This window comes from Reichenbachiella ulvae, from assembly GCF_025833875.1.
Taxonomy (GTDB): Bacteria; Bacteroidota; Bacteroidia; order Cytophagales; family Cyclobacteriaceae; genus Reichenbachiella; species Reichenbachiella ulvae.
Genome location: NZ_JAOYOD010000001.1, coordinates 922,746 through 980,416, shown reverse-complemented (window position 1 = coordinate 980,416; position 57,671 = coordinate 922,746). Strand labels below are relative to the sequence as shown.

Annotated in this window: 51 protein-coding genes (2 of these 51 cut by a window edge); 27 read left to right on the top strand and 24 right to left on the bottom strand. The window is 41.0% G+C overall.

Features of this window, described 5'->3' with window-relative positions:
* The 3 genes from N7U62_RS03705 to N7U62_RS03695 form a co-directional block, all read right to left on the bottom strand.
* Positions 1-1,265, bottom strand: the 5' portion of a protein-coding gene (locus N7U62_RS03705) for a hypothetical protein (protein WP_264136533.1). 286 nt of this gene lie to the left of the window's left edge; the window shows 1,265 of its 1,551 coding nt (coding positions 1-1,265); it begins with the start codon at positions 1,263-1,265; its stop codon lies off the left edge, out of view.
* A gap of 1 nt (position 1,266) precedes the next feature.
* The gene (locus N7U62_RS03700) at positions 1,267-1,674 is read right to left on the bottom strand and encodes an EVE domain-containing protein (RefSeq protein WP_264136532.1); all 408 of its coding nucleotides are present in this window, start codon (positions 1,672-1,674) and stop codon (positions 1,267-1,269) included.
* A 71-nt stretch (positions 1,675-1,745) separates the two neighbouring features.
* The gene (locus N7U62_RS03695; protein WP_264136531.1) at positions 1,746-3,008 is read right to left on the bottom strand and encodes a M16 family metallopeptidase; all 1,263 of its coding nucleotides are present in this window, start codon (positions 3,006-3,008) and stop codon (positions 1,746-1,748) included.
* 122 nt (positions 3,009-3,130) lie between these two features.
* On the opposite strand from N7U62_RS03695, the gene N7U62_RS03690 reads away from it, so the two are divergent.
* The 5 genes from N7U62_RS03690 to N7U62_RS03670 all read left to right on the top strand — a co-directional run bounded on the left by N7U62_RS03690 (position 3,131) and on the right by N7U62_RS03670 (position 10,415).
* The gene (locus N7U62_RS03690) at positions 3,131-4,423 is read left to right on the top strand and encodes an aminopeptidase P family protein (RefSeq protein WP_264136530.1); all 1,293 of its coding nucleotides are present in this window, start codon (positions 3,131-3,133) and stop codon (positions 4,421-4,423) included.
* Positions 4,424-4,500: 77 nt separating this feature from the next.
* On the top strand, positions 4,501-5,082 hold the full coding sequence (locus N7U62_RS03685) for a DUF4389 domain-containing protein (protein ID WP_264136529.1): 582 nt from the start codon (positions 4,501-4,503) through the stop codon (positions 5,080-5,082).
* A 1-nt stretch (position 5,083) separates the two neighbouring features.
* Entirely contained in the window at positions 5,084-5,566 is a 483-nt protein-coding gene (locus tag N7U62_RS03680; RefSeq protein WP_264136528.1) for a DUF4870 domain-containing protein, read from the top strand.
* A 1-nt stretch (position 5,567) separates the two neighbouring features.
* Positions 5,568-6,359, top strand: a complete 792-nt coding sequence (locus N7U62_RS03675) for a M48 family metallopeptidase (protein WP_264136527.1) — start codon at positions 5,568-5,570, stop codon at positions 6,357-6,359.
* Positions 6,360-6,590: 231 nt separating this feature from the next.
* Complete coding sequence (locus N7U62_RS03670) at positions 6,591-10,415, top strand: two-component regulator propeller domain-containing protein (protein ID WP_264136526.1); 3,825 nt, start codon at positions 6,591-6,593, stop codon at positions 10,413-10,415.
* A gap of 55 nt (positions 10,416-10,470) precedes the next feature.
* Here the strand turns inward: N7U62_RS03670 and fabD are convergent, their stop codons facing one another.
* Genes fabD through N7U62_RS03655 form a run of 3 tightly spaced genes read right to left on the bottom strand, consistent with a single transcriptional unit; the run spans position 10,471 to position 14,723 of the window.
* Positions 10,471-11,340, bottom strand: a complete 870-nt coding sequence (gene fabD, locus N7U62_RS03665) for an ACP S-malonyltransferase (protein WP_264136525.1) — start codon at positions 11,338-11,340, stop codon at positions 10,471-10,473.
* A gap of 42 nt (positions 11,341-11,382) precedes the next feature.
* Positions 11,383-11,805, bottom strand: coding sequence for a thiol-disulfide oxidoreductase DCC family protein (locus N7U62_RS03660; protein ID WP_264136523.1), 423 nt, complete (start codon positions 11,803-11,805; stop codon positions 11,383-11,385).
* Positions 11,784-14,723 carry a T9SS type B sorting domain-containing protein gene (locus N7U62_RS03655; protein ID WP_264136522.1) on the bottom strand — a complete coding sequence of 980 codons (2,940 nt, stop codon included), beginning with the start codon at positions 14,721-14,723 and terminating at the stop codon, positions 11,784-11,786. The genes N7U62_RS03660 and N7U62_RS03655 overlap by 22 nt, the downstream gene beginning before the upstream one ends.
* A 321-nt stretch (positions 14,724-15,044) precedes the next feature.
* Between N7U62_RS03655 and N7U62_RS03650 the strand changes: the two genes are divergently transcribed.
* The 6 genes from N7U62_RS03650 (at position 15,045) to N7U62_RS03625 (ending at position 25,075) form a co-directional block, all read left to right on the top strand.
* Positions 15,045-15,722, top strand: a complete 678-nt coding sequence (locus tag N7U62_RS03650) for a succinate dehydrogenase cytochrome b subunit (RefSeq protein ID WP_264136521.1) — start codon at positions 15,045-15,047, stop codon at positions 15,720-15,722.
* A gap of 38 nt (positions 15,723-15,760) precedes the next feature.
* Positions 15,761-17,683, top strand: coding sequence for a fumarate reductase/succinate dehydrogenase flavoprotein subunit (locus N7U62_RS03645; protein ID WP_264136520.1), 1,923 nt, complete (start codon positions 15,761-15,763; stop codon positions 17,681-17,683).
* Between the two features lie 8 nt (positions 17,684-17,691).
* Positions 17,692-18,444: a succinate dehydrogenase/fumarate reductase iron-sulfur subunit gene (locus N7U62_RS03640; RefSeq protein ID WP_264136519.1), complete on the top strand. Its 753-nt coding sequence runs from the start codon at positions 17,692-17,694 to the stop codon at positions 18,442-18,444.
* A 204-nt stretch (positions 18,445-18,648) separates the two neighbouring features.
* Positions 18,649-22,920: a DNA polymerase III subunit alpha gene (dnaE, locus tag N7U62_RS03635; RefSeq protein WP_264136518.1), complete on the top strand. Its 4,272-nt coding sequence runs from the start codon at positions 18,649-18,651 to the stop codon at positions 22,918-22,920.
* Between the two features lie 173 nt (positions 22,921-23,093).
* Positions 23,094-23,774: an alpha/beta hydrolase gene (locus N7U62_RS03630; protein ID WP_318840748.1), complete on the top strand. Its 681-nt coding sequence runs from the start codon at positions 23,094-23,096 to the stop codon at positions 23,772-23,774.
* A 77-nt stretch (positions 23,775-23,851) separates the two neighbouring features.
* Entirely contained in the window at positions 23,852-25,075 is a 1,224-nt protein-coding gene (locus N7U62_RS03625; protein ID WP_264136517.1) for an IPT/TIG domain-containing protein, read from the top strand.
* A 34-nt stretch (positions 25,076-25,109) separates the two neighbouring features.
* Here N7U62_RS03625 and mgrA read toward each other — a convergent pair whose 3' ends face one another.
* From mgrA to polX, 3 genes are read right to left on the bottom strand one after another with little or no spacing between them, the layout of a single operon-like run.
* Positions 25,110-26,099, bottom strand: coding sequence for an L-glyceraldehyde 3-phosphate reductase (gene mgrA / locus N7U62_RS03620; protein WP_264136516.1), 990 nt, complete (start codon positions 26,097-26,099; stop codon positions 25,110-25,112).
* Between the two features lie 49 nt (positions 26,100-26,148).
* Positions 26,149-26,670 carry a SixA phosphatase family protein gene (locus N7U62_RS03615; protein WP_264136515.1) on the bottom strand — a complete coding sequence of 174 codons (522 nt, stop codon included), beginning with the start codon at positions 26,668-26,670 and terminating at the stop codon, positions 26,149-26,151.
* The gene (gene polX / locus N7U62_RS03610) at positions 26,667-28,364 is read right to left on the bottom strand and encodes a DNA polymerase/3'-5' exonuclease PolX (RefSeq protein WP_264136514.1); all 1,698 of its coding nucleotides are present in this window, start codon (positions 28,362-28,364) and stop codon (positions 26,667-26,669) included. Before polX ends, N7U62_RS03615 begins: the two co-directional genes overlap by 4 nt.
* Positions 28,365-28,727: 363 nt before the next feature.
* Here polX and N7U62_RS03605 point away from each other — a divergent pair, with 363 nt between their 5' ends.
* Positions 28,728-30,218, top strand: a complete 1,491-nt coding sequence (locus N7U62_RS03605) for a lipopolysaccharide biosynthesis protein (protein ID WP_264136513.1) — start codon at positions 28,728-28,730, stop codon at positions 30,216-30,218.
* Here N7U62_RS03605 and N7U62_RS03600 read toward each other — a convergent pair.
* Positions 30,207-31,505: a glycosyltransferase gene (locus N7U62_RS03600; protein WP_264136512.1), complete on the bottom strand. Its 1,299-nt coding sequence runs from the start codon at positions 31,503-31,505 to the stop codon at positions 30,207-30,209. The two genes, N7U62_RS03605 and N7U62_RS03600, sit on opposite strands and share 12 nt — an antisense overlap.
* 219 nt (positions 31,506-31,724) lie before the next feature.
* On the opposite strand from N7U62_RS03600, the gene pfkA reads away from it, so the two are divergent.
* The gene (gene pfkA, locus N7U62_RS03595; protein WP_264136511.1) at positions 31,725-32,696 is read left to right on the top strand and encodes a 6-phosphofructokinase; all 972 of its coding nucleotides are present in this window, start codon (positions 31,725-31,727) and stop codon (positions 32,694-32,696) included.
* An 87-nt stretch (positions 32,697-32,783) separates the two neighbouring features.
* Here pfkA and N7U62_RS03590 read toward each other — a convergent pair whose 3' ends face one another.
* From N7U62_RS03590 to N7U62_RS03580, 3 genes are all read right to left on the bottom strand, one after another.
* Positions 32,784-33,401, bottom strand: a complete 618-nt coding sequence (locus N7U62_RS03590; protein WP_264136510.1) for a porin family protein — start codon at positions 33,399-33,401, stop codon at positions 32,784-32,786.
* 89 nt (positions 33,402-33,490) lie between these two features.
* On the bottom strand, positions 33,491-34,009 hold the full coding sequence (locus N7U62_RS03585) for an outer membrane beta-barrel protein (protein WP_264136509.1): 519 nt from the start codon (positions 34,007-34,009) through the stop codon (positions 33,491-33,493).
* A gap of 89 nt (positions 34,010-34,098) precedes the next feature.
* Entirely contained in the window at positions 34,099-35,130 is a 1,032-nt protein-coding gene (locus N7U62_RS03580) for a lipid A deacylase LpxR family protein (protein ID WP_264136508.1), read from the bottom strand.
* Between N7U62_RS03580 and N7U62_RS03575 the strand changes: the two genes are divergently transcribed.
* The 5 genes from N7U62_RS03575 to N7U62_RS23210 are packed head-to-tail and all read left to right on the top strand — an operon-like array spanning position 35,130 to position 39,191.
* Positions 35,130-36,266 (top strand): aminotransferase class I/II-fold pyridoxal phosphate-dependent enzyme, encoded by a 1,137-nt coding sequence (locus N7U62_RS03575; protein ID WP_264136507.1) that lies wholly within the window; start codon positions 35,130-35,132, stop codon positions 36,264-36,266. The genes N7U62_RS03580 and N7U62_RS03575 overlap by 1 nt on opposite strands.
* Positions 36,263-36,871, top strand: coding sequence for a dethiobiotin synthase (bioD, locus tag N7U62_RS03570; RefSeq protein WP_264136506.1), 609 nt, complete (start codon positions 36,263-36,265; stop codon positions 36,869-36,871). Before N7U62_RS03575 ends, bioD begins: the two co-directional genes overlap by 4 nt.
* A complete protein-coding gene (gene bioA, locus N7U62_RS03565) occupies positions 36,868-38,154 on the top strand; it encodes an adenosylmethionine--8-amino-7-oxononanoate transaminase (RefSeq protein ID WP_264136505.1) in 1,287 nt (428 codons plus the stop codon). The genes bioD and bioA overlap by 4 nt, the downstream gene beginning before the upstream one ends.
* A gap of 1 nt (position 38,155) precedes the next feature.
* Positions 38,156-38,965, top strand: a complete 810-nt coding sequence (locus N7U62_RS03560; RefSeq protein ID WP_264136504.1) for an exonuclease/endonuclease/phosphatase family protein — start codon at positions 38,156-38,158, stop codon at positions 38,963-38,965.
* Positions 38,874-39,191: an endonuclease/exonuclease/phosphatase family protein gene (locus tag N7U62_RS23210; RefSeq protein ID WP_404818012.1), complete on the top strand. Its 318-nt coding sequence runs from the start codon at positions 38,874-38,876 to the stop codon at positions 39,189-39,191. The genes N7U62_RS03560 and N7U62_RS23210 overlap by 92 nt, the downstream gene beginning before the upstream one ends.
* Positions 39,192-39,198: 7 nt before the next feature.
* Here N7U62_RS23210 and N7U62_RS03555 read toward each other — a convergent pair whose 3' ends face one another.
* Positions 39,199-39,675 (bottom strand): hypothetical protein, encoded by a 477-nt coding sequence (locus N7U62_RS03555; protein ID WP_264136503.1) that lies wholly within the window; start codon positions 39,673-39,675, stop codon positions 39,199-39,201.
* Positions 39,676-39,790: 115 nt separating this feature from the next.
* Positions 39,791-40,714 carry a mechanosensitive ion channel family protein gene (locus N7U62_RS03550; RefSeq protein WP_264136502.1) on the bottom strand — a complete coding sequence of 308 codons (924 nt, stop codon included), beginning with the start codon at positions 40,712-40,714 and terminating at the stop codon, positions 39,791-39,793.
* 172 nt (positions 40,715-40,886) lie between these two features.
* Here N7U62_RS03550 and ffh point away from each other — a divergent pair, with 172 nt between their 5' ends.
* Both ffh and N7U62_RS03540 read left to right on the top strand, forming a co-directional pair.
* Positions 40,887-42,215 carry a signal recognition particle protein gene (ffh, locus tag N7U62_RS03545; protein WP_264136501.1) on the top strand — a complete coding sequence of 443 codons (1,329 nt, stop codon included), beginning with the start codon at positions 40,887-40,889 and terminating at the stop codon, positions 42,213-42,215.
* Between the two features lie 2 nt (positions 42,216-42,217).
* Complete coding sequence (locus N7U62_RS03540; RefSeq protein ID WP_264136500.1) at positions 42,218-42,898, top strand: methyltransferase domain-containing protein; 681 nt, start codon at positions 42,218-42,220, stop codon at positions 42,896-42,898.
* Here N7U62_RS03540 and N7U62_RS03535 read toward each other — a convergent pair.
* Positions 42,895-44,223: an MATE family efflux transporter gene (locus N7U62_RS03535; protein WP_264136499.1), complete on the bottom strand. Its 1,329-nt coding sequence runs from the start codon at positions 44,221-44,223 to the stop codon at positions 42,895-42,897. The genes N7U62_RS03540 and N7U62_RS03535 overlap by 4 nt on opposite strands.
* 201 nt (positions 44,224-44,424) lie before the next feature.
* Here N7U62_RS03535 and N7U62_RS03530 point away from each other — a divergent pair, with 201 nt between their 5' ends.
* Entirely contained in the window at positions 44,425-44,628 is a 204-nt protein-coding gene (locus N7U62_RS03530) for a hypothetical protein (RefSeq protein WP_264136498.1), read from the top strand.
* On the opposite strand, the gene N7U62_RS03525 is transcribed toward N7U62_RS03530, so the two are convergent.
* The 3 genes from N7U62_RS03525 to N7U62_RS23205 all read right to left on the bottom strand — a co-directional run bounded on the left by N7U62_RS03525 (position 44,625) and on the right by N7U62_RS23205 (position 46,309).
* Positions 44,625-45,173, bottom strand: coding sequence for an NUDIX domain-containing protein (locus N7U62_RS03525; RefSeq protein WP_264140409.1), 549 nt, complete (start codon positions 45,171-45,173; stop codon positions 44,625-44,627). The two genes, N7U62_RS03530 and N7U62_RS03525, sit on opposite strands and share 4 nt — an antisense overlap.
* Positions 45,174-45,228: 55 nt before the next feature.
* Entirely contained in the window at positions 45,229-45,792 is a 564-nt protein-coding gene (locus N7U62_RS03520; RefSeq protein WP_264136497.1) for a YqhA family protein, read from the bottom strand.
* A 76-nt stretch (positions 45,793-45,868) separates the two neighbouring features.
* Positions 45,869-46,309, bottom strand: coding sequence for an RDD family protein (locus tag N7U62_RS23205; RefSeq protein WP_404818011.1), 441 nt, complete (start codon positions 46,307-46,309; stop codon positions 45,869-45,871).
* A gap of 99 nt (positions 46,310-46,408) precedes the next feature.
* Between N7U62_RS23205 and N7U62_RS03515 the strand changes: the two genes are divergently transcribed.
* Positions 46,409-47,029 (top strand): SRPBCC family protein, encoded by a 621-nt coding sequence (locus N7U62_RS03515; RefSeq protein WP_264136496.1) that lies wholly within the window; start codon positions 46,409-46,411, stop codon positions 47,027-47,029.
* 55 nt (positions 47,030-47,084) lie between these two features.
* On the opposite strand, the gene N7U62_RS03510 is transcribed toward N7U62_RS03515, so the two are convergent.
* Positions 47,085-48,296: a glycosyltransferase family 4 protein gene (locus tag N7U62_RS03510; protein WP_264136495.1), complete on the bottom strand. Its 1,212-nt coding sequence runs from the start codon at positions 48,294-48,296 to the stop codon at positions 47,085-47,087.
* 101 nt (positions 48,297-48,397) lie between these two features.
* On the opposite strand from N7U62_RS03510, the gene wecB reads away from it, so the two are divergent.
* Positions 48,398-49,489 (top strand): non-hydrolyzing UDP-N-acetylglucosamine 2-epimerase, encoded by a 1,092-nt coding sequence (gene wecB / locus N7U62_RS03505; protein WP_264136494.1) that lies wholly within the window; start codon positions 48,398-48,400, stop codon positions 49,487-49,489.
* Positions 49,490-49,492: 3 nt separating this feature from the next.
* Entirely contained in the window at positions 49,493-50,035 is a 543-nt protein-coding gene (locus tag N7U62_RS03500) for a class I SAM-dependent methyltransferase (RefSeq protein WP_264136493.1), read from the top strand.
* A gap of 3 nt (positions 50,036-50,038) precedes the next feature.
* Here the strand turns inward: N7U62_RS03500 and N7U62_RS03495 are convergent, their stop codons facing one another.
* Positions 50,039-52,489, bottom strand: a complete 2,451-nt coding sequence (locus N7U62_RS03495; RefSeq protein ID WP_264136492.1) for a YfhO family protein — start codon at positions 52,487-52,489, stop codon at positions 50,039-50,041.
* 221 nt (positions 52,490-52,710) lie between these two features.
* Here N7U62_RS03495 and N7U62_RS03490 point away from each other — a divergent pair, with 221 nt between their 5' ends.
* A complete protein-coding gene (locus N7U62_RS03490) occupies positions 52,711-53,208 on the top strand; it encodes a hypothetical protein (protein WP_264136491.1) in 498 nt (165 codons plus the stop codon).
* Between the two features lie 5 nt (positions 53,209-53,213).
* Here the strand turns inward: N7U62_RS03490 and N7U62_RS03485 are convergent, their stop codons facing one another.
* Together N7U62_RS03485 and folK are read right to left on the bottom strand one after the other, a co-directional pair.
* The gene (locus tag N7U62_RS03485) at positions 53,214-53,966 is read right to left on the bottom strand and encodes a sulfite exporter TauE/SafE family protein (RefSeq protein WP_264136490.1); all 753 of its coding nucleotides are present in this window, start codon (positions 53,964-53,966) and stop codon (positions 53,214-53,216) included.
* Between the two features lie 5 nt (positions 53,967-53,971).
* A complete protein-coding gene (gene folK, locus N7U62_RS03480; RefSeq protein ID WP_264136489.1) occupies positions 53,972-54,451 on the bottom strand; it encodes a 2-amino-4-hydroxy-6-hydroxymethyldihydropteridine diphosphokinase in 480 nt (159 codons plus the stop codon).
* Between the two features lie 82 nt (positions 54,452-54,533).
* On the opposite strand from folK, the gene sppA reads away from it, so the two are divergent.
* Both sppA and bioB read left to right on the top strand, forming a co-directional pair.
* Positions 54,534-56,288, top strand: coding sequence for a signal peptide peptidase SppA (gene sppA, locus N7U62_RS03475; RefSeq protein ID WP_264136488.1), 1,755 nt, complete (start codon positions 54,534-54,536; stop codon positions 56,286-56,288).
* Between the two features lie 56 nt (positions 56,289-56,344).
* A complete protein-coding gene (gene bioB / locus N7U62_RS03470) occupies positions 56,345-57,355 on the top strand; it encodes a biotin synthase BioB (protein ID WP_264136487.1) in 1,011 nt (336 codons plus the stop codon).
* Positions 57,356-57,426: 71 nt separating this feature from the next.
* Here bioB and N7U62_RS03465 read toward each other — a convergent pair whose 3' ends face one another.
* Positions 57,427-57,671, bottom strand: partial view of a peroxiredoxin gene (locus N7U62_RS03465; RefSeq protein WP_264136486.1) — the 3' end only. The gene runs 397 nt beyond the window's last position; 245 of the gene's 642 nt are visible here — the last part of the coding sequence; the start codon falls outside the window, past its right edge; the stop codon is at positions 57,427-57,429.

Sequence of the window (57,671 nt, the reverse complement as noted above, 5' to 3'; positions counted from 1 at the left end):
TGTACATTCTCAATCAAAGGAAACACCATGACATCATTGATTTCAAAACTGTTATCCCATAGGATTTCACCGTCTGGACTAAAACCTACGACTATCGCATGAGTATAATTATAGCCTAGTAACTTAGGTTGTGCATATCCCGGCTGTTGACCTGCCTGCTCATAGGGGTTCATCATACTCCCCTGAATACTAGTACTGCTCGAATATTTGGGATAATACGCCTCTCCTATCAGTATGTATTCGCCATTTCGCTCTACTATATCATGAACCATCAAGCGATAGTTGAGATTAAAATCTTTGCCACTATCCTTCTTTTTCTCAATCTTCCTCTTCATTTTCGACTCACGTCGATCAGTCATATAAGCAAAGAAATTTTCCAGATCGGCATAGCTATGATACTTCACAAACTCCTGTTCACCATAAACGAGTTTGGCAATATAAATACCTCGTGAGATGTCAGAATTCCTTGCCGAATAAGTACCTGCTATGTATTGAATCCCATCATCAAAATCAGTTGGGACACCATCGATTAAGCTCTTTTCATATTCTGTTTTCAAACTACTCTTGTGTATTGTTCTACCCTCATCAGAAAAAACCTTCAGCGAAATAGTAATGTTGCGTTTCTGTGCTTTTTCATTCAGAATTACAGTAAAAATCCCCGCTTCATCATTGGTAATGATATCTATGATCTCACTTTTGTTATTGTATACGCCTGGTAGAACTTTGGGCTTATTTTCTTCTAGTTGATAGAACAGCACGACGGGTCTATTACTGGATTCTCCACCAAAAATCAACGAATGACCAATAACCTCAAAATGAGTCAAACTCATGGGCAGCACTGTATTTACATGATAATCAGATAGCTTACCATCTTTCTTATCTATTTTAATCACATACAATTCTTCTAGCTTGTACTCGTCTTTTGTAAAAAGAAGAAAAAAGGATTCGCCGTTGAAATCGTGCCCCAAAAAATCCATTCCATAACTCACACTCAAATCCACTTTCCATTGTTCGACCAGTGCTGTGTCCAACATATAGAGCGCCCAGGCATGTCCATTATCTGTCCTAATACTGGTTTCCCGAACGATCATGACACCTTCCTGATCGGCTTGTACCAACTCAAACCTCAAATCCTGATTGGACACCTCGTATTCTACCCGCTTTGTCTGAGAGATCAAGGATGCCAGGGTATCATTGTCTTGAGACCAAACATTCGATGTGCTGATCAAGATCAACAGCATGTATAGAAGCAATTTTCTGCACATATTATTCTGCACCCATTTTTAAAATGAAATTAAACTCAAATTCTGTCACCGGCTGAACTGACAATCTTGAAATCTTCAGCAACACCATATCTGAGAGTTCCTTCTCAGCCTTTATTTGATCTAGCGTGACTGGCTTTTCCAGTTTTTTCACTGGCTCGAGATCCACTGCTACCCATCTATCATCATCTGTGGTTGGGTCGGGATAGTGCTCTCTCACTACCTTAGCAATCCCTACGATAGACTTTTCCTTCACACTATGATAAAATAATACATGATCACCCTCTGACATAGTTTGCATATGCTTTCTAGCCGCATAATTTCGCACTCCATCCCAGTGATCCCTGCCTAATTTGACCAGATCATCCCATGAATATGCATTGGGTTCTGACTTCACAAGCCAATAATTCATAACCTTACTTTTTATCTAACTTAAATTGCTAAAAAAACTGCAATTAGAAAAACAAAAGGCATGTAATACGGCTATTTGTTAGGGATATAAATAAGCTGAGACATATTCTCCATGTTCAGCATTTCTTTGGCCAAGTCCTGTAACTTTTCGGCAGTCACATGATCAATTTTCGAAAAGATAGATTCTAAGGGTTCAATCTTCCCAAAATTCAAAATGCTTTTCGCCATCATCAGCATATAGTGTTGATTGTTTTCCTCAGCAATCGCCAACTGCCCTTTGATTTGTTCTTTGGCCATCTGCAACTGTTTCACACCTAAGGCCTCATTTTTCAACCTTTCGAACTCCTTGTGCACGATGTCCAGAGATTTCTTCACTTTCTTTGGTTCTGTAGCATAAAAAAGCGCAAACATCCCCGTATCAGAAAAGGACATGAAATTGCTCTCCGCATGATACACCATCCCATGTTTCTCTCTCAGGGAAAGGTTGAGCTTAGAAGTCATGCTTTGCCCTCCAAGAATATTATTCAACACAAAAAAAGGAATCCGCTGATCCGAATGGGTATCAAATGCGCGACTGCCTAAAGCTACATGAGCCTGCGTGATGTCTTTATGCTCTGTGATTTTCTCCGGACTAAAACCATTGACCTGCACCCTTTCTCGGTTCTTGCGGATGACTGGAACCTCTTTCAAATATCTATTGATTGATTTCAACAAATCATCCATAGAATAACTGCCTAAGGATGAAAACACCACTCTGGAAGTATCCAGATTTTGATCGAGAAAGTTCTGAAAATCTGTAGAATCAAAAGCACTGACACTTTCTTTCGTGCCCAGAATATTATCACCCAAGGTATGCCCTTTGAACACCAATGAATCTAACTGATCTGCGATGGCATCCTCTGGATCGTCGAGATACATGCTCATCTCTTCCAATATCACCAATCTCTCCTTAGCAATCTGGGACTGGGGAAAGGTAGAGTTGAATGTAATATCGGTTAAGAGCTCAACTGACTTATCAAGATGCTTATCCAAAACAGTGGCATAGAAACAAATTTTCTCCTTGGTAGTGTAGGCATTCAGCTCTCCCCCAACAGACTCCAGGCGATTGATGATGTGATAGGCCTTGCGTTTTTTGGTACCTTTAAAGGCCATATGTTCCCAAAAATGAGCTATACCCTGCTGCCCCTCCTTTTCATCACGGCTACCGATATCCAACATCACAGCACAATGAGACACCTTGGTGTTCGACACCTGCTTATGCACTACACGGATCCCATTTGGCAATTCTACTAAGTCGTATTCCAATTCCTTCTTTGCTTCTAGTATGAACTTCAAAATTAGATAAAATTAACCGACTGAGAGTGCTATTTACTTTCTGTGATTAATTTCACGATTGTAAGTCCGAAGACTTAATTAACAATTATTTTTACGAATCAAATCAAACAACATTTGACATCATGAAATATCATCCGATAGACCCCAATTTGTTCATCAAAAACCGAAAGAAATTCAGCTCCCGCCTCAAGCCTAATTCGGTTGCGATCTTAAACTCCAGTGATATTATGCCTACCACGGCAGATGGAACAATGCCTTTCAAGCAAGACGCGAATATGATCTATCTGTCAGGTATCGATCAAGAAGAAACGATATTGTTGATTGCACCAGATTTTCCTGACGAGAGTAAACGCGAAATCCTATTTCTTCGCAAAACCAACGAAGAGATTGCCATTTGGGAAGGTCATAAGTACACCAAAGAAGAAGCAAAGACTGCCTCGGGAATTCAAAACATCATGTGGTTGGATGCTTTTGAATCCACCCTCAACACCATCTTAGCCGAGAGTGAAAACATCTACCTGGATAGCAACGAGCACATTAGAAACGCTTCAGTGGTGGAAACCAGAACAGACCGATTCACAAAATGGTGCCAGTCAGTTTACAAACTGCACAACTATGAGAGAATGGCTCCCATCCTCACTGACCTGCGATGCATTAAAGAGCCTGAGGAAATCAAGCAACTACAACATGCTTGTGACATTACCGAAAAGGGATTTAGAAGAATTCTTGAGTTCACTAAACCAGGCGTCTGGGAGTATGAAATAGAAGCAGAATACATATATGAATTCCTTAAGAATAGAGCTACGGGCTTTGGTTACGAACCTATCATAGCGTCAGGTGCCAACTCCTGCGTATTGCACTATGTGGAAAACAACAAGCAATGTCAGGATGGAGATTTGATACTGTTCGATGTAGGAGCAGAATACGCCAACTACAATGCAGATATGACTAGAACCATCCCTGTCAATGGTAAATTCACCAAACGACAAAAGGATGTTTATAATGCGGTACTAAGAGTAAAAAATGCTGCTACAGAGATGCTGGTCCCAGGCAATTCTATTCCGGAGTATCACAAAGAGGTGGGTAAGATTATGGAAAGTGAGCTTCTGGCTTTAGGTCTTTTGAAAAAAGTGGATATCGAAAAACAGGATCCGAACTATCCCGCATATAAAAAGTATTTCATGCACGGCACCTCCCATCATCTAGGTATCAATGTGCACGACGTGGCTAGTATCTACAAAAAATTTGAACCAAACATGGTTTTCACTGTAGAACCTGGCATCTATATCAGGGAAGAAGGCATCGGCATCAGACTAGAAGATGATATTGTGATCACTAAAGACGGTCATAAAAACCTGATGAAAAATATTCCGATCCATGCAGAGGAGATTGAGAGCTTAATGAATCAGTCTTAACTCATTTTCGATTTGGAAACATGGCTTAGAAAATTGTATATTCGGAATTGTTTAAACCTTTATCAATTTTCTAAGCTATGACTTTTGAAGTAAAACAGCAGGAAGCCTATTCCCGAGGCGAACTACTACTGAGAACTTTTTTGGGTGCCATTTATATTGGCTTTCCACATGGATTTATCCTTTTATTTTTAGGACTTTGGGGCAATATTCTAAGCTTCATCACTTTTTGGATCATCCTATTCACGGGTAGCTATCCAGAATCCTTTTTCGAGTATCAGCTCAAACTCTTGAAATGGAGCACACGTGTCAATCTGAGAATGAACAATCTCGCTGACGGTTACCCAGCTTTTGGATTAGAGACAGAAGATGACGCGTTCCAATTAGAAGTCCCATATTCCGAAACCACTAGCAGAAGCTCGGTACTCATTCGATTTTTGTTCGGCTGGCTTTATGTGATATTACCGCACATGTTTGTTCTAATTTTCAGAATGTATGCGACATTATTCCTCATGTTTTTGGCCTTCTTTGCGGTACTATTTACAGGTAAATATCCAGAATCATGGTTTCGCTTTAATGTTGGGACCATGCGATGGACCATGAGAGTGAATCTATACATGGCCTATATGATAGATGAGTACCCTCCATTTTCAGGAAAATAATATGGAATATTACAATCTCGAACAACCAGAGGAGTTAAGTAAAAAAGAAAAAGAAGACGCCATGGGCGCCTATCTGATGATGTTTGCGGCAATGGGAGCTGGTCTCCCCTTGCCTATCATCAACCTGGTTGCTGCGGTTGTTTACTATTTCGTTCAGCAGAAAAATTCGCGGTTTGTCAAATTCCATAGTCTGCAGTCGCTATATAGTCAACTTCCCACCACACTGGTAAATGCAGGAGCATTATATTGGACTCTTCAGATTTTCTTTTTTATGAATCTAGAAGTGACAGATCCCTACATAGGGTACCTGATCATGGCTGGTATTCTTAATTTGCTATACTTCATATTTAGCATCGTGGGAGCAGTCAAAGCCAGGAAAGGCCAAATGTATTATTTCATTTTCTTTGGCAAGCTTTCCTATCACCAGGTGTATAAAGTAAGAGCCGAAGTAGACAAGAAAATAACCAATCAACCACCCGTTTAATATGATTGCCAAGATCTGGAAAGAATTGCTCGTATTAGTGGCCCTGTTTGCCGGACTATGGCTAGCTTTTTCTTATTACAATTATGATGTAAATCGCAATCCCTTCGAGGTTTCTGCTAAGACAGAAAGGGAAATGGCAGAATTCATGAATGATTACATGTTACAGGATTTCGAATTCATCCATAACAAAGCAGCCGACTCTACCCTCCAGGTTATTCTCGAAAGGCTTACTCAAAACATGGACACCGTCTCATATGACTACCAACTTCATATAATCAAAGAAAGTCAGATCAACGCATTCACATCCTTGAATGGAAATATTTACATTTTTTCAGGATTAATCGAGGACTTACAATCTGCGGAAGAATTGGCTTTGGTATTGGCCCACGAAATCGGACATGCTGAAGAAAAACACGTAATCGAGAAAATAGCTAAAACACTCGGAATGGAAGCCTTTTTCTCTATTGCGACCGGTGGTGATCCAGTGCTTATCTCAGAACTCGCCAAATTAAGCATGTCAACTGCATTCGATAGAAGAAATGAAGAAGAAGCTGATGATTATGCCCTAGACTTGGCCGAAAAAAGTCAAATCAACCCAAGAAGATTAGGTCAATTCTTCATTAGAATGAAAGCCAAGAAATCTTCCATCATGGATGACCTCTCCTTTTTCAGTACACACCCGTTGGACAGCGATAGAATCAAAAAAGCCTCCGATTACAAAATTTCAGATGATTTTGAAGAGCAACCCATCCCCATAGATTGGGAGCGATTTCAAAATCTTATTTCAAGTTAATTTTTATCTCCTGCAAGTTTCACTTAGGGGATTTTCTTAATTTCAAAGGCCTAGAGCAGAATACCTCAACCTTTAGCTCTTTATACCTAGAATCCTGTCTACATTAGCATTTAGCTGTTTTCCTTGATAAAGGAACGATTTGTAGCTAAATTATAGTTAGTCTGCTTAATACAGCGAAAAGCCTACACCTAACTGAATCCCGTATGATTTCGACTAAAATTACTACATATTATGAAGGCAGCATTCTTGACCCAAATTTTGATTGGCCTGACCCTATGTTCTGTAGCTCAGGGCATCGTGCAAAATCAATATGAATTTAAATCCATAACTGTAGACAATGGCCTTTCCAACAACCACGTGGGAGCCATTACTCAGGATCAAAATGGCTTCATTTGGTTCGCCACTGACAATGGGATCGACCGCTATGATGGACAAACCATTGTCCCCTACCGACATAATCCCGATGACTCAACTTCCCTTTCTTCCAAAACCAATAGAGAACTATTCTCGGACAGTAGAGGAAATCTGTGGATTGGAAATAGTGAAGGTCTAGATCTTTACAACCCTTCAATTGATGGATTCATTCACTTTGATCGAGATTCCATCAAGGTCAATATGGGCAGAGTCAATGCCATAAAAGAAGACAAGAATCAATTGCTATGGATCGCCTCCAACAATAGCTTATACACCTACAATTTGATAAATAAGGAATGCAAAAACATTATCGAATCTAACCCAGATATATTTGCAAACACCCCCACTGGCAACATCACCAAACTTGATATAGATAAAAAAGGAAACATTTGGTTCTCAGTTTATAAAAAAGGTATTTATCTCTTTGACCCTGATGGTAAAACAGTCAGAGGATTTACACATGACAAAAATGACCCGACTACCCTAAGTGGTAATCAAATCGAACACATTTATGAGGACAATTCTGGTAATATGTGGTTTGGCACCATGAATAATGGTCTGAATCAATTTGATTTTAATACCAATAGTTTCAAAAGAATTATTCCCGATCCCGATAACAGCTACACCACTCGTGTGAGGGCGATTTTCGAGGATTTAAAAGGAGACTTCTTTGTAGGGACCAGAGGAGGGCTTTTCAAGAAACATGAATCCTCGGATGAATTTTATGAGTATGCCACATCTGATCACAAATTCTCCAAACTTTCTCAAAATTCCATCCTATGCAGTTTTATTGACCAGACTGGTTCTCTTTGGATCGGGACTTATGCTGGTGGTGTTAGTTGCTGTGATTTGAAGAAAAAGAATTTCGTGTGTTATACAGCAGATTCTAAGGACAACTACTTCCTGAACTCACCAAATGTATATGGCATAGCGGAAGATGATTTTGGTAATGTCTGGGTGGGGACTGACAATGGAGTCAATGTTCTCGATAGACAAACAAGTAAATTCAGGGTCTTCACACATGACTCGGATGATCAAAACACGATCAGTTACAACGACAGCAAATGCCTGGCCAATGCTGGCAATGGTGATATGTGGATAGGAACTAACCGAGGGGGACTCAACTTTTACGATTTCAGTAACAACAGTTTTACTGCCTATTCTGCAAACGATAACAAATCAGGTACGCTAACCACAGATAAAATTTATGGGCTACTATACGACCGAAACAAGAATCTCTGGGTATTCAATGGGTCTGGAACCGGAAGTATCGGATATCTAGACATGCTACCTAATGGTTCTGACGAGTTTATCCATATGAGCGACCAAGCTTACTTTGGTATGTTAGAAGCAAAAGATGGTAGCATTTGGATAGGAAGCGACAATGGCATTCTGTTTAAGAGCAATGACTCTGACACCTTTGAAAAAATCGAAAATGAATCAATAGATTTTGTTTACTGCATTGAAGAAGACTCCAAAAGCACCATATGGCTGGGAACAAACAATGGAATCCTAAACTATGACCGAAACACGGGGAACTTTACACATTATAACCAAATAGGCGGTCACAAGCTACGCGTAGTATATGGCATCAAAGAAGATCAATCAGGCAACTTATGGGCAAGCACGGAAGAAGGGCTTTTGTTTCTAAGAGACCTGATTTCAGATCCAGAAAATGCCAGCTTAACCTTGTTCGATCAATCAGATGGGCTACAAAGCAAACAATTCAATTATAACTCCTACTTTTCAAACTCTTCAGGTGAATTGATGTTCGGAGGAATAAACGGCTTCAACATTTTCAATCCAAATGAAATCAACTTGAACAACACCCCACCAAAACTGGCCTTTACAGATTTAAAAGTTTTTAACAAAAGTGTAAAAGTTGGTAAGGAGGTAAACGGTAAAATTCTCTTGAAAGAAAGCATTGCTGACACAGAAAAATTGACATTTTATCATCAGCACAACCTTATCACAATAGAATTCGCAGCACTCCACTTTGCCAAGCCGACAGCTAACACCTATCGCTACAAAATGCAAGGGTTAAACGATGAATGGGTGGAGACTAGTTCATCAAGAAATTTTGCAACCTACAATAATCTCCCTCCGGGCGATTACACCTTTCTTGTCAACGCCTCCAATTTAGATGGAGTCTGGGCCGAAGAACCGATCAAGATTGATATTGAAGTCATACCTGCATTTTGGGCTAAATGGTGGTTCCGAACGATTCTTGTAATCATTATAATTCTATCGGCCTTATGGTTCTACAGAAGAAGAATCAATCAGCAGAAAAGAAGTCAGAAACTCCTAAACATTAAAATCAATCAAGCCACTAATAAAGTAAATGCTCAAAATGAAGAACTTCAAGACCAAAGTAAAAAACTAAAAGAGGCTATAGAGGAAACCAACAATGTGGTTCAGGAAGCACTTGAGTCTGGCAATTTCAATGCAAGGATTTCATTAGAGGCCAAAACGGGTGCTTGGAGGGATTTGGCTCTTTCCATCAATCAATTATTTGATTCGATAACCACCCCATTCAACATCATTAACCACCTCATTAACCAGATGGCAGAAGGTAATCTAACAGAAAGATTCGAAGTGGAAGCCAAGGGTGATATTCTAAGGCTAAAAAACAACCTGAATAAAGCCATGGATAATCTGACCGAACTAGTGGGAGACATCAATGATCGATCCTCCAGTTTGAAAGTATCTTCTGAGGACATGTTGGTAACGAGCGAACAAATGAAAGTCAGTACTGAAGAGATCGCGAACGCCATTGGTGAAATCGCTAGAGGAGCTCAAGATCAAGTTTCCAAAATAGACGAATCCTCCAATCTAATAGAAGGCGTCATGAACTCGGCTAATGAAATGGGGACCAGAGCTGACGATATCAGCAACACCGCCAAACTGGGTGTAGAAAAAAGCGATACGGGTATGCGACTGATGGAAAAACTGAATGCCACCATGAGTAAAATCTTAAGTTTTTCAGAAAATGCTAATGAGGCTGTTACTAATTTGAATGTAAGATCACAAGAGATATCGAGTGTGCTGAGAATAATTAAAGATGTAGCTTCTCAAACCAATCTACTTGCCCTTAATGCTGCCATCGAAGCAGCTCAGGCAGGTGAAGCCGGAAGAGGTTTCGCAGTAGTAGCAGAGGAGATTCGTAAATTGGCTGAGGACTCAAAAAAATCGGCTGCAAGCATAGAAGAGCTGGTCAATACAGTTCAGGCTGATACAAAATCAACTGTTGAAATCATCCATGAAATGAATGAAAGCATCAAGGATGGCGAGGAAGCTACCGGAGTGTCTATGGCTGCATTTAAAGAAATCTATGCCTACTATGAAGAAACATCTTTAAAGTCTGATAGAATTGTAAAAGACACCCATCAACAGACTGAAGACATCAATCAAGTAGTGAAGTTAATATCCTCCGTGGTAGTCATAGCTGAAGAGACCGCCAGTGCGGCAGAAGAAACGGCTAGTTCATCCTCCGAACTTTCTGCAGGAATGATCAATTACCGTCAGAAAAGCGAAGATATCTCCAAAACCACAGACCTATTGAAACAAAAAGTGGAACAGTTCAAATTGAACAAACAACAAGATACAAATCCATTAATTGATGTTGAGAGATTTTACAACTAAGAGTAACAAAAAAGGGAGGTCAAATGACCTCCCTTTTTTCAATATATCTTGTTTCTTATAAACCAGAAACTTCAGCCTCTCTATGAATCTTCTTCACCAAGCCTTGTAGCACTTTACCAGGACCACACTCTACAAATTCCACAGCTCCATCTGCTACCATCTGCTGTACAGACTGTGTCCATCGGACCGGGGCAGTTAATTGTGAAATCAAATTAGCCTTGATTTCCACTATATCACTATGAGGTTTAGCATCATAGTTCTGATAAACCGGGCAAATTGGAGTACTAAATTGGGTAGACTCAATTGCAGCAGCCAACTCCTCTCTCGCAGGCTCCATCAATGGACTATGAAAAGCACCCCCTACTGGTAAAGGCAAAGCACGCTTGGCTCCAGCCTCTTTCATTTTCTCACATGCGATCTCTATACCTTCGTTGGTTCCGGATATCACCAATTGGCCAGGACAGTTATAATTAGCAGGCACTACCCCTTCTATTCCTTCACATAGTTCTTCTACTTGCTGATCTTCTAATCCCAGAATAGCCGCCATAGTCGATGGATTCATCTCACAAGCCTTTTGCATCGCAAGAGCACGCTGAGACACCAATTTCAATGCGTCTTCAAATCCTAAAGTCTGATTAGCTACTAAAGCTGAAAACTCCCCTAAAGAATGACCTGCTACCATATCAGGCTTAAACTCATCATGCATCAAAGCAGTAACCACTGAATGGATAAAAACTGCCGGCTGGGTCACCTTAGTTTCTTTCAATTCTTCCGCACTTCCCTCAAACATTACCTTAGCAATGTCGAATCCTAAAATATCATTTGCGGTATCAAAATAAGATTTGGCCTTCGCTGAACTATCATACAGTTCCTTGCCCATTCCTGTAAATTGAGCTCCCTGTCCAGGGAATACATATGCTTTCATGTGTAACTTTTTGTTTGCGAGGGCAAACTTAGGCAAAAGCACTCATTCTAAAAACCGTTCCTTATGGTTAGCAGGCGGAAGCATACAAGCATCTGTCATACCAAACCACTTGTAGCGATTCTTGGCTATGATTTCATAAAAAAAATCAGAAATAAAACGAGGTACCAGTAAAAACACTCGGCCCAAAGACCACGGTCCCTTCAAAAATTTAGAGATTTTTAATGCGGCAGTCGATTTTGCTTCTAGTTTTCCTTTACTCAAAAACAAAATACTCTCTGTATAATCAATAGGGAAATTATGCTCCTTCAAAACCCTCGCTCCCAGCTCAGATTGAAGAGGAGTAAATTTCAATTGATCATTTTTCTCGTGATCTAAAACAAAATTGACGGAGCTGTTGCAAAATTTACAAACCCCGTCATAAAGTACCAAGTTGTCCAACTCGGCTATCTCACGATGTTGATCCATCCTTTGTATTTCTTATTTTGATCCTCCGGTCTTAACACATTAAATGTCACCTCCAGACTGTAATAATAAACACCAGACTCAAGTTCTCTTCCAGAATCAGTTGTCCCATCCCAATTGATTAGAATCTCCTGATTTTCTTCTGAACTTGATTCTTCTGTTGAATTATACGAGTATAACAATCCCCCAGTTCTATCAAAAACATTAAAAATCACTTCTTCCACAAATCTTGGGCAATCTGCATAGTCAAAACCAGAAATAAAAGTTTCAATTTTCGGGACCTCTCCCTCACCGTTTACATTTCCTGTCCTACTGTAAAAAGGTGTAAAAACATCATTTATTCCATCACCATTTGGAGTGAAGGTATTAGGCATCTTAATAGACGGACAATTGTCACGACAAATCTTCTCAGATCTAGCACTGATATTTCCAGACCGATCTACAGCAGCTATCTGATAACATCCTTTAAATGAAGTTAATGGTAAAGGATTTGCAAAGCCCCCCGAAGACGGCATCTCGTCATGAACAAAATCAGTCCCTTCCACATTGACTAAAAATGGCAATTCCTCATCGGTATCTTCATCAGCATAATAAATATTGTAGCTACTAATGTCATTGTCGCAACTAGACGCCCCATCTTGATTCCAGAAAAGATGATTAGAGAAGTCGTTAAATTCACATTCCTGCATGGCCAGAAAACTTTGGCAATCAAACGAATCGTCAAAACTAAAATCCACAGGTGTACAAGGAGGAATGGTATCGTTGGGCTGGGCTCCTAAGATTTGTGACTTGTTTAATAATGGATCATAGGTGGCCAAATCTGGGTTTCCATAACTTCCCTTGGTCTCAATATAGTATCTGTAAACCAATTCATCGCTTAAGGGAACTCCATTAAATGAACCATTATCTACATATACGAACCCTTGTTGACCTACGTGAGTAGAATCAATCAAATACAAATCGTCAGGAAAAAAATCATCTACATTGTCTCTCCATATTCTATGATAAGGTTGATCATCTAATACGTTGGACCATGGCACTTCAGCATTCCATCTCAAGGTGATTTTTTCCACATCAGAAGTCGCATCTAACCATGGGGAAGAGGCAGGGAATGATGAATCTATATAAGTGCCATTGTTTTCGTACACATAGATCAAATAATGATAAGGAAAGGCAGTTGTATTTAAACCTGTATCAGTAAATTCAGTGGCAGCAATATTGGTAGCAATGGTATCTCCATCCTCCATCCCTGACAGTCCCTGAAACCTAACCACATCATAAGTGTAAGGACCAGGGAAAAGTACTGGATCCAAATCGAAAGGCTCCTCCCATCTGACATAAATTTCACCATTAGTCTCTGAAGTATTTGTTACATCGACATTCAATATCACGGGTGCTTCTACACCTATCTGAGCACATGCTTCTGTAGAAGCGTAACTCTCCCCACCTCCAGGCTTAGGAAAAGTGGCCACTATTCTATAACAGTAATTGGCTCCAGGTGCTAACCCCATGCCATCATCCCCATCTATATAGCTGGTGATTTTATCACCAGCAAGGGAGTTGTTATTGACAACATCTATTAACTCATAACCCGCATTGGCAGGCATACCTACCACACAATCTTCCGGTAAAAAATCATAACTATCTACTCTTCTCCAAATTTGAATCTTGTCTGCATTGCCACAAGAGTAGCCATCCCAATCCAATTGAATTCTGCGCTGCGACAATTTCGTGGCAGTGAGCCCTGTCGGTGCTGGAGCTACCACTCTGATCAGCCATGTTTTAAAGTCTACCAAACGCGCACCAATTGGAGGCTCATCTCTGGCTTTAATTTGAATCTCATAAGGACGCTCTCTCACGTGAGCACAATCAGTCTGCCACTCAAACTCAATTTCTGCCGGTACAGGCTGAACCGTCGGAGGGTCCGGCGAGAAGCTGGCTGGACTGACTAGAAATTCCAAAGGGCCACCAAAAGCCTCTAAGGTAACCGGATGTCCGTCAGGATCTGTTGCGACTATAATCTCAGATATAGTTCCCCCTGCTTCCACACATATTTCCATAGGTTGAATGATTTGAGGCGGGTTATTATCTGTTTCCTCAATTATGATCTGCATATCTCTAACCACAGATCCCAATTCAAACCATTCTCCTTCTAGTTGTCGCCACTCTTTGACCACAAAGGCCACATTGTACTCTCCCATCAAACCGGGAGCGTCCCACTCTAAGGTACCTGTAATCGAATCTATCTTAAAAGTAGGAGGCCCATCACGTTCTTGATTACCTTCCAGATAATTGGTATAGAAGGTTGGGTCATTTGGATCTTTATAATCATTGACTTCTCTATCAAATCTTTGTTTTGGAATGGTAATATGGTAAGACAAACTATCTCCATCAGGATCATAGGCTCCGGGATTATGTAGAAAAGTTGCTCCTTCTGCTCCCTTATCCACAGGGGGAATCAAAAAAACCGGCGTATTGTTGATACCAAATATTGGATCTATTAAAAGGGCCGTTTCTATATAAAAAGGTGTATCGACAGAATTGGACATATTTACGACACCCGCATTTCTATTAGATTCCTGATATCGAACCACATATCTACCGGGCCCCTGAAAAGTATGTATTACAGTAAAAACATTATATGCCACCTCATCTTCCAACTGAATAGTTAAGTTGCTTTCAGAAATTTCAGCCAAATTCCCCCTCACTCCGTCTCCGAATTCGATTTCTCCTCCTCCGAAAATAACTGAAGACCCCGTATCTGTATAACCAATCACTGAAAAACGGTAAGTCAATGTGGTACTCGAAATACGTTCTGCAATAATCTCGCCTGCTCTAATGTGCGTAGCGAAAGACCTGTCTGCTAAAAAAAGCAAGAATGTCAAAAGAAGTAAACACTTGATTCGCAATGAATGGACCATCAATATTGGAGCTTTGTCATTTAACTGGTTCTACCTAAACTTCATCAGTCTAGTAGTCAAATATAAACTGAAACTGATTCAAATCTATGTACTTTTCAAAAGGCAGACACAACTAAGGCGACAAAAAGCAAGACAATGTCATAAGAAACAAAGCCAAAAGTTGCGTTAAGCAACACGCTTTTTATAACAAGGGCTATTCCTTCTAATTTATACCCAGTCTAAATACCCCAATTGATGATCTATTACATCCATTGGATTGTCAGATTAGCCCCCTGAATATATCTTTACGAAAAATTATTCTACTTATTCAAAAATCAAATCATGAGTTGGTTTACACAATCGATTTCCGGCACGATAGGCAAAAAGTTGCTCATGTCGCTGACTGGATTATTCTTAATCCTATTTTTAGTAGTTCACCTGGCAGGTAACCTTCAGCTCTTAATGAATGATGAAGGGCAAGCATTTAATATGTATGCTGCCAACATGGCTAACAACCCTTTTATAAAAGTGGTTTCTTATGGAAACTTCTTCTTTATTTTGGTCCATGTGATCGATGGTATCATATTGACCAGGCAAAACCGTGCAGCAAGAAGCGTAAGGTATGCTGTATCGACCAAGGATTCTAAAAGTAGCTGGGCCTCAAAGAACATGGCTTTACTTGGAATCATCACCTTAATATTCATCATAGCTCACTTAAAGGGCTTTTGGTATGAATTCAAATTTGGTGATATCCCAAGTGTAACTTACGATGGTGTGATGTACAAGGATGTATATCAGATTGTAAGTGCTGCCTATGCCCAGCCTCTCTATGTTGGATTCTATGTAATCTGCATGGTCTTTTTAGGGTTTCACTTGTCGCACGGTTTTTCTAGTGCATTTCAGACCTTAGGTTTGAACCACAAGAAATACACTCCTTTCATCCAGAAACTTGGCATGCTGTACTCTATTTTAGTTGCAGCTGGATTTGCAATCATTCCGATTGTGATGTTTCTGAAGTGAGATAGTTTAAAGAATTAGAAAATTAAGAAATTAAAGAAATGGCTTTAGATTCAAAAATTCCTGAGGGACCATTAGCTGAGAAGTGGACAAAACACAAATTCAAAAGCAAACTGGTCAACCCAGCCAATAAAAGAAAATATGACGTAATCGTAGTAGGTACCGGTTTGGCTGGTGCATCCGCTGCTGCCTCTTTTGGCGAACTGGGCTACAATGTCAAATCATTCTGCTTTCAAGATAGCCCACGTAGAGCGCACAGTATCGCGGCTCAAGGGGGTATCAATGCAGCAAAAAATTATCAAAATGATGGAGACTCAGTTTTCCGTCTTTTCTACGATACGATTAAAGGGGGTGATTATAGAGGCCGTGAGGCAAACATTCACCGTCTGGCAGAGGTTTCTGTCAACATCATCGACCAGTGTGTAGCACAAGGGGTTCCTTTCGCTCGCGACTATGGTGGGCTATTGGACAACCGTTCGTTTGGTGGAGCGCAAGTATCACGTACCTTTTATGCCAGAGGTCAAACTGGACAGCAGCTATTATTAGGTGCTTACTCAGCATTGAGCAGACAGGTAGCTAGCGGTAAAGTGAAGCTTTACGCCAGAACTGAGATGCTAGACGTAGTGATCATCGACGGTAAAGCTCGCGGTATCGTGACAAGAAACCTGATCACAGGTGAGATCGAATCGCACTCTGCCCACGCAGTGGTATTAGCAACTGGTGGATACGGTAACGTATTCTTCTTGTCTACTAATGCAATGGGATCGAACGTAACTGCCGCCTGGAGAGCTCATAAAAAAGGAGCATTCTTTGGCAATCCATGTTATACGCAGATTCACCCAACTTGTATCCCAGTATCAGGTGATCACCAGTCTAAGTTGACTTTGATGTCTGAATCACTAAGAAATGACGGACGTATCTGGGTTCCTAAAGAGGCAGTAAAAGGATTGAAAGCAGCTGATGCGGCTAAAATTCCTGAAGAGGATAGAGATTACTATTTGGAGAGAAAATACCCTGCATTTGGTAACCTAGTACCTCGTGACGTGGCTTCTCGTAATGCGAAGCAAATGTGTGATGCAGGAAAAGGTGTAGGCGCAACTGGTTTAGCCGTATTCCTGGACTTCTCTGATGCGATCAAAAGAGACGGAGTAGAAACTATCAAAGGAAAGTATGGTAACCTTTTTGATATGTACAAGCAAATCACAGGTGATGACCCATACGAAATGCCAATGATGATCTATCCTGCTGTACACTACACTATGGGTGGTCTTTGGGTTGACTACAACCTGATGACTACTGTACCTGGATTGTACGCTGCTGGTGAGGCCAATTTCTCAGATCACGGTGCTAACAGATTAGGAGCAAGTGCATTGATGCAAGGGCTGGCTGATGGATATTTCGTGTTGCCATATACGATTGGTGATTACTTGGCTGACATGCCATATGACAAAATCCCAACGGAACACGAAGAGTTCAAAAAAGCTGAAAAAGAAGTAAAAGATAGAATCGAAAAACTTCTAAGCATCAACGGTAACAAAACTGTTGACGACTTCCATAAGGAACTAGGAAATATCATGTGGGAATACTGCGGTATGGCTAGAAACGAGGAAGGTCTCAAAACTGCTAAAGCGAAAATCAAAGAGCTTCGTGAAGAGTTCTGGAAGGATGTAAAGGTGCTGGGAGCCAATGAAGAATTGAACATGTCATTGGAGAAAGCCAATAGAGTAGCTGACTTCTTAGAATTGGGCGAGTTGATGATCGACGATGCACAAAACAGAAAAGAATCTTGTGGAGGTCACTTCCGTGAAGAATCTCAGACACCAGAGGGTGAAGCGCTTCGTATAGATGATGAATTCTCTTACGTTGCTGCCTGGGAGTACAAAGGTGAAGGCCAAGAAGAAGAGCTACACAAAGAGCAATTAGAATTTGAAAATGTTAAACTGACGCAGAGAAGCTATAAATAAGAATTGACATGAAAATAACGCTAAAAGTTTGGAGACAGAAAAACCCTAGCGAAAAAGGGGCATTCGAAACCTACCAAGTAGATAACGTATCACCGGACATGTCTTTTCTTGAGATGTTCGACGTATTGAATGAGGACCTTACCAGAGAAGGTAAAGATCCGATTCACTTCGATCACGACTGTAGAGAAGGTATCTGCGGGATGTGCAGTATGTACATCAATGGCAAGCCTCATGGCCCTAAAGATGCTATTACAACTTGTCAGCTACATATGCGTAGCTTCCAGGATGGCGAAATCATCGTGGTAGAACCATGGAGAGCTTCTGCATTTCCTGTTTTAAAGGATTTGGTAGTGGACAGAAGTTCATTTGACAGAATCATTCAGGCAGGTGGATACACCAATGTGAATACCGGCGGTGTTCCTGATGCCAATGAGATTCCAATTCCAAAAACCATTGCTGACAAAGCCATGGACGCAGCACAATGTATCGGTTGTGGTGCTTGTGTAGCAGCATGTAAGAATGCTTCTGCAATGCTATTCACTGCTGCTAAAGTTTCTCAGCTTGCTTTGTTACCACAAGGTCAGGTAGAGCGCAAAACACGTGTAGAGAGAATGGTAGCTCAGATGGAAGAAGAAGGATTTGGTAACTGTACCAATACAGGTGCATGTTCTGCAGTATGTCCAAAAGAAATTGGACAGGAGCACATAGCTCGTATGAACAGAGAATACCTGGCAGCTAAAGCTACCTCAGACAACGTTTAAGAATCAATAAACGAACAATAAATACTTGAAACGAGTCTGCAATTGGTCAACAATATGCAGGCTCGTTTTTTATTTCCCCTCTGTGGAAAACTTCCACTTCCCTCCTCTCCCTTTCGATAGCATAAATCACTACTTTTAAGGTCGGTTTGATCTTCAGTCCCTCCGAATATCGAACCTTGAATTTTGAATCTATAATTCACGATCATGTACCTGATTTTTGATACCGAGACCACTGGTTTACCTAAGGATTACAACGCACCTTTAGAGGATCTGGACAACTGGCCCAGGCTGGTCCAGCTCGCGTGGCAATTGCATGCCAATGATGGTTCGCTTATCGACAGACAAAACTTCATTGTCAAACCAGAAGGTTACACCATCCCCTTCAACGCACAGAAGGTACACGGTATCTCTACCGAAAGAGCGGAAGCAGAAGGTCATGATCTGAACAAAGTACTAGACGCTTTCACTGCTGATCTACAACGTACCGAAGCAGTCGTCGGACACAACGTAGAGTTCGACCTCAACATCGTTGGTGCTGAGTACCTCCGCAAGGAAAGAAACAATGATCTCAACGGGATCAAAGCCCTTGACACCAAGGATGAGGCGACAGATTATGTTGCCATTCCCGGTAGAGGGGGAAAGTTCAAATGGCCAACTCTAACAGAACTTCACACCAAGCTTTTTGGTGAAGCTTTCGAGGATGCCCACGATGCGGCATATGATGTGGACGCTACTTCTAAGTGTTTCTTTGGATTGATTACAGAAGGAGTCATTGCCCCACTAGATGATACGGCCAAGGAAGACATCGTCTATGAAGCACCCAAATTAGAAGCTGCCAATTTTGCGGTAGAGGAAATGCCTACCATTGAGACGCCTCCAAAGGCCACTCAGGCCGAAATAGAAGCTTTGGATGATGTGCCATTTACGCATTTGCACGTCCATTCCCAGTATTCTGTACTTCAGGCTGTATCGGAGGTGGATTCCATCGTCAATGCAGCTAAGAGCCATAACATGCCTGCTATTGCGCTGACCGATCATGGCAATATGATGGCAGCTTTTCACTTTGTACGTGCTGCTCTGAAGGCAGAAATCAAACCAATTGTTGGCTGTGAGTTCAATGTTACTGATGATCGAAAAGAAAAAAGCAAACAGAACAACGGCTTCCAACAAGTCCTCATAGCTAAGAATAAAAAAGGCTACCACAACCTAGCCAAAATGGCATCCATCGCCTTCGTAGAGGGGTTTTACTATGTCCCGAGAATTGACAAAGAAACCATAATTCAATACAAAGAAGACATAATAGCTACCACGGGTGGCCTGTGGGGAGAAATCCCATTTACAATCCTGAACTATGGGGAAGAACAGGCTGAAGAAGTCTTCCTCTGGTACAAAGAACAGTTTGGTGAGGACTTTTATGTTGAACTTAACCGTCATGATGTAGACGAAGAGAATATTGTCAATGAAGTATTACTTCGCTTTGCCGAAAAGCACAACGTAAAATACTTCGCTTCCAACAACACCTACTACACAGAAAAGAAACAAGCCAACGCGCATGACATTTTGTTATGCGTAAAGGACGGAGAGCACCAATCTAAACCCAAGAGGTATGTAGGTAAAAGAGGAAGAGAATACCGCTATGGATTCCCCAATGAGGAATTCTACATCAAGTCACCAGACGAGATGAAGAAGCTCTTTGCAGACCTCCCAGATGCCATCAAAACCACCAATGAGATCATAGAAAAGATCGAGGCATTTGAGCTAGAAAGAGATATCCTCCTTCCTGCCTTCCACATCCCAGAAGAATTTCAAGATGAAAGAGACAAAGAAGATCCATCACTCAAGCTAGGAGAAAACAACCTCCTTCGTCACCTGACTTATGAAGGAGCCAAGAAACGCTACGAAGAAATCACCCCAGAGATTGAAGAAAGGCTGGACTTTGAGCTGGATGTAATTAGAAACACCGGATATCCGGGTTACTTCCTGATTGTGCAGGACTTCTGTCAGGCAGCTCGCGACATGGGCGTATCCGTTGGTCCAGGTCGTGGATCTGCAGCAGGATCGGCAGTCGCCTATTGTATTGGAATCACAAATGTAGACCCGATTGAGTACGACTTGCTTTTTGAGCGTTTCTTGAATCCAGAAAGGGTGTCCATGCCCGATATTGATATTGACTTTGATGATGAAGGTCGCCAGCGTGTGATCGATTATGTAATCAATAAATATGGCGCAAACCAAGTAGCTCAAATCATCACTTATGGTACCATGGCTGCTAAATCTGCCATCCGAGACACCGCACGCGTGCTAGAATTAAATCTGAGTGATGCAGATCGCCTGGCCAAACTCGTACCAGACATTAAGCTCAAAAAGCTTTTTGGCCTCCCAGAAAAGGAGTTGGCAGACAAACTAAAAAACAATGCAGAGGCCATTCAAATGGCCAACGAACTCAAGCAGATTGCTGCTGGAAATAGTGAAGAATCCAGGGTAATCAACCAGGCAAAAGTACTGGAAGGGTCGGTTCGTAATACAGGTATCCACGCTTGTGGGGTTATCATCACACCAGATGACATTACCAAATTCGTACCTGTAGCATTGGCCAAGGATTCGGACATGTACTGCACCCAGTTCGACAACTCCGTAGTGGAAGATGCAGGGCTACTAAAAATGGATTTTCTGGGTCTAAAAACCCTAACCTTGATCAAAGACGCCTGTCGTCTGGTCAAACAACGCTATGACAAGGATTTGGATCCTGACTCCTTCCCTATTGACGATCAAGCCACTTATGAGCTTTTCCAACGTGGTGAGACCGTAGGGATATTCCAATACGAATCTCCTGGTATGCAGAAATACATGAGAGAACTGAAACCCACGGTTTTTGCTGACCTCATCGCTATGAACGCCCTCTATCGTCCAGGTCCATTGGAGTATATTCCTTCTTTCATTAAGCGAAAGCATGGGGATGAGGAAATCATCTATGACCTTCCGGACATGGAGGAGTACCTAAAAGAAACCTATGGTATTACCGTCTATCAGGAGCAGGTAATGCTTCTCTCGCAGAAATTGGCAGGGTTTACTAAAGGTGAGGCTGATATGCTGCGTAAAGCGATGGGTAAAAAGATTTTGGCGCTCTTGGAGAAACTAAAGCCGAAATTCATCAACCAGGCTGCAGAAAAAGGTCACGACAAAAAGGCCTTAGAGAAAATATGGAAGGACTGGGAAGCATTTGCGTCCTATGCCTTTAACAAGTCTCACTCTACCTGCTATGCATGGGTGGCCTATCAAACCGCGTACCTCAAAGCCAACTACCCCGCTGAATACATGGCTGCCGTGCTTTCGAACAACATGAATGATATCAAGCAGGTGAGCTTCTTCATGGAAGAATGTCAACGCATGGGGTTGGATGTATTGGGACCTGACGTGAACGAATCAATCATGAAATTCAATGTGAATGATCAAGGGCAGATTCGTTTTGGATTGGCAGCTATGAAGGGCGCTGGTGATTCGGCAGTTAAATCACTAATCGAAGAACGTGAAGAAAATGGTTTATACAAAGACATTTTCGATTTAGGCACCAGAGTCAACTTACGACAGGTCAACAGAAAGACGCTAGAGGTAATGGCTCAGGCAGGTGCATTCGACTGCTTCGAATCCTATCACCGTAGACAGTATTTGGTAGGAGAAAACAATGAACCGAACCTAATTGAAAAGGTCGTTAGGTATGCGCAACGCATGCAAGCAGAAGAAGCCAGCTCTCAAGCCTCACTATTTGGTGGAGATTCTGGGGTCTCTGTTCCTACTCCTACTGTAGCGGAAATTGAGCCATTTAGCGACCTGGAGCAACTGAAACTAGAAAAGGAAGTTGTTGGTCTGTACATCTCAGGGCATCCATTGGATCAATTCAAATTTGAGATCGACAAATTCTGCAATACTGGAATCGGTGAACTGAACAACCTGCCAGAACTTCAGAAAAAAGGAGGTAACATCCGCATGGGAGGAATGGTAACAGCAGTGAATCATCGCCAAACCAAAACAGGCAAACCTTTCGGTACTCTAGAAGTTCAGGATTATACAGACACATATACTTTCTTCCTATTCTCTGATGACTATGTCAAGTTCAAAGAATATTTCGAGGTAGGCTGGTTTTTATACATTCAAGGAGGAGTTAAATTGAAATGGCAAGGCCCTGATCTGGAGTTTAAAATCAATTCCATTTCTCTCCTGACTGATATCAGAGCAGAAAAAACTAAAGGAATTACCTTGAACCTACTTCTTGACGATATCAACGAAGATCTGATCAAAGACATACATGAAATAACCTCTGAAAATGAAGGTGAAGGATTGCTGAAGGTGAACATTATCGATCCAGCAGCCAACATGAAGGTCAATCTGATTTCGAGAAAAGTAAAAATTAGCACAGAGGACACCGTCATAAAAAAACTAGAACAGTATGAAAAACTGCGCTATGACGTGATAGTCTGATAACCCCAATAATAGCAAACACACTCTAAATACATGAAACACCTATTACTATGGACATGCCTACTAGGCAGTCTATCAACTATTGCTCAATACAAAACCGAGACTAACCTCTCCTATTATTCAAAAACTGAACAAAAGCGGATGATTATCTAAAAGAGAGATGCGTTCTCGACCTGTACTACCCTACAGATTCAATTGAATTCGCTACAGTAGTTTGGTTTCATGGAGGGGGGATTACTGGAGGCAATAAGGAAATCCCAAAACGACTAACCGAGCAAGGAATAGCTGTAGTTGGGGTAAATTATAGACTTTATCCTAAGGTAAAAGCGCCAGTCTATATAGAAGATGCAGCAGCTGCCATCGCCTGGGTTTTCAAAAACATAGATAAATATGGTGGCGATCCTAACAAAATATTTCTTTCTGGTCATTCAGCAGGGGGCTATTTAGCGAGTATGGTAGGGATGGACAAAAACTATCTCGCTGCACATGATATTGATGCCAATTCCATCGCAGGTTTGATCCCGTTTAGTGGACATACCATTACCCACTTTACCGTTCGTCAAGAAAGAGGAATCGAAGGCACACAGCCTGTAATCGATAGCCTTGCACCTCTATATCATGTCCGAGCAGATGCCCCTCCTCTTCTTTTGATCACAGGAGATCGTGAATTAGAACTACTGGGCAGATATGAAGAAAATGCCTACATGATGCGAATGATGAAGGTTGCAGGTCACAAAGACACCAGAATATACGAGATGGATGGCTATGGTCATGGAATGACAGAGCCGGCTTTTCCTCTATTGATTGAAGAAATGAGAAGGGTTGTTAAAATGACAATAGAAGACACTCATTAACCGCTAGTATTAAGCTTGTTGTAAGTCAAAATCCATGAATATATCTTGCGGAGATTTTGAAAACAATCCCAAAAACAATGAAAAGGATAAACAGGTATTTGACTTACTTGTCAATCACTTCTGTTCTTCTCATAGGATGTCAATCCGAGGAGAAAGATACGACTATTGAGCCTGAAGAAAATCAAGAATATGTAATTGATAGTTTCAGTCCCAACAAAGGAGTAGTAGGGACAGAAATCACCATCAAAGGGAATCATTTCGGTAATTCTGATGAAAATGCCGTAATCTCTATCAATGGCAAACTTGCGCCTATTGTCAACTACTCTGATACAGAGATCGTGATCTCAGCACCAGACAATCAAAGAGAAACCTCAGCATTGATTAATCTACGAATCAATGGGGTGACCAAATCTACTGAATCAGCATTTACATATCCTTTGCCTGCCATTAGTTACATCGATAAAGAATACGTACTCATTGGAGAGGTTTTTACTATTAAGGGTGAATACTTTGAGGCAGATACTGAAGCCTTTGATTTGATGATAGGAGGTTTTCTACAAGAAGTCACCAGTTCAAGCCCGACAGAAATGACAGTTGTTTACAGTGGTGATAGCCCAGTAAATTCGGATCAAGAAATAATGATCTCAATAGATGGATTCAACTACCTATCTAATTTCACAATTCGAAAAGCGCTACAGTTCGAGCTTACTGATCACCCACTTAACTCGCCATTTCTCGACAGAGGGGCGATTTGTCCTGGAAGCGTAATTCAGTTAAATGTAAACGATAACAGATCTACATCTGGAAGCAACATCAATCCTGACGCAACCTTTTTCCTGAATGGTTCACTTGATCAAGAACCAAGCTATTGGCCTGAAGGCAATGGATCAAGAACCTATTACTATCGAATTCCCTATGAAGCGAATATGGGCACAGCAGAATTGACTGCCTCAACATATTGGGGACAGGAAATAATTTCAAATTTAGAAACAGAATTGGTAATCGAAGAAGGTACTTTCACTCCGTCCCAAAATACTGCAGGTCGTTCCGCATTTATCACAGTAACCTTGAGTCACTTCTTTCAAAGCCCTCAAACAATGAAGTTCACTTTTACGGAGGCTAATTCAGATATCGAAGTAGAATCTAGTAATCTGGTTTTTGAGGATTATAACGAGGATTATACCACTCCAATTTTGGTAAGGGTGCCAGCAGCAGCGGGAACCTATACCATGCGTGCCTACACACCTGAAAAAGAATATGAGCTAAAAGCCGATGGAGATGCCACAATAGTGGTTCAGTAATAAAAAGGCCATCGAATATTCGATGGCCTTTTTATTATTTCAGGATACTTTCTATCCTGTCCAATTCATCTTCAGTAAAAGAGGTGTTTTCTAAGGCAATTAAATTCTGCTCTAATTGTCTGACACTGCTGGCTCCTAACAGCACTGAGGTAACCACATCGTGTCTCAATAACCAAGCGACAGCTAGTTGTGAGATCGACTGATTTCTTTCCTCGGCTATCACTTTGAGCTTTCGTACCTTCTCTATTTTTTCTTCTGTGACCGCATCCTGCTGTAAATGTCCAGAATCCTTTGCGGCTCTTGAATCTTTTGGGATACCATCGAGATATCTGTCCGTCAACATACCCTGAGCCAATGGAGAAAAGACGATAGAACCTTTCCCTAATTTCTTGAGCGTATCTAGCAATCCATCCTCTACCCATCTGTCGAACATCGAGTAGCGAGGCTGATGAATAATAAATGGCGTTTTCAATTCTCTAAAAATCGCTTCAATGGCCTCAGTTTGATCGGGCTTATAGTTCGAAATTCCAACATAAAGGGCTTTCCCTTGCTTCACCAGTTGATCCAATGCCAAAGCAGTTTCTTCCACAGGTGTATTGGGATCCGGACGATGGGTGTAAAATATATCTACATACTCCAATCCCATTCTTTTCAGCGACTGGTCACATGATGCGATGATGTACTTTCTACTTCCCCAATCACCATAAGGACCATCCCACATCGTGTAACCAGCTTTAGAAGAAATGATCATCTCATCTCGGAGAGAGGCAAAGTCCTGATTCATGATCTTACCAAAATTCTCTTCTGCTGATCCTGGAGGTGGACCATAATTATTCGCCAGATCAAAATGAGTGATCCCCTGATCAAAGGCATATTGGAGCATTTCTCTACAATTTTCGTAGACATCTACATGGCCGAAATTATGCCACAGGCCTAAAGAAATTTCAGGCAATAAAAGCCCGGAATTACCACATCGGCGATAGGTCATTTTCTCATACCTATCCTTACTTGGTACATATGTCATTTTACAATTAGTTTTGAATTCTTTGGTCTCACAAACCTAACACAACTTTTTAGATTCTGTGTTTTCCCAAATCCCCTTTGGGATAATAATACTGGTCAAGCTGTCCTATTCCCATTCGAATTTCCTTCCATGCATTCAATCTCAATCGAATGACCGCCACACCGCAAGTAGGAATATTATCAAATCGCTCACCAGTCATGCGATTCACAAAGGAAGTAAAACCTGGATTGTGCCCCACTATCATCACATGTTTAGAGTCTAAAGGCGCTTCTGATAAGACAGAAAGAATTTCTTGTGGTCCTGCATGGTACAATCGCTCAGTATATTGGATAAGACTCTTGTTAACCGACAAAGCATCAATGAAATAACCAGCAGTTTCTTTGGCACGAACTGCCGTACTGCTAATCACCAAATCAGGTTGATCTACCTCAGCAGCATAAAGTTGAGCCATACGCGGTGCGTCTCTTAAGCCTCTGTCGTTGAGAGGGCGAGCATGATCAGTCAAGTTTGGGTAATCCCAACTAGACTTGGCATGTCGCACTACGGTTAGATATTTAACACTTGATTTCAAGCTTTCTTTTTTCTTGAATCAAAAAACGCCGTGATTTCTGATAAACTCATGCTATTCAGATTGGAGGCTTTTGTTAGACCGCCCTTTCTGGCGACTTGCAGGCCATAGTACATGTCCTCATAGCCCCTCATCTCGTGTGCATCAGGATTGATACTGAGCATAACCCCTTTCTCTAGTGCATAATCTATCCATCTCCAATCCATATCCAGACGATAAGGACTCGCATTGATCTCAATTACAACCCCTCGTTCGGCACAGGCATCTATGATCGCCTTATGATCAACCGGGTACCCCTCTCTTTGTACAAGTAGCCTACCAGTCATGTGACCTAAAATCGTAGTGTGTGGATTATAAACAGCCTTGAGCAACCGATCTGTAGCCTTTTTTACATCCATATTCAGTCCAGAATGAACTGACGCCACTATAAAATCAAAGGATGAAAGTACCTCCTCAGAATAGTCCAAAGAGCCATCTGCCAAAATATCAGATTCTATCCCTGAGAAGACTTTGAATGGAGCCAACTCCTCATTGAGCTGTTTGATTTCATCTTGCTGTCTCTGCACATCAGCGTCCATTAAGCCACCTGCATAGACTGCTGTTTGACTATGATCAGAAATCCCCAGGTACTCATATCCCATTTCCTTGCAATGTTCAGCCATTTGCCTAAGCGTATGTTTACCATCGCTGTATGTGGAGTGGTTATGCAAGATTCCTTTGAGGTCTGACATCTCAATCAGATCTGGAATCTTATCATTCTTAGCCCAATCGATCTCTTTGCTTCCCTCTCTCAGTTCTGGTACGATGTACTTCATGCCTAAACTTTCATAAAAGGCTTCTTCTGATGGAATCTCCTTCTTCAGTTCGGAATGTATAGTCATTTTTTCTCCAACAGGAATATGCATATGCCTCATTGTTCCAGTGGTTTCTATCAAGCGATTGAAATATCTTTCAGGCTTTACAAAATGAATTTTGATTGGACATTTTGCAGCATCATGCCTTCCATACCAGGTCACAGGACCAGACTTTTTCTCTTCTTCAGACATGAAAGCGAGCTGATTGATCTGCGATCGGGTCTTTTCAAAATCCTCAGTTGCTACCACTAATTCTAACAAATCGATCACTTCCATCCTCCTACGAGTCTGACCCGTTTCAGAGCATTGAGTTACTTCCTTCCATGCGGAAAATTCTTCTTCCAGCTCTTTGACCAAGCCATCGACCTGAGCGTATTTCTCAGAATACCTATTACTAATCAAAAACGCCACTGCAGCTTTCAATGTCTCCTGAGACTTCTCTGCAAAGCCCTTCAACTTGGCTACCTGACCGGATTCACAGAGCAACAACAAATCGTCCAGTGTTTCCACTCCCCCTTCTTGCCAAAGCACTGCAACCTTTTTAGGCCCGAAACCTGAGATCCCTAGCATCTCCACCACTCCATCAGGAGTCAACTCCAGATACTTATCCAGATTCTCAAAGCTCCCAGTTTCGTTGAGTGAGGCGATGTTAGCCGCCATCCCTTTTCCAATCCCCTCAATTGCCAAAAGTTCGTCTTGAGACATCTCGGCTAAAGATTCATCCATACTTTTAATCAAGTCTGCAGCCGCAGTGTACGAACGGGTTTTAAATGGATTCTCACCATGCAACTCCATGAGTTGAGCGGCCAATTTCAAGCTTTGTCTTATCTCTGAATTTGTCAATGTATTGGGATTATGAATTGAAACTTAGTTTCGTATTATGCCAATGCAAATACGAAAGTTAATAGAAAAATAGATGAAAGATCAATGGCCATTTTCATTGAGTAAAGGTGCTAATCAACCGCCACTCAATATAGTCGAAACCCAAACCACTGATTATAAACCTAATAACTAATCATTATTAACTATTAACTCCTGAATTCTATAATTCAGGTTAAAACTACGAATTGCCTAAGGATTTACTTAAAATATTGAAGTAATAATTAACATTGCCGGGAAGTTAAAAGTATTTCTATCTGAGCAATACAATTACATCTCAATACATCCAGGAGACCAAAAGACCAAACAACAAGCAGACCAAAATAAATGGGCATAGTAATCAAGCAAGGCAGTATTTCGGGAATCATCACCTATCTGGGTGCCTTCATAGGATTTATCAATTCTGTCATTCTATTTCCTGCCTTTTTGAGTACCGAACAGGTTGGATTACTCAGAGCTATTCCCTCCATTGCCTTCATGCTCCTCCCTATGGTCCAGTTGGGAACAGCACAAGCGTTGCTCAAGTTTGCACCTGAATTAAAGAAGAAAAGTGAAGGAATTGCACAGCTATTGGGCTTAATAAGCCTTGGAGTTCTCATTGGCGCCATTATAGTTACGATTCTAATCTTGGGTTTCAAAGGTCAGTTCATTCAATTATTCGTAGAAAAATCTCCTTTGATCAATGATTATATACATGTAATCATTGCCTTAATTTTTATAGTTGCCACCTATTCCCTATTCGAAACCTACAGCCGCATCTTGCTCAAGATCATTGCAATGAATGTGATCAAGGAAATATTGCTTCGATTGTTTACCAGCCTTTTAGTCACCCTCTATTTTCTTCAATTCCTAAGCTTGACCCAAATGGTCAATGGCTTAATATTAATCTACGCATTGGCACTTTTGGCATTAGTACTTTACATCGCGTATTTAGGAGAATTAAAGATTTCCTTTCAACTAAAAGGACTCGATAAAGATTTTATCAAAAGAATCTCGAATTTCAGTCTGTACAGTATGATAGGTGCAAGTGGTGCCTACATTATTCTGAATATCGACCAGCTCATGGTTTCTTCTATGTTGGGACTGGACGAAAATGGTATTTATACCACTGCCTTCTTTTTTGCCATCATGATAGAGCTATCGAAGAGAGCCATTCTGCAGATTACAACACCATTGATTTCAGAATCTTTCGAGAATGGTCGATTGGACGAGATTCAAAAAATGCACCGTCAGCTTTCGATCAATCAAATGATCGTGGCTTCCCTTTTCTTCATTGGCATAGTCGCCAATCTAGACAATATTTATGCTTTGATGCCCAATGGAGATGCCTATAGTCTTGGTAAGAATGTAGTAATCATCATAGGTTTGGCAAAGCTGATAGACATGACCTTTGCCAACAACAGTGAGATCATAGTGATGTCCCAATACTATCGATTCAATGTGATTACCATCGTATGCCTTTCAGGAGTATTAGTACTACTCAACTGGCTTTTCATCCCCATCTATGGAATTGATGGAGCAGCCCTGGCCTCCTTGATCAGCATCTTCTGCTTCAACCTGATCAAAATGTTTTTCATCAAATGGAAACTTAAAATCACGCCTTTCACCTTAGGCAACTTGAAAGTCTTAGTGATATTGATTGTGGTGTTTTCAATTGGCTATTTCATGCCTAATATGGGGCCAGCTTTGGTTGATGCATTGATACGGTCAGCCATCATCACTTTGATTTTTGTGTCGCTAGTATTGATCTTCAAAGTATCACCCGAAGTAACAGGTATCTACCGCAAACACATCAAAAACAGGATTTTAGGACTTTGATTCAGTCATCTCATTGAGTACCTTGGCCAACTGACCAGTCAATTTTCTACGAGTATAGTTTTCCATATTCTTAACCGGAACATGATACATTCCAGATTGGAATCTTTGATAGGCCTGCTTTATCCTCTCTTTTATAGTAACGACATCATCATAGTCAACTACAGCACCTAAATTAGCTTCATTCAAAATTGTATTAACATCCGATACTTTTGAACCAAAGGCTAGCACCTCTCTCTCTGCAAAAAAATATTCAAAGAGTTTCCCTGGGATTAGCCAATCGGCATTGTCCGATCGATTCATGAGCAAGAGCAACACTGAAGATTGACTATACTGCTGCACCACCTCTTGATGAGAAAGGTATTTTTCGTATTGCAGATTCTTACTCAGTCCTGATTTCTGTAAAGATTCGAGAACATCCTGACTGATCATTCCAGAAAGAAAGATCCTCAGCGATTTGGCAAAACCATCCAATTCCTCGCATAACTGCTCAAGCACCTTCCAAAGTGCTGATGGATTTCGCATATCATTGAGCAAGCCCATATGAGATAAGGTAAAATACTCCTGTGAAGCTGGCTCTCTGATGTAATCTGTAAAGTCACTTTCATCTACGCCATTTGTAACCATGGCAGTTTGGATTCTATCTGACTTTTCTTGAAAGAGACGCTCCATTGCAGGCGTACAAGCCAGCACGCGATCCGCTGATTTCATGACATTCATTTCCAACTTTCGATGAATAGATCTAGCCCACTCACCTGTCTTCAAATCATCCAAGATATCCCAATCCGACCAGGGATCCCTAAAATCAGCCAACCAGGGAACTTGACATTTTTCATTTAGCTTTCTACCAATCAAATGCATGCTATGAGGTGGGCCGGTAGTTACGAGTGCATCAACAGGATTGCGATCTAGGTAATCTGATAAAAATTGGACTGAAGGTTTGACCCAAAAGCGTTTGGGGTCAGGAATGATCAAATTTCCTCTCGCCCATATCATGGCTTTCGTGATCAGGGACACTTCATCTCCCTTTTTCACCACCCCCTGTTGCACCTTATTCGAACCCGTCAATCTAGAAAGCTCCCAAATAGGAAAACGAATCACCTCTACCGAATTAGGCACATCAGACTCCAGCGATGGGTCTTGAATTGAAAAGTCTGGATTCTCTGGGGTAAACACGATTGGTTCCCAGCCAAACTCACTCAGATACTTCACAAATTTTAGCCATCGCTGCACGCCTCCACCTGCACTTGGCGGCCAGTAATATGTAATAACCAGAAGCTTTTTAGGCATAGAGAAGAATTAGATAAAAAGCGAATTAAACAAAAATACGACAGGCATTAGCCAAAATATGAGATTTTGAAAAATACGCAGAAAAATAATTACGTACTGCGGCAATTGGATATTGTTATTGATGAATTTGTACCAAAATATCGTTTACTTTGAGCGCCGAAACAACGCTACCCAAAAGCAAATTATTAAGGGCAAAAACTTTTTACACGTTTTAATTCTATGAAAAAAATTGCTGTATTTACTTCCGGTGGTGACTCACCAGGAATGAACGCTTGCATCAGATCAGTGGTCAGAAGCGCCATCTACATGGACATAGATGTTTATGGAATCAAGTATGGCTATGACGGTATGATCCGCGGCGAAATTGAAAAAATGGGTTCTAACTCAGTGAGTAATATTGTACAAACTGGGGGTACGATTTTGAAATCGGCCAGAAGCGAGGAATTCAGAACCAAAGAAGGTAGAAAAAAAGCATACGAGAACTTAAAAAAGCACGGGATCGAAGGTATCGTTGCTATTGGCGGTGATGGTACTTTTACTGGGGCTAATTTGTTTTACGATGAGTTTGGTATTCCTGTAGTGGGTGCACCCGGCACTATCGATAACGATCTGTTTGGATCTGATTACACTATCGGATTCGATACAGCGGTAAATACAGCGCTAGATGCGATTGATAAGATTCGTGACACGGCAGCTTCTCACGATAGAGTTTTCTTTATCGAAGTAATGGGACGTCACAGTGGTTATATTGCCATTCAATCTGGAATTGGCGGGGGAGCAGAAATGGTCATGGTACCAGAAACCTCTACTACGATAGATGATGTAATCAGCAAACTGAGAGAAGGTAGAGACAATAAAAAAGGTTCATCCATTGTCGTAGTGGCCGAAGGTGATGCACAAGGTAGTGCGCACGAAATCGCTGAAAGAGTAAAGGTACACACACCAAACATGGACATCAAAGTGACCAATCTGGGGCACATCCAGCGCGGGGGCGGACCTACTGCCTTCGATAGAATCCTGGCTTCTCGTTTGGGATTAGCAGCTGTAGAAGGTCTCTTGAATGGTCAAAAAGGAGTAATGGTAGGTATCATCGACAACAAAGTGACCTATACCAACTTGAAATTGGCTATCTCGAAATCAAAACCATTAAATCAGGAATTGATTCGTTTGACAGATATTTTGAGTATCTAATCACAATTGGATTAGACCTTAACAAAAAAGGAGAGCTGCTTATGCAACTCTCCTTTTTTTATATCCTATGTCTTAGGTCTTAGTTGATCATCTACCTAACAAGGCATAACCTACTGAGAATTGGAACATCGCATTCTTCATTGATTCAATGCCTGATGCATTATTTGCATCCTCTACCATATCTGTAAATCCATTGACGTATCTCACGGTAACATTAAGGTTAAAAGGAAGATCCACACCTACACCAGCAGCAACAGAAAAGTCGCTACTCGCCAAATTACCTTTCAGCTCTTCAGCTGCTCCTTCATAGTCATCTGTCAACACCATACCAAACTGTGGCCCTGCGTGAACATTAAACATTTTCAAGAAGTTAAATCTAACCAAAATAGGAACCTGCAAATAATTGGTTTTTATAGCACCACTGGCACCATCAATAGTTACATCAGCTCCTTGCACTGAAAAGTAAGCTTCAGGCTGAATCCCCAATGGCCCCAAGTTGATAACTCCATAAGCGCCAAAGTGATAACCCGTTCTTGTATCCGCTACTTCTTTAACAGTACCACCAGTAGTGGCAGCATCTACAGATGATGAATTTAGGTTCAACCCTGCCTTTACTCCTAATTCAAATTGAGCTTTTGATTCAAATGAAATCAAGGCAAACATCACCACCAACGATAGTAGTCCAATTTTGATTCTGTTTTTCATGTCCTTTATTAATTGTTTTATTGAGTGAATTTGTACAATTCTTCCTACAAATATTAATAAAAGGAAGAAAAATTAAAGACTTAAGGCTTTTAATAAATATCAAAGGCTAGAGAAACCTGTAAAAGAGAGGTGTTGAATTGCGTTTGCTCCACAGGATGTAAGTAACGCAGAGAGAGATCAAAACCACTCGGAAGACCAATCCCTACCCCTCCCAGATAGGCATAGGATATTTCATTGTTCTCTAACGGCAACTTTCCTGCATCATCCTTCTTATTCAACAACACACTTCCTTGAGCTCCTCCCTGAATATAAATTGGCTTTTTAATGAAGTATTTCATAACGACAGGCACTTGAATAGATTCTGTCGAAAGCCCTTTTTCGTACCCCTTCCAGGTCTGAGTACTATATAGTCCCTCAACCGAAAAACTTGTCCTTTTGCTCGCATCATACTTAAATACTGGTCCAACATGATAGTTGTTGCTAATAGAGGAAAAATCAAAAAAGGCATTTTGAATATTGACTCCTCCTTTCACTCCCACATTGGCCCGCTGACCCAAACAACTCCCTCCACAGAGCCCAATAATTAATAGCAATACAGGTATTCTCATTCTCTATTTCCTCTAGGTAAATAACAATGTAAGTAGTTAGGCAATCGAGCATTACCAAATAGAGTGCCACAAAATAAAGATGAGGATTATTAAAAGCGATGAGTTAAAATCAGGGTGCCATACTTATGTCTTTTCCCTCCTTCAACCTCTCGAGTTAAAAAGGACCATTGAGCATGAAAATCGGTTCGATTGGTGCTGAGCATCAAACCTAAACTATGTCGAAACACCCATTCTCTGGATTCTCTGACAAAGTCAGAAGGGGTACCAATCAAGTTGCCATCAATGGTTGCATCATAAAACACCCGCTTAACTTCAGGCTGATAAACAAAAAATATCTCCTTGTATTTTCGTTCATCAGAGGTGATTCTTCCAATCGATGAATTACTTAAGGTGCTATTCCCTAAACTCAAACATCTTCCCATCCTGAGTGAACTATTGAAAACCAATTGATTTTCAATGGAACCAAACTTCGCTCCTAGCTTTGAAGAGATAGCTATACCGGGAGAATAAAACCATTCTTTGTTCACGCTGGAAATGAATTGAAGTATTGGGGTATCATTGATTTGATAATTATCCCAGCCTCTGGGGTGTACCCAACCGATAGTTCTATGTAGGTTGTATTGTATATTCCCTATTCCTGTCTTGGGGCCCAACCAACCCATATCTGCACCCAAGGACCAAACAAACGAATCCCAAATACTGTTATACAAAACATTGGCATAAATAAGACCGGCATAGGGCCTATCTATTTCATCGGCAACAACACCTTTTAGGTCGTAAGGATTGAATATTTTAGAAATCAGTGACAGCTCCCAGGTGGACTTCTCCATAGAATCAAATCTGAAGAGATTGTTTAATTTACCATCCTGCTTAGTTTGCTGTCTATAGCCAAAAAACAACCCATTGGTATAATAGCGATCACCCGCATCAAAAAACAAAAGGTCATTATCAAACTGAAAAAAAAGCGCTCTTTGATAAGTCAAGGAATCCTGTGCATTCGCCAGTTTCGAACTCACCAACAGCAAAACCAACAAAAGGTATCTTAGTTCTTTCAAATGCAATCTCAACAATGGACCAAAATGCTTGAGCAGAGTGCCAAATCTGTTGTAAAATTGCAGCAATGGGACTGGATTTCATAAAAAAGATCGAAGAAAGAAAAGAAAATGGAGGATTGAGAAGTCTAAAGACTGCCGATCCTACCTGGGTTGACTTTGTTTCCAATGATTATTTAAGTCTAAGCAGATCGCAAGCCTTATTTGATCAGATTAGTTCCTACTCCTATGAGGGCATCACCAACCTGAATGGGGCCACAGGGTCCAGGCTGTTGGCAGGCAATGCCGAATCAACCGAAAACCTTGAACTTAAACTCGCAGATATATTCAAAGGAGAGGCCGCCCTCTTGTTTAACTCAGGTTATGTTGCCAATCTGGCTTTGCTGTCCGCTATACCTCAGAGGCAGGATACAATTATATATGATAGTCTGGCACATGTTTGCATCAAAGAAGGAGCAAAACTCAGTCCTGCCAAAACCTTTTCCTTTCGACACAATGACGCCAATGATCTGGAGGCCAAATTAAAAAAGGCGCAAGGTCAAGCCTTTGTAGCCATTGAGTCCATTTATTCCATGGATGGAGACATGGCTGCTTTTGAAGACCTTATCTCTGTAGCGAAACAATACCGGGCCCAATTGTTCATAGATGAGGCGCATGGTACCGGATTGTATGGATCAAAAGGAAGCGGAAAAGTCTGCGAGCATAATATTCAGGATGAATTCGTGGGTCGAGTTTACACTTTCGGGAAAGCCATGGGGGTTCATGGTGCCTGTATCGTAGGCTCACGAGAACTCATTGAGTACCTGATCAATTTTGCCAGGCCTTTTATTTATACCACTGCACTACCTGTGCATAGTATTTTTTCCATCGATGCTGCGTTTAATTATATCGAAAGGCATCCTTCATTGCAAACCACTAACCAGAGCCTTATTTCCTATTTCAATGACTATTATGACAAGCAAATAGGAATTCATACCGAATGCCAAAAGCTTGAAAGTCATACCCCGATTCAGCCTATTATAATTCCTGGAAATGAAAAAGTAAGAAAGATTTCTCAGCAGTTTCAAACAGAAGGCTTTGATGTAAGAGCCATCCTATCTCCTACCGTTCCTACCGGTTCCGAGCGACTCAGAATTTGCCTCCACAACCACAACAGTCAGAAGGAAATTAAAGAATTAATTGATTCACTATCTTCGCAGCTATGAGTCAAAACAAGCGATATTTCGTGACTGGTATCGACACAGATGCAGGCAAATCCATAGTCTCGGCCATACTGGTCCAAAAACTAAAAGCAGACTACTGGAAGCCTGTTCAGGCAGGCGAACCTACCGACAGCAACTTCGTCCGTTCGATGATCGACTCTGACCTGGTCATTCATCCAGAAGGCGTCATTTTGGAGCACCCCATGTCTCCACATGCAGCAGCGGAAAGGGAAAATGTAAAAGTAGAACGAAAGCAATTTTCTGTTCCTGAGACAGAAAATAATTTGATAATAGAAGGAGCGGGTGGCCTCATGGTTCCTATCAACTCCTCTGAATTTGTCATTGATTTTGCCAGGGATTTTGATGCTGAAGTAATACTGGTATCCAGAAACTATCTGGGCAGTATCAACCATACTATGCTTTCCATTGAATATTTAAAGTCCAATGACTTCAAAATAAAAGGTCTCATATTCAACGACGAACCAAATCCTGAAACCGAATCCTTCATACTTCAGTATTCAGGTATTCCATGTTTGGGTCACATCCCCAAACTCAAAGAAATTAGTGCAGAAGAAATAGCAAAACAGGCAGACAATATCCAGATATGACTACCGAAGAACTATTCAGAAAAGACAAAGAACTAATTTGGCATCCATTTGCCCCACTCAAAAACCCATTCGAGTACATTCCACTTGAATCAGCAGAAGGAGTCTACCTCAACACCAAGGATGGTAGGCAAATCATCGATGCGATATCTTCGTGGTGGGTCAACATACACGGTCACTCCAACAAAAGACTGGCAAAGGCCATCTACGATCAGGCCCTAAAAATGGAGCATGCCATTTTCGCTGGCTTCACTCATGAGCCCGCCGTTCAATTGGCTGAAAACCTCATGAAACTCTTACCTGATTCCTTCAGTAAGATTTTCTTTTCTGACAATGGTAGCACTTCTATCGAGGTAGCCCTCAAAATGGCATTCCAATATTGGTATAATTTGGATCAGAAGCAGCGAACACGAGTGATTGCTATTGATGGGGCCTATCACGGCGACACCTTTGGCGCTATGGCTGTTGGTGGACGAGGGAGCTTTACTAAACCCTTCTTCCCTTTTCTTTTCGATGTGGACTTTATTGACTTCCCTACTGAGGAGAACAAAGAAAAAGTATTTGAACAACTCGAAAAATTTGCCTCAAGCGAAGAATGTAGCACCTTCATTTTCGAACCTCTTATTCAAGGGTCCGGCGGCATGCGTATGTATTCAGCCGAGATACTGGAACTGATGATTACTATTGCCCAAAAACATGGCATTATCTGCATAGCCGATGAAGTCATGACTGGCTTTGGACGTACAGGTAAGGCATTGGCTACAGATTACGTATCAAGTCATCCAGATCTAATCTGCCTTTCCAAAGGCATCACAGGTGGAACTCTACCACTCGGCATCACGGCATGTAACAGTAAAATTGAAGAAGTATTCCAAAGTGATTCATTTGCCAAAGCCCTACTTCATGGTCACTCGTACACAGGAAACCCAATGATCTGTGCAGTAGCGAATGAAAGTTTTGACATTTTCACATCCGATGAGTGTCAAAGCAATATCCAAAGAGTACAAGAGCAACATCAAGCATTTGCTGACAAGCTCCGAAGGCTCAATTGCGTCGAAAACGTAAGAGTGCAGGGCACGATTGTAGCATTTGACCTATGTGGATTTGGAGAAACAGGATATGAAAGCGAAGCAAGAAAAGAAATTTACCCCTACTTTTTGGAAAAGGGTATCCTCATCAGACCACTGGGAAATGTGATCTATTTAATGCCGCCATATATCATCACCAATGAAGAACTGGAGAAGATTTACAATGAAATATTCATCTTCCTAAAGAAGTTCGAGTGATATGAAAAAGAAATCCAATAGGGTATTTTTAGCTAGTTCCATAGTATCCTTGGCCTGCTATGGAAGTTATTATATGCCTACTGGGTTTCTCCCCTTCTTGTCTCTTTTCTCAATTGCCATACCGCTAGTATTAACTGGCAACCTGCTCTTATTGCTCACTGCACTATTGGCTAGAAAAAAATGGTGGGTGTTTCCAGCAATTAGCTTATTGTTGGGAACTAATTTCATACTTGAGAGTTATGCTTTCAACACAACTTCTCAATCACATGACTTCAGCTTATTGGGATACAATGTAAAAAGCTTCAGAGAGCACAAGCGCTATGACAAATTCTCCGGAGAACTAATCAACTGGTCAGTCAACGAGTCAAGCGATATTAAGTGTTTTCAAGAATACAGCACAAACCCTCGATGGAGCGCTCTGGACATCACTAGCAAAATGATTAATAATGGCTATCATGCTCATGTTTTCAAGGCTAAAATGGAAGGAGATCATGCGCCCGGCATGGCTATTTTTTCCAAATTCCCTATCATTCATAGAGGGTTGGTCTGGGAGAGTATCGGTAGACCAAATGCCTGCATTTATAGCGATGTGTTGATTGATAAAGATACCGTTCGTATCTACAATATACATCTAGAATCCATGCAGCTAGAATTGCATCGTTTGAGAAAAATTAAAAACCTATTTTCAACAAGCACAGACATTCTTTCCAGAATAATAGATGGCACTAAAAAGCATAGTCAACAAATCGAACAGACCATTCAGCATTGTCTATCCTCTCCCTATCCCCTCTGTCCTGGCAGGAGACTTTAATGAACTACCCTACAGCAACAATTATCGACAATTAGATAGTAACTTTCGATCCTCCTTTCACCAAGCAGGTAGTGGTTTTGATTTTACACTCAATAACCTTTTATTCTTTCTTAGAATCGATCATCAATTCTTTGGCGAGGGGTTAGAAGCGGTCGATTATGATGTCAATAGAAAAGCCCGGATATCAGATCATTTTCCTACCCGGGCTCTTTATCGTTTTGAATGATGATTAATTAATCAGATATTCTGACCATATAGACTTTAGCATCATCCTCCAGTATTTCTCCATCTTCCATGGCTATCAATATATCATCTTGCATCATCCAATACTCATCCCCGTCTGATTGATAGGAATCTGTATCACTTATGATTAGCTGGCCTTTGCTGTTGATGTACCACTCTCCGGTCTCCACTTCTGATTCAGATCCAAAAGCCGAAACATAGATTTTGCAAACATTGTCATCCAGGAACCTGAATTTAATATCAAGTTCGTCTAAGATACCATCAACAAAAGATCCCGTTGCCTGCATAATGATGCGTGCCATCACATCATCTTCTTTCTCTATCTCCTTCTCAATAAAATCCTCTCCCAATTCAATTTTCATTTGCCATACACCACCAAGATCTCTTTCCTTAACCTTTTGAGGCTGGGCATAGGAGACTACACTAAAAGTCATAGCTGCTACCCATATTGCGATTGTGCTTTTCATAATTATTTATTTTGAGTTGACCATATGTTTATAACAGGTATTATGCATTACAAGGTACATAACAAAAGACAATACTGCAAAACAACTCGAAAGGTTTCAGTTCAGCAAAAAATATTTAGGCTGCCGAGGGCTCTTTAATTTGAATTCTGGTTTTTGGCAAACTTTCAGGATACTCTTTTTGGATGAAGGAAATGAGTTTTTCTCTCACATGAACCCTCAGATCCCATGCTGTCGGAGAATTCTTTGCACTCACTAGAATTCTGCTCTCCACAGAAAACTCCTTGGCATCCGTCACTTGAAGTACTTTTACCTTGCCATCCCAAAGTTCAGTAGCAGCTAATATTCGATCCAATTCATCTCTCAAAGCATCGAATGGTATCGTATAATCAGTGTGAATAAAAACACTCCCAATAATCTCAGCAGAAGATTTGGTCCAGTTTTGAAAGGGCTTTTCCAGGAAATATGTAGTGGGTACGACTAGCCTTCTTTTATCCCAGATTCGAACTACTATATAGGTAAGATTAATCTCCTCAATCCAACCCCATTCATTCTCAATAATTACTGCATCGTCAATTCTAAAAGGTTGAGCGAATGCAATCTGAAGTCCTGCCAGCAATAAACCCAGCACCTTCTGAGCTGCAAAACCCAATATGATACCAGCAACCCCCGCCGAAGCAAAAAGCCCCAGGCCAATTTGACGAATCCCCTCAAAAGAAATCAAAATCATCCCTGCACTGATCAAGGTAATGAAGAAAACCAGGATTTTGTAAAGCACCCTGATCTGTGTATGTACCTTGCGGGAAGTCAGGTTATCCTCAATCGAAACATCATAGTGCTTCAAGAGTATTGACTTACCTAACTTGGCTAATACTATCAGAACCCATGCAACCGATAGCACTATCATTATTCTACGAATAGGCATCCAATAAACCAGTAACTCGTCAACAACTGGTTGATCTACTACCGATATAATGGAGGTAGAAAAGAGAAAAAACAATAAGACTAAAAGTGGAAAAAGGAGTCTGGATAGTTTCGGCATTATGTTTCATTTTGATGAAATCATAATCATGCTGAATCCTAAAGATAATAGAAACAAGATAGATTTAAAAAGTACAGGCTGGTGCACAACAAAAAGACCGATTCAAAATCCGAAATATGGACATTTGATGATCGAATGATTAGCTTTGCCGAAATTTTAATTCTTAGCAGATATGTTTGATAATTTAAGTGGAAAGTTAGATAAGGCATTCAAGAACCTGAAAGGGCAAGGCAAAATCTCTGAAATCAATGTGGCAACTACTGTCAAAGAGATCAGAAGAGCGCTTGTAGATGCCGATGTTAACTACAAAGTAGCTAAGAATGTTACCGACACTATCAAGGACAAAGCGATGGGACAAGATGTCCTCACTGCTGTATCTCCAGGTCAGTTATTGACTAAGATCGTATCGGATGAGCTGACTCTATTGATGGGAGGCTCAAAAGAAGAAATCAATTTACAAGGTGACCCAAACATCATTTTGATTTCAGGTCTACAAGGTTCTGGTAAAACCACTTTTACCGGGAAACTTGCTAATCACCTTAAAAGCCAAAGAAATGTATTGTTGGTGGCATGTGATATCTACAGACCTGCTGCGATCGATCAGCTGAAAGTGCTTGGTGAACAAATCGGAGTAGACGTATATGCCGAACCTGATAACAAAGACGCTCTAAAGATTGCCAAGAACGCGATCAAATACGCAAAAGAAAACAATAAAAAGACCATCATAGTCGATACTGCGGGACGTCTGGCGGTAGACGAACAAATGATGCAAGAGATTGAATCTCTAAAGAAGAACCTGAACCCTGCTGAGACTCTTTTTGTAGTGGATGCCATGACAGGTCAGGATGCTGTCAACACAGCCAAAACCTTCAACGATCGTTTGAACTTTGACGGGGTTGTATTGACCAAGATGGATGGTGATACACGCGGGGGTGCTGCACTTTCGATACGTACGGTAGTAGAAAAGCCTATCAAGTACATTTCTCACGGTGAGAAAATGGAGGCCTTAGATATCTTCTATCCAGAAAGGATGGCTAGTAGGATCCTTGGTATGGGGGATGTGGTTTCGTTGGTAGAAAAAGCCCAACAAAACTTTGATCAGGAAGAAGCCAAACGTATCCAGAAGAAAATCCGTAAAAACAACTTCGGGTTTGACGATTTCCTTTCCCAATTAGAGCAAATCAAAAAAATGGGTAACCTGAAAGACTTAATGGGAATGATCCCAGGAGTCAGTAAGGCCATTAAAGACATTGATATAGATGATGATTCATTGAAGCCTATTGAAGCCATCATCAAGTCAATGACTATCACCGAAAGAGAAAACCCTGATTTGATCAACGGCAGCCGAAAGAAAAGAATTGCCAACGGTAGCGGTACTTCTATTCAGGAGGTTAACCAGCTATTGAAGCAGTTCGATCAGATGCGAAAGATGATGAAGACCATGAACAAAATGGGTGGAGCCAAACGTATGATGTCAGGCATGAACCTTTTTGGCAAATAAGAGTGAAAGACCTTCACGGACAGGCAATACTGGATTACTACAAAAAGGAAGACGCCTCGCCCCTACTTCTTCACAACTCCTACGGCGAAACCGAAGAAATGCCTGTTGAGGTATTTTTCAGAGAGCATGAGGACTTTACTGAACTTGAGAATACGGCTATTGGTGCGTGCTATGGTAGCATCCTTGATTTGGGGGCTGCTGCTGGCGCACATGCATTATTCCTTCAAGCACTAAAATTCGATGTTACTGCCCTTGACATCTCTCCAGGCTGCATTGACACCCTTAGAATGTCTGGGATGAAGAAGTTCAGTAATGATGATTACAAAAAGCATAAAGGAAAATACGATACCATTCTATTACTCATGAATGGCTTAGGCTTAGCTGGTAAATTAGATCAGGTTCCTGCGCTCCTCAAACATTGCCAAAGTCTTCTAAAAGAAGGAGGACAAATCCTGGCCGACTCCTCGGACATATCCTATTTGTATGAAGATGGCACCCCAATGCCAGATGGGTATTTTGGAGAAGTGCGATACCAATACGAATACAAAAACCAAAAAGGGGATTGGTTTGATTGGGTATACGTCGATCAAGACAAGCTGAAAGAAATCACATCAGAATTAGGCCTGAATATGGAGATTTTATTCACTGACGAAAATGATCAATACCTGGCAAAGATCTACTAAAAACGAGATTTAACGAGCTGCCTAAAACGATACAAATGAGCCACGGCGGCCAGAGTCAAGCCTACCAATAGACCAACCCAAACACCTGCACTCCCCCATTCAAAAACAAAAGCACACACATAGCCAACAGGTATGGCGATCACCCAATAGGTCACTAATGTCACATAAGTAGGCACTTTCACATCAGCTAAACCTCGCAGCACACCCAAACCCACCGTCTGAACCCCATCAGATATTTGATAGAGTGCTACAATTACTAGCAATACAGAGGCGATTTCAATGACCTCCTGATTATCCACATACAACTGAGGCAGCCAATGTCGACCTAGCACCAACAACAGGGAATAAAATGCCATTAGTGCAACGGTCATGATAAAACATGTCTTACCAGCCAACATAAGGTTATGTTCATCCTTTCGCCCCAATTGATTAGCTACTCTGATACTAGCTGCAGACGCAATACCAGTAGCAGTCATGTAGGTAATTGCAGAAAGATTCATTGCAATCTGATGCGCAGCTAGTGGCAAGGCCCCCAACCAGCCCACCATAATGGCAGATGCACTAAAGGCGCCTATTTCAAATACAAACTGTAATCCAGTGGGACCACCTATTCTTAAAATTCTTTTGATCACTTTCCACTCAATCTCTATTGAGTCCAAAACACTTACATATCTTCTGAATCGATGATAGCGCACGACAAAAACGCCCATGGCAATCGCTTGAACAACTCGAGATATCAAAGTAGCATAGCCTGCCCCTACCATCCCTAAGGCAGGACACCCAAAATGACCAAATATGAACACATAATTGAGGAAAACATTGAGCACATTACCAGCAATAGATATAACCATAGCTTGTCTGGTCATTGACAGGCCTTCTGCAAATTGTCTAAAGCCCTGAAACAGCATCAAGGGTAACAGACTTATCCCTACCACTCTATAAAATGGCAATGCGCCTGATACCACCTCCTTTTCCTGTCCAAGAAATGGAAAAACCTGTTCGGCAAGCAGAGAAAAAACAAGTAAGAGAATCCCGAGTATGGTACTATAGACCAATCCATTCTTTAAAATTGAAGCAGCGCTTTTCTTATCATTTGCTCCATCTGCAGCCGCAACCAAAGGGGTCATCCCATATGAAGCACCAATTCCAAAAAGCATAAACAAGGTAACTACGCTTAATGCCAAAGAGACTGAGGCCAGAGGTATTGGCCCCAATTGTCCCACCATCACACTATCTGCTACCGAAACAGTAATGTGACCGAGCTGGCTCAATATAACCGGATAGGCCAGCACAATATTTTTCTTATAATGCTCTTTTAGTGTCAATGTTGTTTGGGATTAATTCATTTTTTCGCTGAACGGAATAATTATCAGGTTAAAACAACCTATATCTCCTTCAACCCTTTTTTCAGCCTCACTTCTTCCTTTTAAAGGCTTTCATCTAAGAATTAAAGCCAGTTGTCGATTAAATAAAAGTTTTAAGACTCAACAAGCTTTATTTGCTTCATCAACAAAATGCGCCAGGTTATGATTTATTTATGGAGAAACAGTCTGGAAAAACGACTGAAAGCAGGTTCTAAATCAGCATTGAAAAATGACTTTCAATCCCATCCAGCAGGAACGATAGATGTACTGATGAGTCTAGAGGCTGACAACTGGCTTTTGGCCAACCGAATCATTCAGAAATTCAACCCCGAAATAGAATGGGCTGTACAGTACATCCAATCCTAAATCAATCCCTGATCCATCAAAACCTTCACCTTTAACAATCCTGCCATACTCAAGCTATCGGTTATTTCGCCTGACATTACCATTTCTATGGCTTCCTCAATAGGAAGTCTTTTGATGGCAAGATCCTCCGTCTCATCAAACTCTGTCTCACCTTCTGTGAGTCCTTTCGCGACATAAATAAAGCCTTCCTCATCAGTAACAGAGTTAGAGGTATGAATCCTTGCAATTCGCTTCCAATCAGCTGCAGTTAACCCTGTTTCTTCCTTCAACTCTCTTTTGGCACCATCCAAAACATCTTCTTCCAGTGGAACTCCACCCATCGGAACTTCCCAACTGTACTCATCCAAAGTATAACGATATTGTCCAACGAGCCAGGTATGACCATGCTTGTCTATAGGAATCACCGCCAATGCCCTACCCTTGAAGTGCACCTTTCCATAAATCCCTTTCCCTCCTTTTGGATTGATTACCTGATGCTCTTCGACCCTAATCCATGGGTTAGAATAGATTTCTTTTTCACTGAGTTTTTTCCAAGGATTTTTCATCACAAAAAAAGGCGCCTTAATTGGCGCCTTAAATATTTTTTAGTTCCAATTAATCTTAATGTTCTCCCTCTGGTCCTTGGTGAGCGTATGAGTGGATGGTTTTCTCCGTAACAGATAGTAACAAAGCAGAAAGAATGAAAACCATGTGAATCACAATCTCCACGTAGATACCTTCATTACCTTCTACAAGAGAAATCTCCCTGTAGTCAACAAATTTTTTCAACAGCTGAACCCCAGAAATAGAGGCGAGAGAGGTTGCCAGTTTAATTTTCAACATACCTGCATCCAAACCTTCTAACCATAGGGGTTTATCCTCATGCATTTCTACATCTATTTTAGAAGTAAAGATCGAGTAACCTCCAATAGAAACCATCACAACCAGGTTCATCACCATAGAGATATCTACCAAACTCAAAAGGGTAAGCATCACTTTGGTTTCAGTTTCTCCACCAATTACTTGATGAAAGAGGTGTACAAGTTCATTAAAGAAAGTAACCAAATACAAAACCGCCCCTACAATTAATCCACCATACAAAGGTGCCTGAACCCATCTACTCCAGAAGATGATTCCTTCAAATGTATTCTCGAACCAAGAAAAAGCTTTACTCTTTCGTGCCATAGTTTTTTGACTGTTGATTATCAATATTATTCAATAAGGCTAAAATAAGATTAATTTTCTTTTCTGCCTGTCCCCACTACATTTTATTTCCTTTAGTAATAGGATCCTTTGTCTTCAACTTAGAAAATCTAATGACACAAGTCCCTGCTATCAAGTCATGTAAAGCCCTACGATCAGCCCTAAAATAAATCAAGAAAAAACCAGCAAAACATGGAGCCAAGGAAAGGAACTTAGCTAATATTCGCAACAAAGCTCTTCCCATAGAAATCCCCTCCTTTGTTTTATAATCAACCACTTTCATTTGAGTATAATGCTTACCAACGGTTGCATGCCAGCTAGTCCTCTCCAAAACCGAATGATATATGCATACAATCACAAAACACAATGCGTAATAAATCCAATCTATCGAGATCAAAAATGAAAGCGGAAATAATAAAAGAAGCAAAACCGTGAGATCAAGGTTGTATGCAAGCAATCGTTGTGAAAAGTCTGCAAAATGATTCAAGTTCCTATTCATATTAAGGTTTCGTACAATTCAAATTTGCTTACAAAAGTATTGAATCAAGTGATCTAATTGATTAATTTGATGCTTTCATATTAACTAAACCTAAAACTTATGAAAGCGCTTAAAATCATTATTCAAGTAATTGTCATTTCGATGGGAGTTTTAGCATTAATCGGCTGGTTCCTCCCAAGAGAAGTATCACTCGAACGAAGTATCTCAATCGATGCCTCACCACAGAAAATTTACGACGTAACCAAAGACTTTAGACAGATGTACAATTGGTCTCCCTGGCATAAAATTGATCCGGATGGTACCCAATACGAATTTGAAGGCCCCGATGGAGAAGTTGGGATGAAGATGAGTTGGGAGAGCGAACATGAAAAAGTAGGCAAAGGAAGCCAGGAGATCATAGAATTAGAAGAATCGGAGTTAGTCAAGACTGAAATGTATTTTGAAGGATTTGATGCTCCGTCCTACGCTTCATTCATCATCAAAGAAGAAAATGGTAGCTCGAATGTAACCTGGACTTACGAAGGGGATTTAGGTCCTAATCCATATATGCATTATTTCGGGTTAATGATGGAAAGTATGTTAGGACCATCCTACGAAGAAGGCCTTGCCGATCTAAAAACATATGTAGAAGGCCTACCAGAAGAAATAGAGCATGCAGAAATGACAATAGAATCAGACTCGACTATGATGGGTATTGATTCTGTATCTGTTGATTTATAAAGAATATAAATGGCCAGAACTTAATATAGATACCTGGCCATTTCCTTTTCTATTCTCAATTAGAAAAATGGGAATAAAGTTCAACTAATTTTCTACCCTCATTTTCCCAATTCATATCTCCATCTATAGTTGCTTTTTTTGCATTCACTCCCAATTCCTTGTATAATTCAGTTTCCTGATAGAGTCTTAATATTTGTTTGGACAAATCCTCCGCATTTTCTGCCTCAAATACCAACCCAGCCTTACTAAGCTCTACTGTTCTCTTCAAAGGTTTGCAACTACTCACTATTACCGGTTTGCCCACCATCATGGCCTGAAACAGCTTATGTGGTATAGTATGATCCGTATGTCCAGATTTATTGTGAGGTATAATATTCACGTCAGACATATTCATGAAAGAATAAAATTGATGAAAGGGACGGTAGCCCCAAAGTTCCACTCTTCCCTGCAAACCATTTTCTTCTACCAAACTTTCCAGATAAGATCGAGTATCATCCGAGCAGTTACCAATTATCAGTACAACTATGTCTTCATGGTCCTTTAAAAAAGCCATTGACTTTACCAATGTATCGACTCCTCGATGGGGACCTACATTACCTGTATAGCTTACAATAAACCTACCCTTGTACTTTTCAAACACCTGAGGATCAACCTCCTGCTCCAAAAAGTATCGATCCTCCATATTGGACACTACAGTTATTTTATCTGATTCAAGGCCCGTTTGATCGAGCAGCCTTTCTTTCATCTCATCTACCACAGCAATTACATGATCTGCTTCTTTAACAGCGTCCTGCTCAAACTTTTGCCAGTGGGGATAATTGAAAAACATTCTATTCTTCAATCGAATCAGTGGATTCTTTCTCCATTTAAACCAAACTGAAAGGGCGTCAGGATAGTTTTCATGAAGATCTAAAAAAACAGGCACTGGGCTCACGGACCTGGCCGTGAAAAACAGTGGCAAATCATGAACATGAACAAAATCAAAGGTCTCTTTGGAAAAAAGATTTTTAAGAAATCTACTGAATAGTGGATTAATCCTGGTCATAGACAAGTACATATCCAGGAGACCTTTCTTGGCAGTCGACTCAGACCCTTTAAGTCTCAAAACTCTTACGCCCCCAACCTCTTCTTCCAACTTTTCGTCTTTTCGGGCCAGACAACAAAGCGTTATTTCAAATTCGGCCTCTAACAATGATCTTGATTCTTTTAAAACCCTGATATCCGTTGGATAAGGTTCATTTAAAAGCATTAGTATTTTACGTCCCAAAGAGTTCTGGTTTTTGTTTGAAATAAAAGGTTCATTTTCGACAAAAATAAGACAATTTAGCAGCATAGAAATCGAATTTGATAATTGATTAAAAACACGATATGCACATAGTCATTATAGCAGGTGCCAGACCTAATTTTATGAAAATCGCCCCCATAATCAGAGAGATTAACGCTCGAATTAGTAAAGGCGAAAACTTCAGTTATGATTTAGTTCACACGGGCCAGCATTATGACAAAAAAATGAGCGATACATTTTTTGAGGAATTACAAATTCCCGAACCTGACATCAATTTGCAGGTAGGGTCTGGGACACACGCCCAGCAAACAGCTCAAATCATGGTCAAATTTGAAGAATTTCTTCTTCAAAAGCCTGAAACTAATTTGGTACTAGTGGTTGGTGATATCAACTCCACAGTGGCTTGCTCTCTGGTTGCAAAGAAATTGAACCATAAGGTAGCGCACGTGGAAGCAGGATTAAGATCCTACGATCTAGAAATGCCAGAAGAGATCAATAGAATGGTTACAGATTCCATCTCGGATTATTTCTTCACTACTACAGAGGACGCTAGCAAGATCTTACTTAGCGAAGGAAAGAATAGCGATAACGTTCATTTTGTAGGAAATACGATGATCGACACCCTGGCATATAATCTAGACAAACTAACTCCTCCAGACTTTTTAGAAGAGAAGGGAATTGCTCCAGGAGAGTTCTTTTTATTAACACTCCACCGCCCTTCTAATGTGGATTCATTTGATCATCTGATCGATCAGCTTAAGTCTATTGATGAGTTTGTAAAAGACAAAAAAGTCGTTTTCCCAATCCACCCAAGAACTCTTAACTCACTTAAAGAGAGGGATCATTCTTTTCAAAATATCGAACTTGTAGAACCTCAGGGATACCTTAATTTCATTTATCTATTAAAGAACAGTCTGGCCATCATCACTGATTCGGGTGGGATTCAGGAAGAATCGACCTTCTTGAAGGTACCATGTCTAACTCTTAGACTAAACACAGAGAGACCCGAGACCATTACCATCGGCTCTAACATTTTAATTGGAAACGATATGGAATTGCTCAAAAAGTCCATAGAGCAGATTTTAGCCAAACAATGGAAGGAGTCAAAAATTCCCGATAAATGGGATGGAAAAACTGCCGAGCGTATAATTGATGTTTTAAAAAGTAAATTTTAAGTCATGTCCGAACAGTTTATCGGGGAATACATTCAAAAATCCTCTGAGAGGTATCAAAAAACCATCGCTTTTCTTTCTGACAAAATTGACAAGGAAGAAAGCATCTTGGACTTAGGCCCTTCAAATCCTCTTTCAGATCAAATAAAATCTTTAGGGTACGACATTCAAAACACTGCCTTGGGATTAGACCTTGATCTGGACAATCAATCGGTAATCGATTCGAAATGTGATGTATTGACTGCTTTTGAAATCTTTGAGCATCTGGTTTCTCCTTTTCCAATTTTAAAGGAAACCAAAGCAAAAAAACTAATTGCATCGGTTCCATTAAGACTATGGTTTTCAACTGCCTACTGGAATGAAAAAGACCCTTTTGACAGGCACTATCACGAATTCGAACCCAGACAATTCGATATGCTTTTAGACAAAGCAGGATGGAAAATACTGGACTCCCAAAAGTGGGTGGATAAGGCAAACAAAATTGGCCTTAGACCTATTTTGAGAAGATTTGTTCCAAGGCATTACATCGTCTACTGCGAACGCAAATAGTTATTATTCCTTACTCTTTCCCACAAAAGCATAGCCAACATATCCTAAACAGGAAAGAATAAGCAGCACATTAAACACCCAGGTAATCGTATTACCTATACGGTAAGATGATGGGGCAAAGGTGAAAACAATTTTGTGTTCCCCAGCTGGTACTTCGAGTGCACGAAGCACATAATTAGCACGCAATATCTTTACTTCCTCACCATCGATCGTTGCCTTCCAGCCTTCGGGATAGTAAATTTCAGAAAAGACAGCTAAGCCAGCTTTATTACTACTGGATTGATATACCAACTCATTTGGTGCATAGGATGTCAATGAGATTTTTGAAGTGCTGTCATTCACTATTTCCGAGACTTCAAACGACGACACGTCGACTACTGCTTCTTCTTTCGAGTCGAAAGTAGAAATAGCAGCGATTTCCTCATTGGCATTATTCACTTTTATGATTTCAGAGACAAACCAGGCATTGCCATTGGCAGATGGGTTCGCGATAGCTGCTCTAGCTGATTCACCTGCCTTGAAATATTTGGTATTGAGCATATTGAGCACATCAGCATTTTCGAAATCAAATTTCCCTTCTTGTAAACCTGCAATCACCTCTGATACCTCCGGTGATATTTCTCGCTCTATCAAATCCTGATACCTACGCATTTTTGCCCCATGATAACCTCCCACCGATTTGTGGAAATAGGATGTCTTAGCATCGTTAAAAGGGTTCATCAAATTCAATACTCGGTAATCCGGATCCTGATCCTTTAAAATGCGCTGATCTGCCTCAGTAGCTACAAACTCATCCGCTTTTGATTCCCGGACAAAGCTATCACTGTTCAAAAAACGCTTGCTCACTCCCATCATATCTATCAATATCAGCAGGATGATCACTCCCATTCCCAGCGATTTTTTCAGCTTATCCAATTGCACAAACCAGATCACGGCTGCTGTAGCGACTACAAAGAACAACGATCGAAAGGCATCTACTCTCAAAAGAGATGCTCTATCCTCTCTCAAGGCTTGCAAATACCAATCAGGATAAGAAGCCAATCGTGCATCGATAGCTCCCCTGTATGATCCAATACCTGCAAACAGCGCTGCTAGCAAAGCAAAACCACCAGTTATACCCATGGCAATGAAAAATTTCTTTTGCGTCTCCTTATTCCAATCCAGACTCAATAATTTTTCTAATCCAGAAAAACCAGAAATGATCATAGCCACGATGGCAATGATGATAACGAAAGTAACAGATCGAAACTTGTTGTAACCAGGCAAATAATCGAAAATGAGGTAGTTGAAAGTTTGGAAATTGTCCCCCCAACTCAGTACAATCGAAAGTCCTACTAGCACCATGACCCAAAGCGTATGCTTTCTTTCTAGAAAGAACAGACTCAAAACAAAAAGAAACACCACAATCGCCCCAGCATAATAAGGTGCAGTCAAAGGTTGATCACCCCAATAAGCGGGTGCATTTTCGACCTGTTGCTGCAACTGCTGGCCACTCATCCCTTGTTTTCTTAATGCCTTCTCCAGATTGGAATTCTTCCCTAAATCCTGTTGTGAGGACCCTCCGAAAAAATTGGGAATAAAAAGCACCAACGGTTCCATGATACCGTTGCTATATTGGAAAGCATAATCCTTTTCCAAACCTGTCTTTTCTCCTCCACCTTGACTGGTCAATTCAGACTTTCCTCGCATCGAGTATGGACTATATTCCATGATCGTCCAAAGCCTACCCGTATTGGCCCCCAATGAGATTATTACAGCAACGACAAGGATCCCTACAGTTTTAGCAAAATCAGCAATTTTCTTTTCTTGAATGGCTTGAATCAACTGGAAAAGGCCATAAACCAACACCATGATCATTAGATAATAGGTGATTTGCAAGTGATTGACACGTAGCTGCAAGGCTAAACCCAAAGCCGTCAATACAAAGCCCAACCATTTTCGATTGGTAAATGCCGCATGAACACCCGCCAGCACTAATGGCATGTAAGCAACTGCCGTGACTTTAGAATTATGTCCAGCGCCAATGGATATGATATTAAAAGCCGTCAAACCAAAAGTCAATGCACCTGCCACAGCGAGCCATGACCTGACGCCAAAGACCAACAACATGACATAACATGAAATAAAGGCTATCAAGATGATCCCTGTTGGATGTGGGAGATAAAAAGAAATCAGCTTATGAATTTCCTTGGTCAGCTCTCCCGAAAACTCGACATTGATTAGATACCCGGGCATCCCCCCAAACATGGAGTTGGTCCAAAGTCCCTCTTCACCCGTTTGTTCACGAAACTCTTCTAGTTCTTGCGCACTCCCCTTCCACTGCATAATATCATGCTGAGGAAGTGCCTTGTTTTCCAAAAAAACAGGTGAATAAAAAACGATAGTCACTATCAGAAAAATGGCTATTGCAGCCAGGTGAGGAAGAATATCCTTTTTAAAATCAAAATGCTTCATCGAACGATCGGGATTTGAAAATTTTTCAAGTCGTAATATTATAAAAACTGGAGGGGAATAGATTCTACCTCTCCAAATATCTCTAAAAAAGATGGTGTACGTTAGGCATTCACTTCCTGCTATTCAGTAGCTGATAAGTTCAATCGGTCCATCAAATAAATCTCAAACCTGTGCAACTAAGTAAGATTTAGCATCATCATATAGTCAAAACCTACTGATCTATGAACACTGCACTCAACTTTGAAGATGACTTGATCCTCGGGATAAGAAACAAAACAGGATTCCAACAACTGGAAGTCATAAAAATAAATGCACACAAGGACTGCTCGTCCGTTTTGGCCATGCTTGTTTTGAAGCATGATAGCAGAGTGGATTTGCTGTGTAGACAAAACCATAGCATCCTTGCCAAATTAGTCGCTCAGGAACTCGGTATTTCGCAACATCAGGTGGGAATGCACCTCTCTTCTCAATGTATAAACGGGGCAAAATGCTGTCAGGCCATTCAATTCCTCAGTGCCATTACTCGTTGTTTACTCACTAGAAGCGCCGCTCACATCTGGAATATCTCTCCTGCAGAATGCACCTTACGGGCGGGAAAAGTAAGGCAGTTATCGAAAGATTTTAGTTTTGAATTAGGTGAGTTGATCGGTATGGCCAAAGAACTGGACATCCCTCAGCATGCGGAATTGCGTTATCAATTCGAGGGTTTAGAGATCTGAGCAAATCAGGTAAAAAACCAAAGCTTGATAGCCATCCCGGAAACTGCCACAACCAAAAAATATCGCACCCACTTCTCTCCTTTGTCCACACTCCATCGACTGGCAAACCACCCACCGATTGCAGTTCCTGAACCCAGTATCAGACCCAAAAGCCAATCTACCTGCCCTTCCCAAATGAAAACAACCAATGAGAAAAAAGTATACACCAGTGCTACAAAAACTTTGATGCTGTTCACTTTCACCAGATTCATTTTGTTGACTAAACTCAGAGTAGCCATGATCACAAAACCAATTCCAGCATGAATAAACCCTCCATAAATCCCAATGAAGAAAAAGAGAATGATGCTGGTCCAGCGTTTCTTTGGTGATAGGTCTTCATCGGTAAATTCTCTAGGCTTGGCCGTCCCAAAAACCGTCATCAACAAAACCACCACCATTACGATAGCCAGAATACGATTAAAAAGTTCCTCGCTTATATCTATGGCCACCTTTGCCCCAATCACTGCCCCAATCAATGAGGTCACAGACAACCATATCGCAAAAGGAAAGGCTGAAACTCCTTTGCTCTTAAATCCGCGAACAGCAAAAATATTTTGCATGAATATCCCAATGCGATTGGTACCATTAGCTACTGGCGCAGGCAAGCCCATAAAGATCAATACAGGAAGGGTCAATAGTGAACCTCCACCGGCCATCACATTGATAAAACCAACAAGGATCCCCACTCCAAATACGAGTAAATAGTGATAATACTCCATAACGATTATAAGGCTTTCACTTCTAATTGATCGGGACAGATTTCGAGCAACTCGCTCTGAGTTTTTTGCAAAATGGGATGAACCAAATCAGCCGCAATTTCCACCAAGGGTACTAAGGTGAATCTTCTATTTTGTATCTCAGGATGAGGAATGATGAGATTACTTTGATTCACGACTTGATCATCAAAATAAAGCACATCAATATCTATCAATCGAGTGCCCCACCTTTCGTATCTCACCCTTCCATGTTCCTTTTCTATGGTTAGACAAAGACGAAGGACCTCTATGACTGGCAATTCCGTTTCAACCTTGAGCACTTGATTCAAAAAATCGTCTTGATCTTGCTTGCCCCAGGCAGAAGTAAAATAAATCGAAGATGATGTAATAACCGGTCCAATTTCAGTACTAATAGATTCAAATGCGCGACGCAAATTAGTTTCCTTCTCACCTAAGTTGGTTCCTAAAAGCAAGTAGCATGTACTCATGAAAATAATTTAAATAATTTTAAGCCGCGAAGCTCTCAGAAAAGTTTTGCAATATTCTCATTTTTATTGAAAACAAACTTGTATGTCTTTTATTAAATCAGTTTTATCAACCCTTGTCGGCCTGATCATTTTCAGTGTCGTCGCAGGCATCTTTTTCATCGCGATGATCGCAGGCTTTGTAGCCATGAGCGAAGAAAAAGTACCTGAAGTCACTTCCAACACTGTTTTAACCATCCCGTTGAGTGGATTGATCATGGAGCGAGTGCCAGAGGACCCTTTCAAAGATTTGTTTCCAGAGTCCTCAGACAATAACATGGCACTTCTAAACACGCTTGCTGCCATCAAATACGCAAAAGAAGACGACAACATCAAAGGCATCTACCTCAAACATGGAGGTATCGGAGGGGGCTACTCTTCTTTTCACGAAATCCGTACCGCACTCGAGGATTTCAAATCAAGTGGAAAATTTATTTATAGCTATGCGGAATACATGTCTGAAGCCAATTACTACATCGCATCTGTAGCAGACGAAATCTATGTAAATCCTGCCGGAGCGATGGAATTCAATGGTTTGAGTGCGAATGTTACTTTCTTCAAAGGCCTGCTGGACAAACTGGATATCGAAGCTCAAATCTTCAGAGTAGGTACTTATAAAAGCGCAGTTGAACCTTTCTTCAGAAAAGACCTCAGTGAGGCCAACCGTGAGCAAATGACCTCATTTATCAACAACATCTACGACAATTACCTCAAGGCTGTGAGTCAATCTCGAGGAATCGAGCTTGAAGAGCTTCACATGATATCTGATCAGATGAAAGCCAGAGAACCTGAAGATGCGCTTGAATTAAAACTGATCACAGGTGTAGGCTATGAAAATGAATTCATAGCCAGGATGAAGGAAGAAATGGGATTGAAGGAGGATGACGATATCAAGACGGTTAGCCTTGGAGGATATTCTAAAGTGGTCAATGATAAGTACTCCTCTAATAAAATAGCTGTGATCGTAGCTGAAGGCGAAATTGTATCTGGAAAAGGAGACATCAGTCAGGTTGGATCTGAAAAATTCGTAAAAGCGATTCGTGATGCCAGAGAAAGCAAAAGAGTTAAAGCGGTAGTGATTCGTGTCAACTCTCCTGGTGGGTCAGCTCTTGCTTCTGATGTCATGTGGAATGAAATCATGCTTACCAAGAAAGTAAAACCTGTCATTGCCAGTATGTCTGCGGTTGCAGCTTCTGGAGGCTATTACATGGCTATGCCTTGTGATACGATAGTCGCACAGCCTATGACCATTACAGGTTCCATCGGGATATTTGGTATGATTCCAAATATGGGTGGCTTTCTAGAAAACAAACTGGGCATCACTAATGATGGAGTAAGTACAGGTCAATTCTCTAACCTGTATCGGGTTTCGAGCGCATTGAATGATGAGGAAAAACAAATCATCCAAAACTCAGTGGAAGAAGGTTATGAAACCTTCACAAGCAAAGCGGCCGAAGGAAGAGACATGAACATCGAGGACCTAAAAGCAGTCGCCTCTGGAAGAGTCTGGACTGGCGAACAAGCCAAAGAAAAAGGCCTTGTAGATGTATTGGGCAGCTATGAGGATGCCGTTCAATTGGCTGCAGATGCAGCTGATCTTGGCGATGACTATATGGTCAGCTACTACCCTGCTCTCAAAAGCAAATGGGAAGAAATACTAGGCACAATGGCAGATGAGGCAGAAGCCAAAATCATGAAAACCCGATATGGCATCCTTGCAGATCAGGTCGAAAAGGTAAAACAACTAGAATCTTTCAAAGGTATTCAAGCTAGGATGCCATTTGAATTAGAAATTAAATAGTTTTACGATTCAAAAAAGAATTGTACCCTTTTGGGCATAGATAAAATCTAAAATCAATGATCATAAGAAACGATTGGACGAGAGAAGAAATCACCGAGATCTACAACACTTCAGTTATGGATTTGGTGTATCGAGCAGCCACTGTTCACAGAGCCTACCACGATCCTAACGAAGTTCAGGTTTGCACACTATTGTCTGTTAAAACTGGTGGATGTCCAGAGGATTGTTCCTACTGTCCACAAGCAGCTCGCTATCACACGGATGTGAAAGTAGAAAAGTTGATGGAAGTAGATACGGTTATCAAAGCAGCAGCAGAGGCAAAAGAAGCAGGAAGTACTCGTTTTTGTATGGGAGCTGCCTGGAGAGAAGTTCGAAACAATAGAGACTTTGACAAGGTTATAGAAATGGTCAAAGGAGTGAACGGTATGGGAATGGAAGTATGCTGTACTTTGGGAATGCTAACTGAAGATCAAGCCGAAAAGCTGAAAGATGCCGGTCTGTATGCATATAACCATAACTTGGACACTTCAGAAGAGCACTACGACGAAATCATTTCTACTCGTACTTATGATGATCGTCTGGATACAATCAAAAATGTTCGCAAGGCCAAAATCTCCGTTTGTTCTGGAGGTATTATTGGTTTAGGAGAAAAAGATGAAGACAGAGTGGGAATGTTGCACACGCTAGCTACGCTAGAAGAGCACCCAGAGTCTGTACCTGTCAATGCTTTGGTACCTGTAGCCGGTACTCCACTAGAGGATCAACCAAGAGTTTCGATTTGGGAAATGATCCGAATGATAGCAACTGCCAGAATCATCATGCCTACTTCTATGGTAAGATTATCTGCAGGACGAGTGAGAATGACCGTCGAGGAGCAAGCCCTTTGTTTTTTAGCCGGAGCTAATTCAATCTTTGCTGGAGACAAATTGTTGACCACTCCAAATCCAGAAGAAGATGCCGACAAGAAAATGTTCCAGACTTTGAATCTCAAGCCTAGAGCTTCTTTCAAAGATCAGAATGAACAAACAGTAGATTTCAAACAAATTCCAGAGCAAGAAGAGGCTTAAGGAATTTATCTAATAGAAAAGGGCTGCATTGATGATCAATGCAGCCCTTTTTTTATTTCTATCAAGCCTTCTTAATTCAAATTAGGCTGAGGTGTCAATCGTAAATACGGCTTCACTTCCTTGTAACCCTTCGGAAACAATTCATCTGCCTGTTCATTCGTCACTGCAGGTACGATTACACATTCCTCCCCTGCCTTCCAGTTGGCTGGAGTAGCTACTTTGTGATAGGCTGTCAATTGCAGCGAATCAATCACACGTAGCAATTCGTCGAAATTACGACCTGTAGATGCTGGATAAGTGATTGTCAATTTCACTT

Bases quoted from the DNA above. Each gene is read 5' to 3' on its own strand.
- N7U62_RS03700 (WP_264136532.1), bottom strand. From the start codon at position 1,674: ATGAATTATTGGCTTGTGAAGTCAGAACCCAATGCATATTCATGGGAT.
- N7U62_RS03690 (WP_264136530.1), top strand. From the start codon at position 3,131: ATGAAATATCATCCGATAGACCCCAATTTGTTCATCAAAAACCGAAAG.
- N7U62_RS03685 (WP_264136529.1), top strand. From the start codon at position 4,501: ATGACTTTTGAAGTAAAACAGCAGGAAGCCTATTCCCGAGGCGAACTA.
- N7U62_RS03680 (WP_264136528.1), top strand. From the start codon at position 5,084: ATGGAATATTACAATCTCGAACAACCAGAGGAGTTAAGTAAAAAAGAA.
- N7U62_RS03675 (WP_264136527.1), top strand. From the start codon at position 5,568: ATGATTGCCAAGATCTGGAAAGAATTGCTCGTATTAGTGGCCCTGTTT.
- N7U62_RS03670 (WP_264136526.1), top strand. From the start codon at position 6,591: ATGAAGGCAGCATTCTTGACCCAAATTTTGATTGGCCTGACCCTATGT.
- fabD (WP_264136525.1), bottom strand. From the start codon at position 11,340: ATGAAAGCATATGTATTCCCTGGACAGGGAGCTCAATTTACAGGAATG.
- N7U62_RS03660 (WP_264136523.1), bottom strand. From the start codon at position 11,805: ATGGATCAACATCGTGAGATAGCCGAGTTGGACAACTTGGTACTTTAT.
- N7U62_RS03655 (WP_264136522.1), bottom strand. From the start codon at position 14,723: ATGGTCCATTCATTGCGAATCAAGTGTTTACTTCTTTTGACATTCTTG.
- N7U62_RS03650 (WP_264136521.1), top strand. From the start codon at position 15,045: ATGAGTTGGTTTACACAATCGATTTCCGGCACGATAGGCAAAAAGTTG.
- N7U62_RS03645 (WP_264136520.1), top strand. From the start codon at position 15,761: ATGGCTTTAGATTCAAAAATTCCTGAGGGACCATTAGCTGAGAAGTGG.
- N7U62_RS03640 (WP_264136519.1), top strand. From the start codon at position 17,692: ATGAAAATAACGCTAAAAGTTTGGAGACAGAAAAACCCTAGCGAAAAA.
- dnaE (WP_264136518.1), top strand. From the start codon at position 18,649: ATGTACCTGATTTTTGATACCGAGACCACTGGTTTACCTAAGGATTAC.
- N7U62_RS03625 (WP_264136517.1), top strand. From the start codon at position 23,852: ATGAAAAGGATAAACAGGTATTTGACTTACTTGTCAATCACTTCTGTT.
- mgrA (WP_264136516.1), bottom strand. From the start codon at position 26,099: ATGACATATGTACCAAGTAAGGATAGGTATGAGAAAATGACCTATCGC.
- N7U62_RS03605 (WP_264136513.1), top strand. From the start codon at position 28,728: ATGGGCATAGTAATCAAGCAAGGCAGTATTTCGGGAATCATCACCTAT.
- N7U62_RS03600 (WP_264136512.1), bottom strand. From the start codon at position 31,505: ATGCCTAAAAAGCTTCTGGTTATTACATATTACTGGCCGCCAAGTGCA.
- pfkA (WP_264136511.1), top strand. From the start codon at position 31,725: ATGAAAAAAATTGCTGTATTTACTTCCGGTGGTGACTCACCAGGAATG.
- N7U62_RS03590 (WP_264136510.1), bottom strand. From the start codon at position 33,401: ATGAAAAACAGAATCAAAATTGGACTACTATCGTTGGTGGTGATGTTT.
- N7U62_RS03585 (WP_264136509.1), bottom strand. From the start codon at position 34,009: ATGAGAATACCTGTATTGCTATTAATTATTGGGCTCTGTGGAGGGAGT.
- N7U62_RS03575 (WP_264136507.1), top strand. From the start codon at position 35,130: ATGGGACTGGATTTCATAAAAAAGATCGAAGAAAGAAAAGAAAATGGA.
- bioD (WP_264136506.1), top strand. From the start codon at position 36,263: ATGAGTCAAAACAAGCGATATTTCGTGACTGGTATCGACACAGATGCA.
- bioA (WP_264136505.1), top strand. From the start codon at position 36,868: ATGACTACCGAAGAACTATTCAGAAAAGACAAAGAACTAATTTGGCAT.
- N7U62_RS03560 (WP_264136504.1), top strand. From the start codon at position 38,156: ATGAAAAAGAAATCCAATAGGGTATTTTTAGCTAGTTCCATAGTATCC.
- N7U62_RS23210 (WP_404818012.1), top strand. From the start codon at position 38,874: ATGGCACTAAAAAGCATAGTCAACAAATCGAACAGACCATTCAGCATT.
- N7U62_RS03555 (WP_264136503.1), bottom strand. From the start codon at position 39,675: ATGAAAAGCACAATCGCAATATGGGTAGCAGCTATGACTTTTAGTGTA.
- N7U62_RS03550 (WP_264136502.1), bottom strand. From the start codon at position 40,714: ATGCCGAAACTATCCAGACTCCTTTTTCCACTTTTAGTCTTATTGTTT.
- ffh (WP_264136501.1), top strand. From the start codon at position 40,887: ATGTTTGATAATTTAAGTGGAAAGTTAGATAAGGCATTCAAGAACCTG.
- N7U62_RS03530 (WP_264136498.1), top strand. From the start codon at position 44,425: ATGATTTATTTATGGAGAAACAGTCTGGAAAAACGACTGAAAGCAGGT.
- N7U62_RS03525 (WP_264140409.1), bottom strand. From the start codon at position 45,173: ATGAAAAATCCTTGGAAAAAACTCAGTGAAAAAGAAATCTATTCTAAC.
- N7U62_RS03520 (WP_264136497.1), bottom strand. From the start codon at position 45,792: ATGGCACGAAAGAGTAAAGCTTTTTCTTGGTTCGAGAATACATTTGAA.
- N7U62_RS23205 (WP_404818011.1), bottom strand. From the start codon at position 46,309: ATGAATAGGAACTTGAATCATTTTGCAGACTTTTCACAACGATTGCTT.
- N7U62_RS03515 (WP_264136496.1), top strand. From the start codon at position 46,409: ATGAAAGCGCTTAAAATCATTATTCAAGTAATTGTCATTTCGATGGGA.
- wecB (WP_264136494.1), top strand. From the start codon at position 48,398: ATGCACATAGTCATTATAGCAGGTGCCAGACCTAATTTTATGAAAATC.
- N7U62_RS03500 (WP_264136493.1), top strand. From the start codon at position 49,493: ATGTCCGAACAGTTTATCGGGGAATACATTCAAAAATCCTCTGAGAGG.
- N7U62_RS03495 (WP_264136492.1), bottom strand. From the start codon at position 52,489: ATGAAGCATTTTGATTTTAAAAAGGATATTCTTCCTCACCTGGCTGCA.
- N7U62_RS03490 (WP_264136491.1), top strand. From the start codon at position 52,711: ATGAACACTGCACTCAACTTTGAAGATGACTTGATCCTCGGGATAAGA.
- N7U62_RS03485 (WP_264136490.1), bottom strand. From the start codon at position 53,966: ATGGAGTATTATCACTATTTACTCGTATTTGGAGTGGGGATCCTTGTT.
- folK (WP_264136489.1), bottom strand. From the start codon at position 54,451: ATGAGTACATGCTACTTGCTTTTAGGAACCAACTTAGGTGAGAAGGAA.
- sppA (WP_264136488.1), top strand. From the start codon at position 54,534: ATGTCTTTTATTAAATCAGTTTTATCAACCCTTGTCGGCCTGATCATT.
- bioB (WP_264136487.1), top strand. From the start codon at position 56,345: ATGATCATAAGAAACGATTGGACGAGAGAAGAAATCACCGAGATCTAC.